General features: G+C 63.5%; 60 protein-coding genes (2 of these 60 cut by a window edge). 54 read left to right on the top strand and 6 right to left on the bottom strand.

What is annotated here, in order from left to right; all coding sequences use genetic code 11:
- From rpoC to recQ, 9 genes are all read left to right on the top strand, one after another.
- Positions 1–3,996, top strand: the 3' portion of a protein-coding gene (gene rpoC, locus R2N11_RS22110) for a DNA-directed RNA polymerase subunit beta' (protein ID WP_199032106.1). 240 nt of this gene lie to the left of the window's left edge; 3,996 of the gene's 4,236 nt are visible here — the last part of the coding sequence; its start codon lies off the left edge, out of view; it ends in the stop codon at positions 3,994–3,996.
- A 226-nt stretch (positions 3,997–4,222) separates the two neighbouring features.
- On the top strand, positions 4,223–6,088 hold the full coding sequence (locus R2N11_RS22105; protein WP_316682376.1) for a DUF2138 domain-containing protein: 1,866 nt from the start codon (positions 4,223–4,225) through the stop codon (positions 6,086–6,088).
- A complete protein-coding gene (locus R2N11_RS22100; protein WP_316682375.1) occupies positions 6,085–6,789 on the top strand; it encodes a DUF1175 domain-containing protein in 705 nt (234 codons plus the stop codon). Before R2N11_RS22105 ends, R2N11_RS22100 begins: the two co-directional genes overlap by 4 nt.
- An 8-nt stretch (positions 6,790–6,797) precedes the next feature.
- Positions 6,798–11,579, top strand: coding sequence for an alpha-2-macroglobulin family protein (locus R2N11_RS22095; RefSeq protein WP_316682374.1), 4,782 nt, complete (start codon positions 6,798–6,800; stop codon positions 11,577–11,579).
- A gap of 7 nt (positions 11,580–11,586) precedes the next feature.
- The gene (locus R2N11_RS22090; RefSeq protein WP_316682373.1) at positions 11,587–13,299 is read left to right on the top strand and encodes a DUF2300 domain-containing protein; all 1,713 of its coding nucleotides are present in this window, start codon (positions 11,587–11,589) and stop codon (positions 13,297–13,299) included.
- Positions 13,300–13,322: 23 nt separating this feature from the next.
- The gene (locus tag R2N11_RS22085) at positions 13,323–14,105 is read left to right on the top strand and encodes a YfaP family protein (RefSeq protein WP_316682382.1); all 783 of its coding nucleotides are present in this window, start codon (positions 13,323–13,325) and stop codon (positions 14,103–14,105) included.
- Between the two features lie 5 nt (positions 14,106–14,110).
- On the top strand, positions 14,111–14,953 hold the full coding sequence (locus R2N11_RS22080; protein WP_199032598.1) for a YfaP family protein: 843 nt from the start codon (positions 14,111–14,113) through the stop codon (positions 14,951–14,953).
- Positions 14,954–14,985: 32 nt separating this feature from the next.
- Positions 14,986–15,576, top strand: a complete 591-nt coding sequence (locus tag R2N11_RS22075; RefSeq protein ID WP_316682372.1) for a class I SAM-dependent methyltransferase — start codon at positions 14,986–14,988, stop codon at positions 15,574–15,576.
- A gap of 115 nt (positions 15,577–15,691) precedes the next feature.
- Positions 15,692–17,605 (top strand): DNA helicase RecQ, encoded by a 1,914-nt coding sequence (gene recQ / locus R2N11_RS22070; RefSeq protein WP_199032600.1) that lies wholly within the window; start codon positions 15,692–15,694, stop codon positions 17,603–17,605.
- Here recQ and R2N11_RS22065 read toward each other — a convergent pair.
- Positions 17,602–18,525 (bottom strand): LysR family transcriptional regulator, encoded by a 924-nt coding sequence (locus tag R2N11_RS22065; RefSeq protein ID WP_316682371.1) that lies wholly within the window; start codon positions 18,523–18,525, stop codon positions 17,602–17,604. The two genes, recQ and R2N11_RS22065, sit on opposite strands and share 4 nt — an antisense overlap.
- 99 nt (positions 18,526–18,624) lie before the next feature.
- On the opposite strand from R2N11_RS22065, the gene R2N11_RS22060 reads away from it, so the two are divergent.
- The 36 genes from R2N11_RS22060 (at position 18,625) to dsbD (ending at position 42,129) form a co-directional block, all read left to right on the top strand.
- Complete coding sequence (locus R2N11_RS22060) at positions 18,625–19,881, top strand: MFS transporter (RefSeq protein WP_316682370.1); 1,257 nt, start codon at positions 18,625–18,627, stop codon at positions 19,879–19,881.
- Between the two features lie 296 nt (positions 19,882–20,177).
- Positions 20,178–20,555 carry a 30S ribosomal protein S12 gene (gene rpsL / locus R2N11_RS22055; protein ID WP_021197587.1) on the top strand — a complete coding sequence of 126 codons (378 nt, stop codon included), beginning with the start codon at positions 20,178–20,180 and terminating at the stop codon, positions 20,553–20,555.
- Positions 20,556–20,741: 186 nt separating this feature from the next.
- The gene (gene rpsG / locus R2N11_RS22050; RefSeq protein ID WP_004634470.1) at positions 20,742–21,212 is read left to right on the top strand and encodes a 30S ribosomal protein S7; all 471 of its coding nucleotides are present in this window, start codon (positions 20,742–20,744) and stop codon (positions 21,210–21,212) included.
- 114 nt (positions 21,213–21,326) lie between these two features.
- Positions 21,327–23,453 carry an elongation factor G gene (gene fusA, locus R2N11_RS22045; RefSeq protein ID WP_199032603.1) on the top strand — a complete coding sequence of 709 codons (2,127 nt, stop codon included), beginning with the start codon at positions 21,327–21,329 and terminating at the stop codon, positions 23,451–23,453.
- A gap of 81 nt (positions 23,454–23,534) precedes the next feature.
- Positions 23,535–24,743: an elongation factor Tu gene (gene tuf, locus R2N11_RS22040; protein ID WP_199033345.1), complete on the top strand. Its 1,209-nt coding sequence runs from the start codon at positions 23,535–23,537 to the stop codon at positions 24,741–24,743.
- A gap of 106 nt (positions 24,744–24,849) precedes the next feature.
- Positions 24,850–25,161, top strand: a complete 312-nt coding sequence (rpsJ, locus tag R2N11_RS22035; RefSeq protein ID WP_004634473.1) for a 30S ribosomal protein S10 — start codon at positions 24,850–24,852, stop codon at positions 25,159–25,161.
- A gap of 292 nt (positions 25,162–25,453) precedes the next feature.
- Positions 25,454–26,107: a 50S ribosomal protein L3 gene (gene rplC, locus R2N11_RS22030; protein WP_316682369.1), complete on the top strand. Its 654-nt coding sequence runs from the start codon at positions 25,454–25,456 to the stop codon at positions 26,105–26,107.
- Between the two features lie 11 nt (positions 26,108–26,118).
- Positions 26,119–26,739, top strand: a complete 621-nt coding sequence (gene rplD / locus R2N11_RS22025; RefSeq protein WP_021197584.1) for a 50S ribosomal protein L4 — start codon at positions 26,119–26,121, stop codon at positions 26,737–26,739.
- Entirely contained in the window at positions 26,736–27,050 is a 315-nt protein-coding gene (gene rplW / locus R2N11_RS22020) for a 50S ribosomal protein L23 (protein WP_039598701.1), read from the top strand. Before rplD ends, rplW begins: the two co-directional genes overlap by 4 nt.
- Before the next feature lie 2 nt (positions 27,051–27,052).
- Positions 27,053–27,883: a 50S ribosomal protein L2 gene (gene rplB / locus R2N11_RS22015; RefSeq protein WP_199033080.1), complete on the top strand. Its 831-nt coding sequence runs from the start codon at positions 27,053–27,055 to the stop codon at positions 27,881–27,883.
- 21 nt (positions 27,884–27,904) lie between these two features.
- Positions 27,905–28,180 (top strand): 30S ribosomal protein S19, encoded by a 276-nt coding sequence (gene rpsS / locus R2N11_RS22010; RefSeq protein ID WP_004634478.1) that lies wholly within the window; start codon positions 27,905–27,907, stop codon positions 28,178–28,180.
- Positions 28,181–28,189: 9 nt separating this feature from the next.
- On the top strand, positions 28,190–28,519 hold the full coding sequence (rplV, locus tag R2N11_RS22005; RefSeq protein ID WP_003264117.1) for a 50S ribosomal protein L22: 330 nt from the start codon (positions 28,190–28,192) through the stop codon (positions 28,517–28,519).
- A 9-nt stretch (positions 28,520–28,528) separates the two neighbouring features.
- On the top strand, positions 28,529–29,329 hold the full coding sequence (rpsC, locus tag R2N11_RS22000) for a 30S ribosomal protein S3 (protein WP_199033079.1): 801 nt from the start codon (positions 28,529–28,531) through the stop codon (positions 29,327–29,329).
- Positions 29,330–29,331: 2 nt separating this feature from the next.
- Positions 29,332–29,748 (top strand): 50S ribosomal protein L16, encoded by a 417-nt coding sequence (rplP, locus tag R2N11_RS21995; RefSeq protein ID WP_003264123.1) that lies wholly within the window; start codon positions 29,332–29,334, stop codon positions 29,746–29,748.
- Between the two features lie 12 nt (positions 29,749–29,760).
- Positions 29,761–29,955, top strand: a complete 195-nt coding sequence (rpmC, locus tag R2N11_RS21990) for a 50S ribosomal protein L29 (protein WP_004634481.1) — start codon at positions 29,761–29,763, stop codon at positions 29,953–29,955.
- Positions 29,952–30,221 (top strand): 30S ribosomal protein S17, encoded by a 270-nt coding sequence (rpsQ, locus tag R2N11_RS21985; protein ID WP_021197579.1) that lies wholly within the window; start codon positions 29,952–29,954, stop codon positions 30,219–30,221. The genes rpmC and rpsQ overlap by 4 nt, the downstream gene beginning before the upstream one ends.
- A 268-nt stretch (positions 30,222–30,489) precedes the next feature.
- The gene (gene rplN, locus R2N11_RS21980) at positions 30,490–30,858 is read left to right on the top strand and encodes a 50S ribosomal protein L14 (protein ID WP_003264129.1); all 369 of its coding nucleotides are present in this window, start codon (positions 30,490–30,492) and stop codon (positions 30,856–30,858) included.
- An 11-nt stretch (positions 30,859–30,869) separates the two neighbouring features.
- The gene (rplX, locus tag R2N11_RS21975; protein WP_199033078.1) at positions 30,870–31,178 is read left to right on the top strand and encodes a 50S ribosomal protein L24; all 309 of its coding nucleotides are present in this window, start codon (positions 30,870–30,872) and stop codon (positions 31,176–31,178) included.
- Between the two features lie 26 nt (positions 31,179–31,204).
- Positions 31,205–31,747, top strand: coding sequence for a 50S ribosomal protein L5 (gene rplE / locus R2N11_RS21970; protein WP_009241894.1), 543 nt, complete (start codon positions 31,205–31,207; stop codon positions 31,745–31,747).
- Positions 31,748–31,756: 9 nt separating this feature from the next.
- On the top strand, positions 31,757–32,062 hold the full coding sequence (gene rpsN / locus R2N11_RS21965) for a 30S ribosomal protein S14 (RefSeq protein ID WP_004634486.1): 306 nt from the start codon (positions 31,757–31,759) through the stop codon (positions 32,060–32,062).
- 27 nt (positions 32,063–32,089) lie between these two features.
- A complete protein-coding gene (gene rpsH, locus R2N11_RS21960; protein ID WP_004634489.1) occupies positions 32,090–32,485 on the top strand; it encodes a 30S ribosomal protein S8 in 396 nt (131 codons plus the stop codon).
- 12 nt (positions 32,486–32,497) lie between these two features.
- Positions 32,498–33,031, top strand: coding sequence for a 50S ribosomal protein L6 (rplF, locus tag R2N11_RS21955; RefSeq protein WP_199031760.1), 534 nt, complete (start codon positions 32,498–32,500; stop codon positions 33,029–33,031).
- An 11-nt stretch (positions 33,032–33,042) separates the two neighbouring features.
- The gene (gene rplR, locus R2N11_RS21950; RefSeq protein ID WP_021197575.1) at positions 33,043–33,399 is read left to right on the top strand and encodes a 50S ribosomal protein L18; all 357 of its coding nucleotides are present in this window, start codon (positions 33,043–33,045) and stop codon (positions 33,397–33,399) included.
- 21 nt (positions 33,400–33,420) lie between these two features.
- Positions 33,421–33,939 carry a 30S ribosomal protein S5 gene (rpsE, locus tag R2N11_RS21945; RefSeq protein WP_013211230.1) on the top strand — a complete coding sequence of 173 codons (519 nt, stop codon included), beginning with the start codon at positions 33,421–33,423 and terminating at the stop codon, positions 33,937–33,939.
- Positions 33,940–33,961: 22 nt separating this feature from the next.
- Positions 33,962–34,144 carry a 50S ribosomal protein L30 gene (rpmD, locus tag R2N11_RS21940; protein ID WP_003264137.1) on the top strand — a complete coding sequence of 61 codons (183 nt, stop codon included), beginning with the start codon at positions 33,962–33,964 and terminating at the stop codon, positions 34,142–34,144.
- An 18-nt stretch (positions 34,145–34,162) separates the two neighbouring features.
- Positions 34,163–34,594: a 50S ribosomal protein L15 gene (gene rplO / locus R2N11_RS21935; RefSeq protein ID WP_021197574.1), complete on the top strand. Its 432-nt coding sequence runs from the start codon at positions 34,163–34,165 to the stop codon at positions 34,592–34,594.
- A gap of 57 nt (positions 34,595–34,651) precedes the next feature.
- Positions 34,652–35,974 (top strand): preprotein translocase subunit SecY, encoded by a 1,323-nt coding sequence (secY, locus tag R2N11_RS21930; protein ID WP_021197573.1) that lies wholly within the window; start codon positions 34,652–34,654, stop codon positions 35,972–35,974.
- A 29-nt stretch (positions 35,975–36,003) separates the two neighbouring features.
- Positions 36,004–36,222, top strand: coding sequence for a translation initiation factor IF-1 (infA, locus tag R2N11_RS21925; protein WP_003264140.1), 219 nt, complete (start codon positions 36,004–36,006; stop codon positions 36,220–36,222).
- 30 nt (positions 36,223–36,252) lie between these two features.
- Positions 36,253–36,369: a 50S ribosomal protein L36 gene (rpmJ, locus tag R2N11_RS21920; RefSeq protein ID WP_003264141.1), complete on the top strand. Its 117-nt coding sequence runs from the start codon at positions 36,253–36,255 to the stop codon at positions 36,367–36,369.
- 21 nt (positions 36,370–36,390) lie between these two features.
- Entirely contained in the window at positions 36,391–36,756 is a 366-nt protein-coding gene (gene rpsM, locus R2N11_RS21915; RefSeq protein WP_039598709.1) for a 30S ribosomal protein S13, read from the top strand.
- A gap of 24 nt (positions 36,757–36,780) precedes the next feature.
- Positions 36,781–37,182, top strand: coding sequence for a 30S ribosomal protein S11 (rpsK, locus tag R2N11_RS21910; protein WP_011002900.1), 402 nt, complete (start codon positions 36,781–36,783; stop codon positions 37,180–37,182).
- 202 nt (positions 37,183–37,384) lie between these two features.
- Positions 37,385–38,008 carry a 30S ribosomal protein S4 gene (gene rpsD, locus R2N11_RS21905; protein WP_199031759.1) on the top strand — a complete coding sequence of 208 codons (624 nt, stop codon included), beginning with the start codon at positions 37,385–37,387 and terminating at the stop codon, positions 38,006–38,008.
- 241 nt (positions 38,009–38,249) lie between these two features.
- Positions 38,250–39,230: a DNA-directed RNA polymerase subunit alpha gene (locus R2N11_RS21900; protein WP_004634508.1), complete on the top strand. Its 981-nt coding sequence runs from the start codon at positions 38,250–38,252 to the stop codon at positions 39,228–39,230.
- Between the two features lie 141 nt (positions 39,231–39,371).
- On the top strand, positions 39,372–39,767 hold the full coding sequence (gene rplQ, locus R2N11_RS21895; protein ID WP_031330213.1) for a 50S ribosomal protein L17: 396 nt from the start codon (positions 39,372–39,374) through the stop codon (positions 39,765–39,767).
- Between the two features lie 157 nt (positions 39,768–39,924).
- A complete protein-coding gene (cutA, locus tag R2N11_RS21890) occupies positions 39,925–40,263 on the top strand; it encodes a divalent-cation tolerance protein CutA (protein WP_316682368.1) in 339 nt (112 codons plus the stop codon).
- Positions 40,264–40,281: 18 nt separating this feature from the next.
- Entirely contained in the window at positions 40,282–42,129 is a 1,848-nt protein-coding gene (gene dsbD / locus R2N11_RS21885) for a protein-disulfide reductase DsbD (protein WP_316682367.1), read from the top strand.
- On the opposite strand, the gene hemB is transcribed toward dsbD, so the two are convergent.
- Together hemB and yihA are read right to left on the bottom strand one after the other, a co-directional pair.
- Complete coding sequence (gene hemB / locus R2N11_RS21880) at positions 42,130–43,125, bottom strand: porphobilinogen synthase (protein ID WP_199031756.1); 996 nt, start codon at positions 43,123–43,125, stop codon at positions 42,130–42,132.
- Between the two features lie 150 nt (positions 43,126–43,275).
- Positions 43,276–43,980, bottom strand: a complete 705-nt coding sequence (gene yihA, locus R2N11_RS21875) for a ribosome biogenesis GTP-binding protein YihA/YsxC (protein ID WP_199031755.1) — start codon at positions 43,978–43,980, stop codon at positions 43,276–43,278.
- Between the two features lie 256 nt (positions 43,981–44,236).
- Between yihA and R2N11_RS21870 the strand changes: the two genes are divergently transcribed.
- The 8 genes from R2N11_RS21870 (at position 44,237) to msrQ (ending at position 52,202) form a co-directional block, all read left to right on the top strand.
- Positions 44,237–44,896 carry a c-type cytochrome gene (locus R2N11_RS21870; protein WP_199031754.1) on the top strand — a complete coding sequence of 220 codons (660 nt, stop codon included), beginning with the start codon at positions 44,237–44,239 and terminating at the stop codon, positions 44,894–44,896.
- Between the two features lie 122 nt (positions 44,897–45,018).
- Positions 45,019–47,238, top strand: a complete 2,220-nt coding sequence (locus tag R2N11_RS21865; RefSeq protein WP_316682381.1) for a cytochrome c biogenesis protein ResB — start codon at positions 45,019–45,021, stop codon at positions 47,236–47,238.
- Positions 47,239–47,245: 7 nt separating this feature from the next.
- Complete coding sequence (ccsB, locus tag R2N11_RS21860) at positions 47,246–48,436, top strand: c-type cytochrome biogenesis protein CcsB (RefSeq protein WP_199031753.1); 1,191 nt, start codon at positions 47,246–47,248, stop codon at positions 48,434–48,436.
- A gap of 113 nt (positions 48,437–48,549) precedes the next feature.
- Positions 48,550–48,975, top strand: a complete 426-nt coding sequence (locus R2N11_RS21855; protein ID WP_199031752.1) for a COG4315 family predicted lipoprotein — start codon at positions 48,550–48,552, stop codon at positions 48,973–48,975.
- Between the two features lie 27 nt (positions 48,976–49,002).
- Positions 49,003–49,557, top strand: a complete 555-nt coding sequence (locus R2N11_RS21850) for an RNA polymerase sigma factor (RefSeq protein WP_199031751.1) — start codon at positions 49,003–49,005, stop codon at positions 49,555–49,557.
- Between the two features lie 8 nt (positions 49,558–49,565).
- Positions 49,566–50,441 (top strand): anti-sigma factor family protein, encoded by an 876-nt coding sequence (locus tag R2N11_RS21845; protein WP_199031750.1) that lies wholly within the window; start codon positions 49,566–49,568, stop codon positions 50,439–50,441.
- A 98-nt stretch (positions 50,442–50,539) separates the two neighbouring features.
- A complete protein-coding gene (gene msrP, locus R2N11_RS21840; protein WP_199031749.1) occupies positions 50,540–51,535 on the top strand; it encodes a protein-methionine-sulfoxide reductase catalytic subunit MsrP in 996 nt (331 codons plus the stop codon).
- 7 nt (positions 51,536–51,542) lie between these two features.
- On the top strand, positions 51,543–52,202 hold the full coding sequence (msrQ, locus tag R2N11_RS21835) for a protein-methionine-sulfoxide reductase heme-binding subunit MsrQ (protein WP_316682366.1): 660 nt from the start codon (positions 51,543–51,545) through the stop codon (positions 52,200–52,202).
- A 66-nt stretch (positions 52,203–52,268) separates the two neighbouring features.
- Here msrQ and lysA read toward each other — a convergent pair whose 3' ends face one another.
- Positions 52,269–53,528, bottom strand: a complete 1,260-nt coding sequence (lysA, locus tag R2N11_RS21830; RefSeq protein ID WP_316682365.1) for a diaminopimelate decarboxylase — start codon at positions 53,526–53,528, stop codon at positions 52,269–52,271.
- A gap of 66 nt (positions 53,529–53,594) precedes the next feature.
- Entirely contained in the window at positions 53,595–53,825 is a 231-nt protein-coding gene (gene lptM / locus R2N11_RS21825) for an LPS translocon maturation chaperone LptM (RefSeq protein WP_199033237.1), read from the bottom strand.
- A gap of 125 nt (positions 53,826–53,950) precedes the next feature.
- On the opposite strand from lptM, the gene cyaY reads away from it, so the two are divergent.
- On the top strand, positions 53,951–54,292 hold the full coding sequence (gene cyaY / locus R2N11_RS21820; protein WP_316682364.1) for an iron donor protein CyaY: 342 nt from the start codon (positions 53,951–53,953) through the stop codon (positions 54,290–54,292).
- Positions 54,293–54,363: 71 nt separating this feature from the next.
- Here cyaY and R2N11_RS21815 read toward each other — a convergent pair whose 3' ends face one another.
- Positions 54,364–55,622: the 3' portion of a penicillin-binding protein 1A gene (locus R2N11_RS21815; protein WP_316682363.1), read on the bottom strand. The gene runs 1,165 nt beyond the window's last position; the window shows 1,259 of its 2,424 coding nt (coding positions 1,166–2,424); its start codon lies off the right edge, out of view; it ends in the stop codon at positions 54,364–54,366.

Here is a 55,622-nt window from a genome sequence, read left to right as displayed (position 1 = left end):
CGTGGCGTGATCTGCGAGAAGTGCGGCGTTGAAGTGACGCTGGCCAAGGTGCGCCGTGAGCGCATGGGCCACATCGAACTGGCAGCACCGACCGCGCACATCTGGTTCCTGAAGTCGCTGCCGTCGCGTCTGGGCATGGTGCTCGACATGACGCTGCGCGACATCGAGCGCGTGCTGTACTTCGAAGCATTCGTCGTGGTTGAGCCGGGCATGACCGCGCTCAAGAAGAGCCAGATCATGTCGGAAGACGACTACCTGGCCAAGTGCGACGAGTACGGCGAAGGCGAATTCGTCGCCATGATGGGCGCCGAGGGCATTCGTGAGCTGCTGCGTGGCATCGACATCGAGAAGCAGATCGAGACGATCCGCGCCGAACTGCAAGCCACGGGTTCGGAAGCCAAGATCAAGAAGTTTGCCAAGCGCCTGAAGGTGCTCGAGGCCTTCCAACGTTCGGGCATCAAGCCGGACTGGATGATCCTCGAAGTGCTGCCGGTGCTGCCGCCCGAACTGCGTCCGCTGGTGCCGCTGGACGGTGGCCGTTTCGCCACGTCGGACCTGAACGACCTGTATCGCCGCGTGATCAACCGGAACAACCGTCTGAAGCGTCTGCTCGAGCTGAAGGCGCCGGAGATCATCGTGCGCAACGAAAAGCGCATGCTGCAGGAAGCCGTGGATTCGCTGCTGGACAACGGCCGTCGCGGCAAGGCGATGACTGGCGCCAACAAGCGTCCGCTGAAGTCGCTGGCAGAAATGATCAAGGGTAAGGGCGGCCGTTTCCGTCAGAACCTGTTGGGCAAGCGCGTGGACTACTCGGGCCGTTCGGTCATCGTGGTGGGCCCGACGCTCAAGCTGCACCAGTGCGGCCTGCCCAAGCTGATGGCGCTCGAACTCTTCAAGCCTTTCATCTTCCACAAGCTGGAAACGATGGGCATCGCCACCACCATCAAGGCGGCGAAGAAGGAAGTGGAAAGCCAGACGCCGGTGGTGTGGGACATCCTGGAAGATGTCATCCGCGAACACCCGGTGATGCTGAACCGCGCACCGACGCTGCACCGTCTGGGTATTCAGGCGTTTGAGCCGGTGCTGATCGAAGGCAAGGCCATCCAGCTGCACCCGCTGGTTTGCGCGGCGTTCAACGCCGACTTCGACGGTGACCAGATGGCTGTTCACGTTCCGCTGTCGCTCGAAGCGCAGATGGAAGCGCGCACGCTGATGCTGGCGTCGAACAACGTGCTGTTCCCGGCCAACGGCGATCCGTCGATCGTGCCGTCGCAAGACGTGGTGCTGGGTCTGTACTACACGACCCGCGACAAGATCAACGGCCGCGGTGAAGGCATGACGTTCGCCGACATCTCGGAAGTGATCCGCGCGTACGAGAACAAGGAAGTCGAACTGGCTTCGCGCGTGAACGTGCGGATTACCGAGTACGACCTGGTGAACCCGGAAGCCGACGGCGACGCCCGCTTCGCACCGAAGATCACGCTGCAGGCCACCACGGTCGGCCGCGCGATCCTGTCGGAGATCCTGCCGAAGGGTCTGCCGTTCTCGGTGCTGAACAAGCCGCTGAAGAAGAAGGAAATCTCGCGCCTGATCAACACGGCATTCCGCAAGTGCGGTCTGCGCGAAACGGTGATCTTCGCCGACAAGCTGCTGCAGTCGGGCTTCCGCCTGGCAACGCGCGCTGGTATCTCGATCGCCATCGACGACATGCTGGTGCCGCCGGCCAAGGAGAAGATCATCTCCGAGGCAGCTGCCAAGGTGAAGGAATACGACAAGCAGTACATGTCGGGTCTGGTGACGGACCAGGAGCGGTACAACAACGTCGTGGACATCTGGGGCGCCGCTGGTGACCAGGTGGGCAAGGCGATGATGGAGCAGCTCCAGACCGAAGACGTGGTCGATCGCCACGGCAAGACCGTCAAGCAAGAGTCGTTCAACTCCATCTACATGATGGCCGACTCGGGCGCACGGGGTTCTGCCGCGCAGATCCGTCAGCTGGCAGGTATGCGTGGCCTGATGGCCAAGCCGGACGGCTCGATTATTGAGACGCCGATTACCGCAAACTTCCGCGAAGGCCTGAACGTTCTGCAGTACTTCATCTCGACCCACGGTGCACGTAAGGGTCTGGCTGATACGGCACTGAAGACCGCAAACTCTGGTTACCTGACCCGCCGTCTGGTCGACGTGACGCAGGATCTGGTCGTGGTGGAAGACGATTGCGGCACCACCAACGGCGTGCAGATGAAGGCGCTGGTGGAAGGCGGTGAAGTGATCGAAGCTCTGCGCGACCGTATCCTGGGCCGCGTGGTCATTGGCGATGTGGTGAACCCGGAAACGCAGGAAACCGCGATCGAATCCGGCACGCTGCTGGACGAAGACCTCGTTGAGCTGATCGATTCGATCGGCGTGGACGAAGTCAAGGTCCGCACGCCGCTGACCTGCGACACGCGCTACGGCCTGTGCGCCAAGTGCTACGGCCGCGACCTCGGCCGCGGTGTGCTGGTGAACTCGGGTGAAGCAGTGGGTGTGATCGCTGCGCAGTCGATCGGTGAGCCGGGCACGCAGCTGACGATGCGCACGTTCCACATCGGTGGTGCGGCATCGCGTGCGGCAGTGGCATCGAGCGTGGAAGCGAAGGCAACCGGTATCGTGCGTTTCACGGCGACGATGCGTTACGTCACCAACGCGAAGGGCGAGCAGATCGTCATCTCGCGTTCGGGCGAAGCGCTGATCACCGACGACCACGGCCGCGAGCGTGAGCGCCACAAGATCACGTACGGCGCGACGCTGCTGGTGCAGGATGGCCAGTCCATCAAGGCCGGCACGCAGCTCGCCACGTGGGATCCGCTGACGCGTCCGATCATCTCGGAGTACTCGGGCACCATCAAGTTCGAGAACGTCGAAGAAGGCGTGACCGTTGCCAAGCAGATGGACGAAGTGACCGGTCTGTCGACGCTGGTGGTGATCGACGCGAAGCGCCGCACCGCTGCATCGAAGGGCATCCGTCCGCAGGTGAAGCTGCTCGACTCGTCGGGCGCCGAAGTGAAGATCCCGGGCACGGATCACTCCGTGACCATCGGCTTCCAGGTGGGCGCGCTGATTACCGTGAAGGACGGTCAGCAAGTGCACGTGGGTGAAGTGCTGGCACGTATCCCGACCGAATCGCAGAAGACGCGTGACATTACCGGTGGTCTGCCGCGTGTGGCCGAACTGTTCGAAGCCCGTTCGCCGAAGGACGCTGCCGTGCTGGCAGAAGTCACCGGTACGACTTCGTTCGGTAAGGACACCAAGGGCAAGCAGCGCCTGGTGATTACGGACCTTGACGGCAATGCCCACGAGTTCCTGATCGCCAAGGAAAAGCAGGTGCTGGTGCACGACGGCCAGGTGGTCAACAAGGGCGAAATGATCGTCGAAGGCCCGGCCGACCCGCACGACATCCTGCGTCTGAAGGGCGTGGAAGAGCTGGCAACGTACATCGTCGACGAAGTGCAGGACGTGTACCGTCTGCAGGGCGTGAAGATCAACGACAAGCACATCGAAGTGATTGTTCGTCAGATGCTGCGCCGCGTGCAGATCGCCGATGTGGGCGACACCCGCTTCATCCCGGGTGAACAGGTGGAGCGTTCGGACCTGCTCGACGAGAACGACAAGGTGATCGCGCTGGGCAAGCGTCCGGCGACTTACGAGAACCTGCTGCTGGGTATTACCAAGGCATCGTTGTCGACCGACAGCTTCATCTCGGCGGCGTCGTTCCAGGAAACCACGCGCGTGCTGACCGAAGCCGCCATCATGGGCAAGGTCGACGACCTGCGTGGTCTGAAGGAAAACGTCATCGTCGGCCGTCTGATCCCGGCCGGTACCGGTCTGGCTTACCACCGTGCCCGCAAGGCCAAGGAAGCCGCCGACCGCGACCGCGCCGCAGCGATTGCCGAAGAAGAAGCCGCTTCGATCTTCGAGACGCCTGTCGTCCAGCAAGAGGAAGGCGGCGCCGCCTGACGTTAGGCAGCGTCCTTCGCATCAAAAGCCCGGCCCCCTCGTGGGGTGCCGGGCTTTTTTTTGCCTGCTCGCCGCGTGCAGACGCACGGCAACACTGTCATGGGACGGTTCCGATTTTCTCGAAACGTTAACCTGTCTTAACATCGCAACGGCTATGATCTCGCGGTTACAGACCGGCACTTTTTACAAGCCGCCGGCCCTCTCCAGTCTTGCCGCAGATTCCTCCATGAAGCTCACACGCAAGCAGATCGCCGTTGGCGCGGTCGCCCTGGTCGTTGCCGGCGCGGCGGTGGTGCAGATGGTCTGGCACCCCTTTAGCCGCGCACGCGCGCTGCACGCCCGCCAGGTCCAGCTCGACCTGACTTACCCCGATGCCCTGATCGACAGCCAGAGCCTGTCGCAACTGCCGCGCGACGTGCTGCGCGTGCCGCTGCTGCGCGATGTGCTGACCGAAGATTTCGTCGCTTACTACGAGGGCAACGAGGATCGCCTCTCGGTGGCCGGTGCGCTGCGCCGCCTTGCCTACGAGCAGAAGCTCGACCTGGCCGAGACGGTGCTCAAGCATGTGTTTGACGAGCCCGCCCGCGTGATGCTGTGGCGCGGCCCGGACGACAAGCTGCGCTACTGGGTGCTCTCGATGCAGCGCAACGGCCTGGCCAAGGCGCTGGAAGCCGTCGCCACCGTGGCCACCAGCGATACGCAGCTCACCAAGGTGGCCGATGCGCTGGGCGATTCCGGTGCACCGGTCTATGCGTTGCGGCTGTCGGCTACGCGCTCGATCCTGATCGCCAGCAAGGGCGACCGGCTGATCGCACTGTCCGAGCCGGGCATCCTGCTGGACAAGGACGGCAAGCCGATCTCCAAGCAGGCAAGCGCGCTGGCCGCGTTGCTGTCGGACGACGCTGGCAAGCGCAACGTGCAGGGCACGGCGTACGCGCTGCCCGCACAGGAGCCGACGGGCCACCACGTTGTGGTGAGCGCCAACTACCTCTCGTTCGGTTATCAGCAGTACTTCCCTGGCATTGAGGCGTTGCGCTTCGACTTTGCTGCGGGGACGTCGGGCACCGGCTGGCAGAGCGCCGCGCTCATCGACCCGGGGCACCTCACCGGCAAGTGGGATAACGCCGGCCTGTGGCGTGCGCTCCCGGCGGACCCGGCCGCATGTGCCACGCTGCCTGTCGACTGGAAGGCCGCCGGCACCTTGCTGCGTAACGTGGCAGGCGACGCCAAGGACATCAGCGAAGCCGCCACGCATGTCGGCGATGCCTTTGCCGGCCCGGCGGCCGCGTGCTGGTATGGCAAGTCGTCATTGGTGGCGCCGCTGTTCGTGGCGAAGCTGTCGTCGGCCTCGCAGGCCGAGGCGGTCAAGCCGGCGCTGGCGGCGCTGTTCGGCCAGATCATCGGCGCGTACGAAGCCAAGGCGCAGGCGGACGACAAGTCCGGCCCCTACAAGCGCCTGCCGGTGACGACGCGCCCGGGCCCCGCCAACGCCACGCTGTGGCAGCGCCCGGTGAGCGCGCGCTACGGCACCGCAAAGTCGGCCGAGGCACCGTTTGGCGCGCAGTTGTCGTGGGAGCGCTACTTCCCGGTCACACTGGCCATTGCGGGCGATGTGGTGGTGTTCTCGCCCGATGCGCGCCTCGTCGACGATGCACTCGCCGTGCTCGCCAAGCGCTTCCCGGCGGTGGCTGACAGTCTGCCGCGCGACAAGACCGAACGCATTGTCCTGACGATGACGCCCGCATCGCTTGCGCCGCTCGTCCGCCGCGAAGCGGGTGCCGCGCTGCCCGCCGACCAGGAAGCTGTGTTCCTGAACGCCGCGCAAACGCACTTGTTCCCGAAGCTCAAGGCGCTGTCGCGCTATGCGCCGGTGTCGCTGGCACTCGATGGCGGGGTGCCATCGTCGCGTGGCTGGGTGCCGGTGACGTGGCTGTCGAGCGGCCGCGGTCTGCCCGCCGGTGGCGATGGGTCGCCTGCGCCGGCCGATACGGCTGACGCGCCCGCCGCGCCGGCTGCATCCGCTGCGCCTGCAGAGGCGCCAGCCACTGAGGCAGCCGCTCCCGTTCCTGCAGACAACGCCAGTACGCAATGACATCGCGCGCTTCGGCCGCCGTGCTGAACCGCCGCCGCTGGTTGGCGGTGGCCGGCGGCTGCTTGCTCACTCCGGCAGCGCACGCGCTGTCGGGTTGGGCCGATGCCGCACCGGCCGACCCCGATGCGCTGACGCCCGATCAATCGAGCGTGTTTCGCGCGTGGTTCGTGCGCATCGTCAACGAGCAGCTCCGCCAGGGCCCGACGCCGCGCTGGACGCACCGCGACTGCGCTGGCCTCGTGCGTTTTGCCGCCGGCGAGGCATTGCGCCCGCACGACGCCCGCTGGCTGCGTGCCAACGGCATGCGCGATGCGGAATCCGCACGGCAACTGCCGCCCGAGCTGAACCTCACGCCCGCCCAGCGCACGCTCACGCAGCGTTGGGCACGCATTGACGGCAGCACCGGCGCGTATGTCTCCGCGCTCGGGCTGATCCAGCAGAACAGCCGTTTCATCGCCAAGGACGTGAATCAAGCGCTCCCCGGCGATCTGCTCTTCTTCGATCAAGGCGACGACCAGCATCTGATGATCTGGATGGATCGCTACATCGCTTACCACACCGGCACCGTCACCCGCACCGACAACGGCTTGCGTGCGGTTCCGGTCTCTGAATTGATGCAATGGAAAGACTCGCGCTGGCAGCCGCAGGGCGGCAATCCCAACTTCATCGGCGTGTTTCGTCTGGCCTTTTTGACACGGTAGAAAAACTCATGCGCAACCGTTGGCATTCGTTCAATCTGGTCGCTGCCGTCTGCCTGACGGCGCTCGCGTTGGTCGCTTCGGTGCCAGCAGCGCATGCGGCCGACGCACCGGAAAAGCCGAACCCCACCTTCGCAGACGCGCCCGCCAGCGGCTATGAGCAATTCAAGGGCCAGCCGTTCTTCCTGCTGTCGGACGCGAGTTACGGCACTGACCAGGAAGCGATGGTGCGCCTGGAAGCGCCGGGCCGTGAGTACAAGGACGAACTCTCCCGCTACGGCGGTGCCGACATCCTCGTCTACCGTGTGCCGCAGCCGCTCGAATTCCTGAAGGCGCAGAAGAACCTGCACCGCATCGACGTGAAGGCCAACTACACGGGCGAAGGCCTGGCCAATACGCTGGCGTACTTGTGGGACAACTGGACGCGCCAGGCCCGCCGCACCTGGCAGCGCGTGCTCTCGTTCGCCACGCGCAGCAAGGCCGTGGAGACCGCGCCGCAGTTCAGCATGGGCGACCAGATGACTGCGCCCACGCGTTTCTCCAACAACCCGCAGTACGCGCCGCTCAAGGGCTATGAACTGCTCGGCCGTTTCCGCTACCCAATCTGGGATGCCAAGCCGATCGCGCCGCCCAAGGACGTGAAGCTCGAAGGCAGCAGCAGCGAGTGGATGCCGCAGAACGTCGGCAACGTGATGATTCCGGTCGGCAAGCTGCCGGCGGGTTTGTACATCGTGGAAGCGGTGATCGGTGCGTACCGTGCACACACGCTGCTGTTCGTGTCGGACACCGTGGCCGTCACCAAGGGCACCTCGCAAGGGATGATGGTATGGACGGCCGAGCGCAAGAGCGGCAAGCCGGTGAGCGGTTCGTCCGTCAGCTGGACCGACGGCGTGGGCGTGCTCGCCTCCGGCACCACTGATGGCGATGGCACGGCCGACCTGCGCCACGTCTCGCCCGAGCGCAGCTACGTGATCGGCAGCGACCGCGCGGGCGGCGTGTTCATCTCCGAGAATTTCTATTACGACAGCGAGATCTACAACACCAAGCTGTACGCCTTTACGGATCGTCCGCTGTACCGTCCGGGCGATGAAGTGCGCGTCAAGTTCATCGGCCGCAGCTTCAAGAACGCAACCGAATCGACCGTGCCTGCCGCCGGCGACATCAAGCTGCAGGTGCTCGACCCGAACGGCGCACCGGTGGCAACGTCCACCACGCGCCTGGCTGGGGAGACCGGTGCCGACGCGCGCTTTACGCTGCCGTCCAACGCCCCGGCCGGCGGCTACTCGCTGCGCTTCGATTACAACGGCGGCACGTACGGTGGCGCCTTCCGCGTGGCCGAATACATCAAGCCGCACTTTGACGTGAACCTGTCGCTGGACAAGACCAGCTACGGCACGGGTGAGGCGGTCAAGGGCAAGATCAGCCTGCGCTATCCGGACGGTAAGCCGGTCAAGAACGGCAAGGTGTCGGTCAGCCTGCGTGCGCAACAGGTGACGATGGTGGAGGGCGAGTTGCGTTACGCGGGCCTCTTCCCCGTCAAGCTGGAGCAGCAGGAGCTGACTACCGACGGCGATGGCAATGCCAAGCTGGAGCTGCCCGCCGCCAAGGAACCGAGCCGCTACGTGGTGACGGTGTTTGCCAACGACGGCGCAGCTTACCGCGTGAAGGTCACGCGCGAACTGCTGATCGCGCGTGGAGCCACGCCGTACAAGCTGTCGACCACGTCGAATTTCACGACGCCGGGGCAGGACGTGTCGTTCAACCTGACGCCGATGCCCGTCGTGGGTGGTGCCAGCGGCGGGATCGGTGCCAGCGCTCCGCCCGCCAAGTGGGATCTCGTGCGTTTGGAAACGCGCGCTCGCACTGAAGGCACGTTGTCCCCGGATGCCAAAGGCAATGCGACCTTCCCGGTCAAGTTCGACCAACCCGGTTCGTACACGCTGTCGGTGCGTGATGCTGCTGGCAACCTGCTCGCCGCTGCCAGCCACTGGGTGGCCGGCGACGGCGTGCAGACCGTGCCCGGCAACATCGAAATGGTGTTCGACCGCGATCGCTACCAGATCGGCGACACGGCTGAGGCACTCATCACCTTCCCGCTGCCGGTGGATGACGCGCTGCTCACGCTGGAGCGTGACAAGGTTGAGCGCCACGGGCTGCTCTCCAGCCCTGGTGACTGGCTCAGCCTGAAAAAGGTCACGCCCACGCAGTACCGCGCCCGCATCAAGATCGGCCCCGACTTCGCACCGAACATGACGTTCTCGGTGCTGTACGTACGCGACGGCGACATGGTGTTCCAGAACGCTGGCATCGTCGTTACGCAGCCGACGCTGGACCTGACCGTACACGCCGACAAGGCCGTCTACGCCCCGGGCGAGACCGTCACGCTGGACCTGACCAGCGCGCTGGCGGGCAAGCCGGTGCAGGCCAACCTGACCGTGTCCGTGGTCGACGAGATGATCTATGTGCTGCAACCGGAAGTGGCCCCCAGCATCGTTGATTTCTTCTACCACCCGCGCCGCAACAGCGTGCGCACGACGTCGAGCCAGAGCTTCATCAGCTACGACCTGGCGCTGGCATCGCTGCCGGGCAAGTCAGGGGGCACGTACGGTCGCCACAACGAGCGCGGCGTGAAGGTGCTGGAGCGCCCGCGCCGTGACGAGCAGGACACCGCCGCGTGGGTTGCCAACCTGCAGACCGATGCGGATGGCCGCGCGCGTATGACCTTCAAGATGCCGGACTCGCTGGCACGCTGGCGCATCACCGTGCGCGCCGTGTCGACCACCGGCGCCTCGGACGGCATCGTCGGCCAGCGCACCGCGAGCATCCGCTCCGACAAGCCGCTGTACCTCAAGTGGACCGGCCCGCAGCGCTTCCGCGAGAGCGACAAGCCACGCCTGGACATGGTCGCCTTCAACCAGACCGACAAGGACATCACCGCCGACTGGATCGTCTCGGGTGCTGGCCTGAACATCAATCAGCGCGTGACGCTCAAGCGCGGTGCCAACTATCTGCGCGCGCCCGTCACGGCGTTGCAGGCAGGCGTCATCAATGCCGAGCTCAAGCAGGGCGATGCGGTGTCGGATCGTCTGCAGACCACGCTCAAGCTGGATGCCACCGGTTGGTTGGCGGACCGCGAAAGCATCGTCCCGCTCACGCAGCTGCAAGGCACGCGCCTGCCGCTGGGCCTGCCTGCCGATGCGCGCGACGTGCGCCTGCGCGTGGTCGGCAACACGGCCAGCCAGTTCGCCCGCGTGGCCGATGACCTGATCGAGTATCCGTACGGTTGCGCCGAGCAGACTGCCAGCCGCCTGATCCCGCTGGCACTTGCCCAGCAGAGCCTGGCCGCCACAGGCACGCGCCTGGGCGATGGCGGCCCGGCGGGCACGCAAGGCGTCGATGCGCTGCTGCGCACGCAGCGTCAGCGTCTGGCACTGCTGGCCGGTACCAACGGCACCTTCGGCTGGTGGGGCGAACAGAGCACCAGCAGCGCGCTGATCACGTCGTACGCCTACTACGCGGATTGGCTTGCCAGCCGATCGGTCGGCATCAGCCTGCCGGCGGACAACTGGAAGCAGGTGCTCGAAGCCTACAAGCGCACCAGCCAGAACGAGCCGCTGCTGCACCGTGCGCTGGCGCTGTGGTTTGCCAACGAGATGGGCTTGCCGGTGGCAACGCAGCTCTCGGGCGTGGCCAATGAACTTGCACGCAACGCCAAGGCGCCGGCCGACGCCGAGCCCGCAGCGGGCGACAGCCTGATCTTCGTGGCGCCGGATTCCACGCGCGGCCGCCAGGTGGCGACGGTACTGACGGCGCAACTGATGCGCCAGGTTGGTCAGCCGGTGCCGGAAGCGCTGGTCTCGGCAGACATCGCCGCCCGCAATGCGCTGGCAGCAGACAACTCGCCGCTGGTGCAGAGTCTGCTGCTGATGGGCGGTGGCCGATCGGCTGCCGACCCGGCACCGCTGCTGGCGCGCGCCAGTGCCGCCATGCCGACGATGGATCGCGCCATCGCACTGGTCTGGCTGCAGAAGAGCCTGGGTGGTCTGCAAGGTGCGAGCGTGGCTGCGATCCAGCCGGCAGTGTCGGCCGGTGGCTGGCAAGCGACGCGTTCGCCGGTGGGGGTGCCGACATGGCGTTGGACGGGTGCCCAGGTGCCCGCCGCGCTGGACCTGACGACCGCACCGTCCGACGTGACCACGCAATCGGCCATCGTGTCGTATCGCAGCCGTGCGCCGGAAGTCTCCAAGCTGCCGATTACGGTGGAGCGCAAGCTGTACCGCCTGGAGCCGATCGATTCCACGCCGGCCAAGGCCGACCCGAAGGCGCCCAAGCAGCCGGCGACGGATACCAACAGCAGCGGTATCGCCTTCAAGGCCAAGCCGGTCAAGCCGGGCGACACGCTCGACAGCAACGCGCTGTATGTCGACGAGGTGGTGCTGACGCCGCGCCAAGGTACGTACCGCTACGGCCTGGTCGAAGTGCCGCTGCCGCCGGGCGCCGAGGTGGAAGCCACAACCTGGGGCATCCAGATCGACGGCCTGAAGGGCGAGCCGAACGAAGGCAACGGCCCGCAGCCGTTCGAGCGCAAGGCGGCCTACGAAATGGGTCAGCTGTCGTACAACCAGCCGGTGCCCGCGCTGGAACGTCCGACCGTGCTGCGCCAGCTGGTGCGCTTCTCGCTGCCGGGCAGTTTTGCGCTGCCGCCGGCGCGCTACTTCCGCATGTATCAGCCGGAAGCCAAGGCGCTGCAGGGCGACGGCAAGACGGCCAGCTATCCGTACAAGGTGGAGTGACGCGGCGATGCGCTCCGGCCTGCTTGCGCGCAGTGTGCTGACCGGCCTGATCTGGGCCGGCGGCGCACTTGCGTCCGCTGGCCACGCGACCGCTGCACCCGCGTCGGAGCCGTTGCGCTATGCCGCCTTGCAAGGCGATGAAGCCAAGCTCTGGCAATTCAGCGCCGATCCAGCTGCCGGCATGCCGCACGCCACCGCGTTGCCGCGCGATGCGGAAACGCCGCTCGGCAGCGTCTGGAAGCTCCTTGTCTACAGCTACCTCGTCTCGCGCCGCATCAACACGCCCGACTACACGTGCCACGGCAACGATGCCGAAGAGGTCTACTGCTGCACGGCTGGCCAGAGCATCGACCGTGAGCGCGCGCTCATCCAGTCGTGCGGCCGCTATTTCGAACCCGCGCGCCTGGGCCTCGATGGCGCCGACTGGCGCCGGTTCTGGCAGCAAGCCAATGCCCCCACGTGGTTGCGTGACCTGCGTGCCATGCAGCCCACGCGCCGCGTGCCCGTCACCGACTTGCTGACTGCGCTGCACAGCGTTCCCGCCGATGGGCGTGAGACGGCGGCGCAAACGCTCGTCTCTGTGCTGACCATCGGGCGTGGTGAGGGCACCGTGTCGTACTTCGGTGGTTTGCTGCGCGCCAAGACGTGGACGATGCCTGACCCTCAACGCCCCGGGGCGTCGATCGGTGGTGCGGCGGGCTGGCTGGCCGATGGCACGCCCGTGTGGTTGGGCGGCGTGGGCTCCAGCAACCAGGTGCTGTCGGCTGCCGCACCGCGCCTCACCCCGCTGATCGAGCAGACACCCGTGCCCGATGACGATGCCTGCGTGGCCGTTGATTTCTTTGCGCACTACCCCGTGCGCGAGGTGCGCGACGCCGATGGCAAGCCGGTCGCCCCCGGCCGTCTGGAAGGCCGCTACACGGTGCGCTTCGTCAACGGCAATACGCTGCCGATCGAGAGCCGCGGCGAGTTGGCGCTCGCGCGCGAGAACAACGCGCCCGTCATCTCCGGCCGACTCGGCATGAACGACTATGTGGCGCGCGTCGTGGAGCGCGAGGGCGACCTGGCCGAGCCGCAGGCCGCTCGCGCTTTGGCCGTCGCAGCGCGCAGCTACCTCGTGCAGCACGCCTCGCGGGACAAGGGCTGCTACCGCATCGCCGACAGCTCGCGCACGCAGCGCGTGCTGCCGCGCCCGCCCGCAGCTGCTGCCCGCAATGCGGCGGAATTTACCGATGCGCTGGTGCTGGTCGGCCAGTCTGTGCAGTACCACGGCACGATCAGCGCACGCGGTCAGATGGGCTGGACCGCCGCGCGCGCTGCCGCGCAGCGTGGCCAGGGGTTTGACGGCATCCTCGCGCGGTGGTGGCCGCAGGCCACGCTGACCTCGTTCCAGAGCCCGGTCGCGGGCGATTGCTCGCCAGTGGCGGGCGCGCAGCAGTGGCTGCAGGCGCAGTCGCCGCGCTGGTCAGCGCGTCTGGGCGTTGAACCCGGCTATGAGACACCGCCGCTGCCCGCCGTGTGTGTGGTGAACGAAGGTCGCCCGTACGCCGATGCGCGCCGGAACCGGCTCTACATCCATCGCCTTGCCACCGAGGAAGACCGCATCGCGCTGGCACACGAATACCTGCACCTGGCCTTTGCGCACCATCCGCTCGGGCAGGACGAACAGTTTGTCGAGGCGACAGCGCGCCGCCTGATTCGAGGGGAGGGCTTGCTGTGAACACGAAGGCATGGACAACGCGGGTGGCCATTGGCGCCGCGGCCTTGCTGCTTGGCGCCTCGGCTGCAGCCGAGCCGTTGGCCGATCTGGACGGGCCGATCGGCGGCTGGCGCAATAGCAAGCTGACCAACGAACTGGAGCGCTACACCGCTGCGTACCCCAAGCCCCCCGTGGACCGTGGTGCGCAGAAATACCGCACGCTCATCGCCGGACGCATTCGCGCGGCGGGCAAGCAACGCCGTCCGCCGGTGCTGATCGTCAACGGCAACGCCATGCCACTCTATGGCGACAGCGAAGGCCGCTTCGCGCGCCCGTGGGCATTCGGTCCGGGCTCGAACAGCGTGGAGATCGTCAGCCCCGATGGCCAGTCGCGCCAGCGCTTGCAGTTCTATGAGGCCGATACCACCAAGACGTCGGCCAAGCTGCGCGCCATTCTCACCTGGGACGACCCGCGCGCCGAGGTTGACATGCACGTCATCTCGCCGATCGGCGATCACGCGTTCTGGGCCGAGCCGCTGCTGTCCGACGGTGGCGGGCTCGACGTGGACAGCGTTGATGGCGCCGGCCCCGAGATCTTTTCCACCGCCGCGCCGCGCCCCGGCGTCTGGTTGTTCTACGTGAACTACTGGGGCAACTTCAACGCCGGCGGCTACAACTTTGACGAAAAGGCGCACGACCGCGATCTCATCACCGCGCAACTGACGCTGATCTATAACGAGAACACGCCCAACGAGCGGCGCGAGTTCGTCACGGTGCCGCTGCGCAAGATCGGCGAGCTGGCGTTGATGAAATCGATCCGCTTCTGATGCTCATGATGCCTTCCACATTCCGCCTCGCATTCGCCGTCGTACTCGCCACGCTCGGGGGCTCGGGTGCTGCATTTGCGCAAACCGATACCGGCAATATCGAGATCACCGCGCCGCAGGGCGGCTGGCGCAACTCAGCCGGCGACGATTCGCGCTACACGCAGGACGTGCACTACCCGGCGGTGTCGGTCTCGACACCGCAAGGGCAGGGCGCCGCCTCGATGATCGCCGGGCGCATCCGCAACCAGCCCAAGGCTGCTGCACCCACGGACGAGAACAAACCGCGCCGCCGCCGTGGCGCAGATGGCTCGTCGGTCGGCACGCTGGTCGTCAATGGCGTGGCGATGCCGCAGCGCATCGAGGCCGACGGCACGTTCTCGCGCCCGTACGCATTCGGCGCCGGCAGCAACAGCGTCGAAGTGCGCAGCGCGCGCGGCGACGCCAAGCGCGTGCAGTTCTACGACAGCTACACTGGTAAATCCCGCCCGCGCCTGCGCGTGGTCCTGTCGTGGGACACCGACGGCACCGACCTCGATCTCCACGTCGTCTCGCCCGACGGCCAGCACGCCTGGTACGGCAACCGCGTGGTCGAGAACGGCGGCGCGCTCGACGTGGACGTCACCACCGGTTACGGCCCCGAGATCTATTCGAACCCGTCGCCCCCGCCCGGCACGTACCTCGTCTACGTGAACTACTACGGCAGCGGTAGCGACAACAGCGTCATCACCACGGCCACCGTCACCGTCATCACCGACGAGAACACGCCGTCCGAGCGCCAGCAGACCTTTGTCGTGCCGATGCGCAAGGCGGGTGAGCTGACACTGGTGCGCAGTTTCACGATGAAGTAACCCGCGCCACCCGCGCCCAATCTGGAGCCGCCATGGACACGCAGACCGTCGCCGCCTACGACACCCTCGCCGAAACCTTTGCGCAGGAGTGGCGCGAGCAACCGGCGCCGGAAGACATGTACGCGTTGTTCCGGCGCGAGTTCAAGGCAGGCGGGGCCACGGCCGACATCGGCTGCGGGGCCGGGCGCGAGGTGGCCTGGCTCAACGCCAACGGCTATCCGGCAGTCGGCTATGACGCCTCGGCCGGGCTGCTGGAGGCGGCGCGCTCGCAGTATCCGGGGCTGGCGTTCCGGCGGTCGCAGTTGCCCGAGCTGGTGGGCATTGCCGAGGGCGCCTTCGACAACGTCGTCTGCGAGACCGTCATCATGCACCTGCCACCCGAGCAAATCAGTGCAGCGGTGCAGCGGCTGGTGTCCTTGCTGCGGCCGGGCGGTACGCTGTACCTGAGCTGGCGTGTGACGCCCGACGCCGATCAGCGCGATGGCCGTGGCCGGTTGTTCACCGCATTCGATGCGGCGCCCGTACGCGAGGCGCTGGCCGGCACCACGCTCGTTTTCGACGAGGCCGCTGTCAGCCAATCTTCCGGCCGGACGATCCATCGCATTGTTGCCCGCAAGGCCTGACGGCCCCATCTGCGGACAATCCGATTGCCCTGATTGACCACCGCGGCGGCGGGGTTTGTCACAATAGCGGTTTCGCCCAGCCCGCGCGTGACACCACGTGCACTCCGCCGCCCCGATGTACGACTCTCCCGCCATAGACCACGCGCTGCAGGCGCTACCCGAAGACACCGCTGCCGCCACGCACGCCGTGCTGCACGATGTATTCGGCTACAGCGCCTTCCGCGGCCCGCAGGCAGAGATCGTCACCCACGTGGCCGACGGCGGCGATTGCCTGGTGCTGATGCCCACCGGCGGCGGCAAATCCCTCTGCTACCAGATCCCGGCGCTTGTGCGGCATCGGCGCGGGCAGGGCGCGGGCATTGTCGTCTCGCCGCTGATCGCGCTGATGCAGGACCAGGTGGCCGCGCTGGAAGAGGCCGGCGTGCGCGCCGCGTACCTCAACTCCGCGCTCACCGGCGCCGAGGCCGCGCAGGTCGAGCGCGATCTGGCGGCGGGGCGGCTCGACCTCGTCTACGTCGCGCCCGAGCGGTTGATGACGCCGCGTTTTCTCGATCTGCTGGAGCGCTCCCGCATCGGCCTGTTCGCCATCGACGAGGCGCACTGCGTGTCGCAGTGGGGGCACGATTTCCGGCCCGAGTACATCCAGCTCTCCGTGCTGCACGAGCGCTTTCCGCACGTGCCACGCATTGCGCTTACCGCCACGGCGGATGCCGTTACGCGCGACGAAATTGTCGAGCGGCTGGCGCTCACCGACGCACGCGTCTTCCTCTCCAGCTTCGACCGCCCGAACATCCGCTACACCATCGTCGAGAAGGACAGCGCGCGACAGCAACTGCTGCGCTTCATCCGCGCCGAGCACATGGATGGCGATACCAGCGATGCAGGCATCGTCTACTGCCTATCGCGCAAGAAAGTGGAAGAAACCGCGCAGTGGCTGGCCGAGCAGGGCCTGCGCGCGCTGCCATATCACGCCGGGATGGACGCCGACGTGCGCGCCCGCCATCAGGCCATCTTCCGCAAGGAGGAGGGTGTTGTGATGGTGGCGACCATCGCCTTCGGCATGGGGATCGACAAACCGGACGTGCGCTTTGTCGCGCATCTGGATTTGCCCAAGAGCCTGGAGGGCTACTACCAGGAAACCGGCCGTGCCGGCCGCGACGGCATGCCTGCCAATGCGTGGATGGCCTACGGCCTGGCCGACGTGGTGCAGCAGCGGCGCATGATCGACGAGTCCGAGGCGGACGACGTGCACAAACGCGTCTCCACCGCCAAGCTCGACGCGCTGCTTGGTCTGTGCGAAGCCGCCACGTGCCGCCGCGTGGCGCTGCTCGCCTACTTTGGCGAGAGCAGCCAGCCGTGCGGCAACTGCGATACGTGTCTGACGCCGCCGCAAACCTGGGATGCCACGCGCGAGGCGCAGATGGCGCTGTCCTGCGCCTACCGCGTGCAGCAGGCCAGTCGCGTGAGCTTTGGTGCAGGCCAGCTCATCGATATCCTGCGTGGCAACGCCACCGAGCGCATCAAGCAGTGGCACCACGAAACACTGTCCACCTTCGGCATCGGCAGCGAGCTGTCGGAGCCGGCGTGGCGCAGCGTTTTCCGCCAGTTGGTCGCGCAGGGTTTGTTTGCCGTCGACCACGGCGGTCACGGCGCACTGATCCTGACCGATGCGGCGCGCCCCGTGCTCAAGGGGCAGCAGTCCGTGATCCTGCGGCGTCAGGCGGAGAAGGTGCGTGGCGCATCGTCATCGTCGGCCAAGAAGGAGCGCCGCGCCGATCCGGCCGCCGATCTCTCCGACGACGCGCAGGCGCGCTGGCAGGCGCTGCGTGCCTGGCGCGCCCAGATGGCACGCGAACACAGCGTGCCGGCGTACGTGATCTTCCACGACAGCACGCTCGCCCGCATTGCCGAGACCGATCCGGACTCGCGCGAGGCGCTGGGGGAGTTGCCGGGCATCGGCATGGCCAAGCTGGACCGCTACGGCCAGGCGTTGCTCGACGTGCTGGAGAAATGCCGCGAGCAGGCCTAGGCAGTCAGTGTTGGCAGTGGCCCCATCACGCCGGTACGTGTCAGGTGCTCGCCCAGGAAGTCAACAAACGCACGCACCTTTGGCAGCAGATGCACGCGCTGCGTGAACACAGCATGCAGCGGCACCTCGCGCGCGGTGTAGTTGGTCAGCACCGCCTGTAGACGCCCAGCCGCAATATCCTCGCGCACCAGATACGCAGGCCCCAGCGATATCCCCAACCCCGAGCGCGCCGCTTCGCGCAGCACGAGGCTGTTGTTGGCCAGCATGGAGCCGCTCACGTGCGCAATGTGGCGCTGGCCGGTTGGGTCGGCCAACACCCAGTCGTACGGCCCGTCGTAATTGGCGTAGACGAGGCAGTTGTGCTCACGCAGATCGTCCGGCGTTTGCGGGATGCCGCGCTGGCGAAAGTACGACGGCGCGCCATAGATGGCATGCGCGCAACTCGCCAGCCGCCGCGCCACGAGCGATGAATCCTCCAGCATGCCAATGCGGATCGCTACGTCGATGCGCCCCGCCACCAGATCGGCGTAGCGGTCGTTCATGTCCAGATCGATCTGCACGGCGGGATAGCGCGCCTGGAACGCGCCCAGCAGCGGCGCCAGCAGCGTCACCGCAAACGACGCCGGCGCCGACACCCGCAGCGTGCCGCGGGCCTCGTCGCGCAGGGAGGTCACGGCGTGTTCGGCGGCATCCACCAGCGCCAGGCCCTCACGGCTTTTTTCGAAGAAGGCCGCACCGGCTTCGGTGAGTGACAGGCGCCGCGTCGTCCGCTGCAGCAGGCGCGTTTCTAGCCGTGCCTCCAGCCGCGCCAGCGCCTTGCTGATGACCCCGCGCGATACGCCCATCGCATCGGACGCGGCTGACAGGCTGCCGCACTCCACCACCCGTACAAAGATCACCACGTCAGAGAGCCGGTCCATATTTGCGCGTTTCTGGAAACAATATGACGCCAGAGGCTATCTTAATCTGCGCGAATTGGCTGGCTACGATGAGGCGTCTCGACCTTTCTTCCTGCCATCATGACGACAGAAGCCCCCAACGTTGCCGTGTCTCATCCCCCCGCTGATCGCTTGCCGCGTGGCGCGACGCCATTGTTCGCTGCTGCGGTGGGGCTCATCGTCGTCAACCTGTTCGGCATCCAGCCGCTCGTCGCCGAGATCGCCGCCAGCATCGGCTGGACCACGGCGGCCACCGGGCTGCTGGTGACTGCCACGCTGGTCGGTTACGGCATCGGCCTGTTGCTGCTCATGCCGATGACCGATCTGCTGGACAACCGCAAGCTCGCCTCGCGCACGCTGTGGGGCGCGGTCGCGTCGCTCGCGCTGACCACCGTGGCGCATAGCGGGCAGGTGCTGATGCTGGCCGCGTTTGCCATCGGGCTGTCGTCAACCGTCATCCAGATGTTGATCGCCCTGGCGGGGCGTTTGGCGGCCGACCACCGACGCGGGCGTGTGCTCGGCGACATCATGATCGGCCTGAATCTGGGCATCCTGCTGTCGCGTCCTGCAGCCAGCCTGATTGCGGCGCAATGGGGTTGGCGCGCGTTCTATGGCGCGTCGGCGGTGGCGATTGCTGTGCTGGCGATGGTCCTGCCGCGCGTCATGCCGACCTTTGCGCCGCCGCGCACGCAGTCGTACGGCGCGCTGCTGGGCTCGTATGGCCGCTTGCTTCGCGGTGAGCCGTTGCTGCGCCGGCGGGCCGCCACCCAGGCATTGTTGATGGCCGCTTTTACGTTGTTTTGGACAGCCGTGGCGCTGCGGCTGGCGGCAGCGCCGTTCCATCTGTCGCAAAACGGGATCGGCATGTTCGCGCTGTGTGGGGCGGCGGGTGTCGTGGCCGCGCCCGTTGCGGGGCGGCTGGCAGATCGCGGCTTGGTACGTTTCGGCACGCTGCTCGCGCACGGCAGTGCAGCGACCGGTCTGTTGCTGGCGCTGGCCTCGGCGCTGGTGCCGGGCTTGAGCGTTCCCGCCATGCTGGCCATGCTGGTGATCGCTGCGCTGCTGTTGGATTTTGGTGCCATTGGTGACCAGGCACTCGGTCGCTACATGGTCAACACGCTGTCCCCGGAAATCCGTGGGCGTGTGAATGGCTTGTACACCGGCGCGTTTTTCTTTGGCGCGGCGGCGGGCGGTGGTTTGGCAGGAGTGGCCTGGGCGCGTGCCGGTTGGATCGGCGTTTCGGTGCTTGCGCTGGGGTTTGTGTCGGCGGCAGCACTTGTCTTTCTCTGGCCCGGTGCGGCCCCGCGTGCCATCGGCGCCACACCGCGCGGTTGCTGACTCACGCCACGCGTCGCCAGACTGGCGGCGCGCTTGACGCTTGCAGAACACCCCGCTATAGTGCCAGATTCGAGTTTTTGGCTTCTGGCTTCGCACGTCCATGCCCGGCAAAGCGCTGTGCAAGGCATCTGAACCAGACGGGCTCGCGCTCTTTGGTCTCGATCTGTTCCCGCAGGTCCTCTCTCTAGAGCGTTCTGCTCGCCACTTCCAAAACCCGATTGCGCCGATTGCCTCACATGTGAGGCTGCCACGTCATGTGGTCCGGCGATTTTTCAAAAACCAAGCTGGATTGAACAATGCCAACTATCAATCAATTGGTTCGCAAGCCCCGCGTCTCTGAAAAGCTGAAGAGCAAGAGCCCGGCGCTTGAGAACTGCCCGCAGCGTCGCGGCGTGTGCACCCGCGTGTACACCACGACGCCGAAGAAGCCGAACTCGGCACTGCGTAAAGTCGCCAAGGTGCGTCTGACCAACGGTTTCGAAGTCATTTCGTACATCGGCGGTGAAGGCCACAACCTGCAAGAGCACAGCGTCGTGCTGATCCGCGGCGGCCGTGTGAAGGACTTGCCGGGTGTGCGTTACCACATCGTGCGCGGCTCCCTTGACCTGCAAGGCGTCAAGGACCGTAAGCAAGCGCGTTCGAAGTACGGTGCGAAGCGCCCGAAGAAGGCCTAAGTCGTCAGTGAGATCGGCCCGCGTTTGCGGTCACGGTCTTGTCATGAGCAGGCGGTACAACGGTGCGTTTTTTGACCGCACTGGCACCGTCGAGTAAGTGGTCACCCGGCTCAGATTGTTGGAAGACAAGCTAGTTGGTGGCCGGAGAACCGAAGCGGTTCTCAACTGAACAGAGAAGGAAAGAAGATGCCACGTCGTCGTGAAGTCCCCAAGCGGGAAATTCTGCCGGACCCGAAGTTCGGCAATGTGGAAGTCGCCAAGTTCATGAACGTCCTGATGCTGGACGGCAAGAAGTCGGTGGCTGAGCGCATCGTTTATGGTGCGTTCGACCAGATCGAGAAGAAAGCAGGCAAGGCGCCCATCGAGGTGTTCACGCTGGCAATCGGCAACATCAAGCCGGTGGTCGAAGTGAAGAGCCGCCGTGTTGGTGGCGCCAACTATCAGGTGCCGGTCGAAGTCCGGCCGTCGCGTCGTCTGGCATTGGCGATGCGTTGGCTGCGGGAAGCTGCGAAGAAGCGCAGCGAGAAGTCGATGGCCCTGCGTCTGGCTGGTGAACTGCTCGAGGCCTCGGAAGGCCGCGGCGGCGCCATGAAGAAGCGCGACGAAGTGCACCGTATGGCAGAAGCCAACAAGGCGTTCTCGCACTTCCGCTTCTAAGCGACTCACGCACGTTGTTGGTTGCTGGGCGGGCTGTGTGCGCACATCTCGCCCATTTGTATTAGGGGCGCTTGCTATCCGGCAGCGCCCCGTTGACGAATCTGAGGATTAACCGTGGCTCGTAAGACCCCCATTGAGCGCTACCGTAACATCGGTATTTCCGCTCACATCGACGCCGGCAAGACCACCACGACCGAGCGGATCCTGTTCTACACCGGTGTGAACCACAAGATCGGTGAAGTGCATGATGGCGCCGCCACCATGGACTGGATGGAGCAGGAGCAAGAGCGCGGCATTACCATCACCTCGGCTGCTACCACCGCCTTCTGGAAGGGCATGGGCGGCAACTACCCCGAGCACCGCTTCAACATCATCGACACCCCGGGCCACGTGGACTTCACCATCGAGGTGGAGCGTTCCATGCGTGTGCTGGACGGCGCGTGCATGGTGTACTGCGCAGTGGGTGGCGTGCAGCCGCAGTCGGAAACCGTCTGGCGTCAGGCCAACAAGTACAAGGTGCCCCGTCTGGCGTTCGTCAACAAGATGGACCGTACCGGCGCGAACTTCTTCAAGGTCTACGACCAGCTGAAGACCCGCCTGAAGGCCAACCCGGTACCCGTGGTGGTGCCGATCGGTGCTGAAGACGGCTTCCAAGGCGTCGTCGATCTGCTGGAAATGAAGGCGATCATTTGGGACGAAGCCAGCCAAGGCGTGAAGTTTGAGTACCAGGACATCCCGGCCAATCTGGTGGACGTTGCCAACGAATGGCGCGAGAAGATGGTCGAGTCGGCTGCTGAAGCCAGCGAAGCCCTGATGGAAAAGTACCTGGGCGGCGAAGAGCTGACCCGTGCTGAGATCGTCAAGGCGCTGCGCGACCGTACCATCGCCTGCGAAATCCAGCCGATGCTGTGCGGCACCGCGTTCAAGAACAAGGGCGTGCAGCGCATGCTCGACGCCGTGATCGACTTCCTGCCGTCGCCGGTCGACATTCCGCCGGTCCAGGGCACCGACGAAAGCGACAACGAGAAGAAGCTCGAGCGCAAGGCTGATGACAACGAAAAGTTCTCGGCACTGGCGTTCAAGATCATGACCGACCCGTTCGTTGGTCAGCTGATCTTCTTCCGCGTCTACTCGGGCAAGATCAATTCGGGCGACACCGTGTACAACCCGGTGAAGCAGAAGAAGGAGCGTCTGGGCCGTATTCTGCAGATGCACGCCAACCAGCGCGAAGAAATCAAGGAAGTGCTGGCTGGTGACATCGCCGCTGCAGTGGGTCTGAAGGACGCCACCACGGGCGACACGCTGTGCGATCCGGCTGCCCCGATCGTGCTCGAGCGCATGGTGTTCCCGGAGCCGGTGATCTCGCAGGCTGTCGAGCCGAAGACCAAGGCTGACCAGGAAAAGATGGGTATCGCCCTGAACCGCCTGGCCGCTGAAGATCCGTCGTTCCGCGTACGTACCGATGAAGAATCGGGTCAGACCATCATTTCGGGTATGGGCGAGCTCCACCTCGAAATTCTGGTTGACCGTATGAAGCGCGAATTCGGTGTGGAAGCCAACATTGGCGCCCCGCAAGTTGCCTACCGCGAAACCATCCGTAAGAAGGTTGAAGACGTCGAAGGCAAGTTCGTCAAGCAGTCGGGCGGCCGCGGTCAGTACGGTCACGCTGTGATCACGCTGGAACCGGCTGACGACGAGGCGAAGAAGGCTGGCAAGAACTTCGAATTCGTCGACGCCATCAAGGGCGGTGTGATTCCTCGCGAATACATCCCGGCGGTCGAGAAGGGTATCGTCGACACGCTGCCGGCCGGTATTCTGGCTGGCTTCCCGGTGGTGGACGTGAAGGTCACGCTGACGTTCGGTTCGTACCACGACGTGGACTCGAACGAAAACGCGTTCCGCATGGCCGGCTCGATGGCGTTCAAGGAAGCCATGCGCCGCGCTACCCCGGTTCTGCTTGAGCCGATGATGGCTGTGGAAGTGGAAACGCCGGAAGACTACACGGGTACCGTGATGGGCGACTTGTCGTCCCGCCGCGGCATCGTGCAGGGCATGGACGACATGGTGGGCGGCGGCAAGATCATCAAGGCCGAAGTCCCGCTGTCGGAAATGTTCGGTTATTCGACGTCGCTGCGCTCGCAAACGCAAGGCCGCGCCACGTACACCATGGAATTCAAGCAATACGCTGAGGCACCGAAGAACATTGCCGAAGCTGTGATGGCTGCCAAGGGTACGAAGTAATCAACGTGTTTTGGGCGACGCGCACGAGCGTCGCCCACATCTAAATCTAGCAATTAGCCAATTCCGAATTGAGGAGCTGACATGGCAAAGGAAAAGTTCGAGCGGACCAAGCCGCACGTGAACGTTGGGACGATTGGTCACGTTGACCACGGCAAGACGACGCTGACCGCGGCGATCGCCACCGTGCTGTCCGCCAAGTTTGGTGGCGAAGCGAAGAAGTACGACGAAATCGACGCAGCGCCGGAAGAAAAGGCACGCGGCATCACGATCAACACCGCGCACATCGAGTACGAAACGGCCAACCGCCACTACGCACACGTTGACTGCCCGGGCCACGCCGACTACGTCAAGAACATGATTACCGGTGCCGCCCAGATGGACGGCGCAATCCTGGTGTGCTCGGCCGCTGACGGCCCGATGCCGCAAACGCGTGAGCACATCCTGCTGGCCCGTCAGGTTGGCGTGCCGTACATCATCGTCTTCCTGAACAAGTGCGACATGGTGGACGACGCTGAGCTGCTGGAGCTGGTCGAGATGGAAGTGCGCGAACTTCTGTCGAAGTACGACTTCCCGGGCGACGACACCCCGATCATCAAGGGTTCGGCCAAGCTGGCGCTGGAAGGCGACAAGGGCGAGCTGGGCGAAGTGGCCATCATGAACCTGGCCGACGCACTGGACACCTACATCCCGACGCCGGAGCGCGCTGTTGACGGTACGTTCCTGATGCCGGTGGAAGACGTGTTCTCGATCTCGGGTCGCGGCACCGTGGTGACCGGCCGTATCGAGCGTGGCGTGATCAAGGTCGGCGAAGAAATCGAAATCGTCGGTATCGCCATGGACGGCGACAAGCCGAAGATCGACAAGACGACCTGCACGGGCGTGGAAATGTTCCGCAAGCTGCTCGACCAAGGTCAGGCAGGCGACAACGTCGGTATTCTGCTGCGCGGCACGAAGCGCGAAGACGTTCAGCGCGGCCAAGTGCTGGCCAAGCCGGGCTCGATCAAGCCGCACACGGAATTCACGGGCGAGGTCTACATCCTGTCGAAGGACGAAGGTGGTCGTCACACCCCGTTCTTCAACAACTACCGCCCGCAGTTCTACTTCCGTACGACGGACGTGACTGGCTCGATCGCCCTGCCGGAAGGCAAGGAAATGGTCATGCCGGGCGACAACGTGTCGATCACCGTCAAGCTGATCGCCCCGATCGCCATGGAAGAAGGCCTGCGCTTCGCTATCCGTGAAGGCGGCCGTACCGTTGGCGCTGGCGTCGTTGCCAAGATCATCAAGTAAAAGCGGATCGATGCGCTGCTCCCCGTAACGGGCGCGGCGCATCGCCTGTTGCATCGCTCTTTCAATCTACCGGCGGCCCGGCCGCCATGCTCTTTAAGGAAACATCATGCAGAACCAGAAGATCCGTATCCGCCTGAAGGCTTTCGACTATCGCCTGATCGACCAGTCGGCCGCTGAAATCGTTGAAACCGCCAAGCGCACCGGCGCGATCGTCAAGGGCCCGGTGCCCCTGCCGACCCGCATCCAGCGTTTCGACGTTCTGCGTTCGCCGCACGTCAACAAGACCAGCCGTGACCAGTTCGAAATCCGCACGCACCAACGCCTGATGGACATCGTCGACCCGACGGACAAGACTGTTGACGCGCTGATGAAGCTGGACCTGCCGGCTGGCGTGGACGTCGAGATCAAGCTGCAGTAAGAGTAAGCAAGACAACGCTGCCGGATCACTCCGGTAACGGGCAAACGGCGAGCCAAGTGCTCGCCGTTTCGCTTTTTGGCGCTGGATGTTGCGCTGCGCACGACGCCCGGGCGCGTATTCGGTAATCGCGCTTGCAGATTGTTTGTGAGCGGGATATAGTGTAGGGCTACCCCTTTAGTCAAGGGGAGTGGGCTGGCCATTTGGCCTCGCGCTGTCTCTTTAGGCGCAGTCCAGTTCAAGATTCGTAGTATCAATCAGCCCCGGCCAATCGCAGCTGGGAATGGAGCAAACCATGAGCCTTGGCCTTGTAGGTCGCAAGGTTGGCATGACCCGTATTTTCACGGACGACGGCGATTCGATTCCCGTCACCGTGCTCGAGGTCGGCGACAACCGCGTGACGCAAATCAAGACGGACGAGACCGACGGTTATACCGCGGTTCAAGTCACCTTCGGCACCCGACGCGCCAGCCGCGTCACCAAGCCGCTGGCGGGTCATCTCGCCAAAGCCGGCGTGGAAGCGGGCGAAGTTATCAAAGAATTCCGAGTGGATGCCGTTCGTGCCGCTGAATTCCAGCCCGGCGCGAACATCAGCGTCGACCTGTTCGAAGTCGGTCAAAAGATCGACGTCCAGGGTGTGACGATTGGTAAGGGCTACGCCGGTACCATCAAGCGTTACAACTTCTCGTCGGGCCGCGCCACGCACGGTAACTCGCGTTCGCACAACGTGCCAGGCTCGATCGGTATGGCGCAGGATCCGGGCCGCGTGTTCCCGGGTAAGCGCATGACCGGTCACATGGGTGACGTCACCCGTACTGTCCAGAACCTGGAAATCGCCAAGATCGACGCAGAGCGCAAGCTGCTGCTGGTCAAGGGTGCAATCCCGGGCGCCAAGGGCGGTCAAGTCATCGTCACGCCGGCCGTGAAGGCTCGCGTCAAGAAGGCATAAGGAGCAAACGCATGGAACTGAAGCTGCTCCAGGACAACGGTCAACTCGGCGCTGGCGTTGCTGCCTCGCCGGAAGTGTTCGGCCGTGACTATAACGAAGCCCTCGTTCACCAGATCGTCGTCGCTTACCAGGCCAACGCTCGCAGCGGTAACCGTAAGCAGAAGGATCGTGAAGAGGTCAAGCACACGACCAAGAAGCCGTGGCGCCAAAAGGGTACGGGCCGCGCTCGTGCAGGTATGAGCTCCTCCCCGCTGTGGCGCGGGGGTGGTCGTATCTTCCCGAATAGCCCGGAAGAAAACTTCTCGCAGAAGGTCAACAAGAAGATGTACCGCGCCGGCATGCGCTCGATTTATTCGCAGCTTGCCCGTGAAGGTCGCATCAACGTCGTTGACAGCCTGTCCGTCGAAGCGCCCAAGACCAAGCTGCTGGCCGACAAGCTCGGCGCCATGGGCCTGGATTCGGTGCTCGTGATTACCGATAACCTGGACGAAAACCTCTTCCTGGCATCGCGCAACCTGGCGCACGTGCTCGTGGTTGAGCCGCGTCACGCTGACCCCCTGTCGCTCGTGCACTACAAGAAGGTGCTCGTGACGAAGGGTGCCGTCGCGCAGATCGAGGAGTTGCTGAAATGACGCAAGTTGCCAAGAACGACCATCGCCTGATGCAGGTGCTGCTGGCGCCCGTGGTGTCTGAAAAGGCAACGCTGGTGGCCGAGAAGAACGAACAGGTCGTGTTCGAAGTGGCTCCCGACGCCAACAAGATCGAAGTGAAGGCTGCCGTTGAACTGCTGTTCAAGGTGGAAGTCGCTTCCGTTCAGATCCTGAACCGCAAGGGCAAGCAAAAGCGCTTCGGTCGCTTCATGGGTCGTCGTAACCACGTGAAGATGGCCTATGTCTCGCTCAAGCCGGGCCAGGAAATCAATTTTGAAGCGGAGGCCAAGTAATCATGGCACTCGTTAAGACCAAGCCGACATCGCCGGGCCGCCGCTCGATGGTGAAGGTCGTCAACCCCGACCTTCACAAGGGTGCGCCGCACGCTCCGCTGCTGGAAAAGCAATTCCAGAAGTCGGGTCGTAACAACAACGGCCACATCACCACGCGCCATAAGGGCGGTGGTCACAAGCATCACTATCGCGTCGTCGACTTCAAGCGTAACGATAAGGACGGTATCCCGGCCAAGATCGAGCGCCTGGAATACGACCCGAACCGTAGCGCCAACATCGCGCTCGTGCTGTTCGCTGATGGCGAGCGCCGCTACATCATCGCCCCGAAGGGCGCTGTGGTTGGCCAAGCTATCGCCAACGGCTCGGAAGCGCCGATCAAGGCCGGTAACAACCTGCCGATCCGCAACATTCCGGTCGGTACGACGATCCACTGCGTGGAAATCCTGCCGGGCAAGGGTGCTCAAGTTGCCCGTTCGGCTGGTACGTCCGCCGTGCTGCTGGCTCGCGAAGGCATCTACGCTCAAGTGCGTCTGCGCTCGGGTGAAGTGCGCCGCGTGCACATCGAGTGCCGCGCGACCATCGGTGAAGTCGGCAACGAAGAGCACAGCCTGCGCCAGATCGGCAAGGCCGGTGCAACACGTTGGCGCGGTATTCGCCCGACCGTTCGCGGTGTGGTGATGAACCCGGTCGATCACCCGCATGGTGGTGGTGAAGGTAAGACTGCTGCTGGCCGTGATCCGGTGTCCCCGTGGGGTACGCCGACCAAGGGCTACCGCACCCGTCGTAACAAGCGCACGGACAGCATGATCGTTCAGCGCCGTCACAAGCGTTAATCGGTAGGTAGGAGCTTAGATATGACTCGTTCCGTAAAAAAGGGTCCTTTCATTGACGCCCACCTGCTGAAAAAGGTTGAGGCGGCAGTGCAAACGAAGGACAAGAAGCCCATTAAGACCTGGTCGCGTCGTTCGACCATTCTGCCGGACTTCATCGGCTTGACGATCGCCGTTCACAACGGCCGTCAGCACGTGCCCGTGTATGTCACGGAAAACATGGTTGGCCACAAGCTCGGCGAATTTGCGCTCACGCGTACGTTCAAGGGCCACGCTGCCGACAAGAAAGCGAAGCGATAAGGGGCAATCATGGAAGTTAAAGCGATTCATCGCGGCGCCCGTATCTCCGCACAGAAGACGCGTCTGGTTGCTGACCAGATCCGTGGTCTGCCGATCGAGCGCGCGCTCAACGTTCTGACGTTCAGCCCGAAGAAGGCGGCTGGCATCGTGAAGAAGGTGGTTGAGTCCGCCATCGCGAACGCGGAGCACAACGAAGGCGCCGATATCGACGAGCTGAAGGTCAAGTCGATCTACATCGACAAGGCAACGTCGCTCAAGCGCTTCACCGCGCGTGCGAAGGGCCGTGGCAACCGCATCGAGAAACAAACCTGTCACATCACTGTGACGCTGGGCAACTAAGGGGTCACGATGGGACAGAAGATTCATCCGACTGGCTTCCGTCTGGCTGTCAGCCGTAACTGGGCTTCGCGTTGGTACGCGAACAACACCCAGTTTGCGGGCATGCTCAAGGAAGACATCGAAGTTCGCGAGTTTCTGAAGAAGAAGCTGAAGAACGCTTCGGTGGGCCGCGTGGTCATCGAGCGTCCGGCCAAGAATGCACGTATCACCATTTACAGCTCGCGTCCGGGCGTGGTGATCGGCAAGAAGGGCGAGGACATCGAACTGCTGAAGGCTGAACTGCAGCGACGCATGGGCGTGCCCGTGCACGTGAACATCGAAGAAATCCGCAAGCCGGAAGTCGATGCTCAGCTGATCGCCGATTCGATCACGCAGCAGCTCGAGCGCCGCATCATGTTCCGCCGCGCCATGAAGCGTGCGATGCAGAACGCAATGCGTCTGGGTGCCCAGGGCATCAAGATCATGAGCTCGGGCCGTCTGAACGGCATCGAAATTGCCCGTACCGAGTGGTACCGCGAAGGCCGTGTGCCCCTGCACACGCTGCGCGCCGATATTGACTACGGCTTCTCCGAAGCGGAAACCACCTACGGCATCATCGGTGTCAAGGTGTGGGTGTACAAGGGCGACCACCTGGGTCGCAACGATGCGCCCGTCGTGGAAGAGCCGAAGGAAGACGAGCGCCGCCGCCGTCCGGGTCGCCCGGAAGGTCGCCGCCGTGAGGGTGAAGGTCGCCCGTCCGGTCAGCGCCGCGGTGCTGGTGCAGGTGCTCCTCGCCGTAGCGGTGGCGCCGACGCCAAGACTGGAGAATAAACATGCTGCAACCTAAGCGCAGGAAGTACCGCAAGGAGCAGAAGGGCCGTAACACCGGTATCGCCACGCGCGGTAACGCGGTTTCGTTCGGCGAATTCGGCCTGAAGGCGATGGGCCGTGGCCGTCTGACCGCCCGTCAGATCGAGTCCGCCCGTCGTGCGATGACCCGTCACATCAAGCGTGGCGGCCGTATCTGGATCCGGATTTTCCCGGACAAGCCGATTTCGAAGAAGCCTGCCGAAGTCCGTATGGGTAACGGTAAGGGCAACCCGGAGTACTACGTGGCTGAAATTCAGCCGGGCAAGATGCTGTACGAAATGGACGGCGTCGGCGAAGAACTGGCACGCGAGGCTTTCCGCCTGGCTGCTGCCAAGCTGCCGATCGCGACCAGCTTCGTGGTGCGTCAGGTCGGAACGTAAGGAGCACACACCATGAAAGCATCCGAACTGCGCGACAAAGATGTCGCAGGGCTGAACCAGGAGCTCTCCGAGCTGCTGAAGGCTCAATTTGGCCTGCGCATGCAAAAGGCGACGCAACAGCTGCAGAACACCAGCCAGCTGAAGAAGGTGCGTCGTGACATCGCGCGTGTCCGCACCGTGCTGGGCCAGAAGGGGAACCAGAAATGACTGAAGCAGCAACGTCCCTGAAGCGCACGCTCGTCGGTCGCGTTGTCAGCAACAAGATGGACAAGACCGTGACGGTCCTGGTCGAAAACCGCGTCAAGCATCCGCTGTACGGCAAGTACGTAGTGCGCTCGAAGAAGTACCATGCGCATGACGAAGCCAACCAGTACAACGAAGGCGACAAGGTTGAGATCACGGAATCGCGTCCGATCTCGCGCACCAAGTCGTGGGTGGTGTCGCGCCTGCTTGAAGCTGCACGCGTGATCTAAAACAACAGCTGAGTAGTTTGCTGTTGCAAGACCGAGATTATGTGATATAGTCTCGGTCTTTCCCTTTGAGAGGGTTGCTGCCGGTTCGGCTAGTGGCTCGGGCAAAGAGAAGAGTGAATGGGTCTGGTGGCACTCGCTGCCAGGCAGCTACCGACTTCAAGTTGATCAACCCAATCGCGGTTGGCGCAATGCCAGCGGCCGGCGGGACCAAGACTGATCGCCTCTGTGCATTGTGCGTAAAGGCGAATTAAGTTGGGACGAGAACACCATGATTCAGACAGAAAGCCGGCTCGAAGTGGCCGATAACACGGGTGCGCGTGAAGTCATGTGCATCAAGGTGCTGGGCGGTTCGAAGCGCCGCTACGCCAGCGTCGGCGACATCATCAAGGTCAGCGTCAAGGATGCTGCTCCGCGTGGTCGCGTGAAGAAGGGCGATATCTACAACGCTGTGGTGGTGCGTACCGCCAAGGGCGTGCGCCGTCCTGACGGCTCGCTCATCAAGTTCGACGGCAATGCCGCCGTGCTGCTGAACACCAAGCTTGAGCCGATCGGCACCCGTATCTTCGGACCGGTCACTCGCGAACTCCGTACCGAGCGCTTCATGAAGATCGTGTCGCTCGCGCCGGAAGTGCTGTAATCGGAGGCCGCATGAACAAGATTCGCAAGGGCGATCGCGTCATCGTTCGCACCGGTAAGGACAAGGGTAAGCAGGGTACCGTGCTGTCGGTGCTCGCTGAGCACGTGACGGTGGAAGGCGTGAACGTCGCCAAGAAGCACGTGCGTCCGAACCCGATGCTGGGTACCACGGGTGGTGTGGTCGACAAGATCATGCCCATCCATATTTCGAACGTTGCGCTCGTGGATGCCAATGGCAAGCCGTCGCGCGTCGGCATCAAGGTTGAAGGCGGCGTGAAAACGCGTGTCCTGAAGACCACCGGTGCTGCCGTCGGTGCTTGATTCTGGGCGATAGAGAGGAGTTGAGCATGACTGCACGTCTGCAAGAGTTTTACAAAGAGAAGGTTGTGCCCGAGCTGATCAAGCAGTTCGGTTACAAGTCCGTGATGGAAGTGCCGCGCATCACCAAGATCACCCTGAACATGGGTCTTGGCGAAGCCATCAATGACAAGAAAGTCATCGAGCACGCCACAGGCGACCTGATCAAGATCGCTGGCCAGAAGCCCATCGTGACGAAGGCCCGTAAGGCTATCGCCGGCTTCAAGATTCGCCAGGGTTACCCGATCGGCACGATGGTCACGCTGCGTGGCCAACGCATGTACGAATTCCTGGATCGCTTCATTACGGTGTCGCTGCCGCGCGTGCGTGACTTCCGCGGTGTGTCGGGTAAGGCGTTCGACGGTCGTGGCAACTACAACATCGGTGTGAAAGAGCAGATCATTTTCCCCGAAATCGAGTACGACAAGATCGACGCACTCCGTGGTCTGAACATCAGCATCACGACGACTGCGAAGAACGATGAGGAAGCGAAGGCGCTCCTCAATGCGTTCAAGTTCCCGTTCCGTAATTAAGGGGTTACCGTGGCTAAATTGTCTCTGATCGAACGCGAGAAGAAGCGTGCCAAGCTCGTGGCCAAGTACGCTGAGAAGCGCGCCGCTCTCGAAGCCATCGTGGCAGACCAAAGCAAGTCGGAAGAAGAGCGTTACGAAGCGCGCCTGAAGCTGCAAGCACTGCCGCGCAACGCGAACCCGACTCGTCAGCGCAACCGCTGCTCGATCACCGGTCGTCCCCGCGGTACGTTCCGCAAGTTTGGCCTGGCGCGTAACAAGCTCCGTGAGATCGCCTTCAAGGGCGAAATCCCGGGTCTGACGAAAGCCAGCTGGTAATCACGCACAGGCTACAGGAGAAACACTATGAGCATGAGCGATCCGATCGCCGATATGCTGACGCGTATCCGCAACGCGCAAGCGGTGGAAAAAGCGTCGGTGGTCATGCCGTCGTCGAAGCTGAAGGTGGCAATCGCCAAAGTCCTGAAGGACGAAGGCTACATCGACGAATTCGCCGTGACCGAGCAGGGTGGCAAGTCCACGCTGACGATTGGTCTGAAGTACTACGCTGGCCGTCCGGTCATCGAGCGCCTGGAGCGCGTCTCGAAGCCTGGTCTGCGTGTGTACAAGGGCCGTAACGAAATCCCGCAAGTGATGAACGGCCTGGGCGTTGCCATCATCTCGACCCCGCAGGGTCTGATGACGGACCGCCGCGCGCGCGCAACCGGTGTCGGTGGCGAAGTCATTTGCTACGTCGCCTAAGGGAGGGGAACCATGTCTCGCGTAGGTAAGGCTCCCATCGCGCTGCCCAAGGGCGCCGAAGTCAATTTCGCTGGTGGTCTGCTGACCGTCAAGGGCCCGCTGGGTACCCTGTCGCAGCCGATCCACGAGCTGGTCAAGGTCAACACCGACAACGGCACGATCACGTTCGTGCCGGCAAATGAGTCGCGTGAAGCCAATGCGCTGCAAGGTACGATGCGCGCCCTGACGGCCAACATGGTCAAGGGTGTGACAACGGGCTTTGAGCGCAAGCTGAACCTGGTCGGCGTGGGTTATCGTGCTTCGGTTCAGGGTACTGCCCTGAAGCTGCAGCTCGGTTTCTCGCACGACGTGATCCATGAGATGCCGGAAGGCGTGAAGGCGGAAACGCCGACGCAAACCGAAATCATCATCAAGGGTTCGGACAAGCAGAAAGTTGGTCAGGTCGCCGCTGAAGTGCGTGGCTATCGTCCGCCTGAGCCCTACAAGGGCAAGGGTGTGCGCTACGCCGATGAGCGTGTGATCCTGAAGGAAACCAAGAAGAAGTAAGGGTGCACATCATGAACAAAAATGACTCGCGTTTGCGCCGTGCACGTCAGACCCGCCTGAAGATTGCGGAGCTGAACGTTGCTCGCCTGGCTGTGCACCGTACTAACCTGCACATCTACGCGCAGGTCTTCTCGGAAGACGGCACGAAGGTTCTGGCTGCGGCCTCGACGGCAGAAGCCGAAGTCCGCAAGGAGCTGAACGGCAACGGTGGCAACACCGCGGCTGCCACCCTGGTGGGTAAGCGTATTGCTGAGAAGGCGAAGGCTGCGGGCATCGAAGCCGTGGCGTTCGATCGCTCGGGTTTCCGTTATCACGGTCGCGTGAAGGCACTGGCTGACGCGGCACGCGAAGCTGGCCTGAAGTTCTAAGCCGGCATAGAGGATATCGTCATGGCAAAAATTCAACCTAAGGTCCAAGGGGACGAACGCGACGACGGTCTTCGCGAGAAGATGATCGCGGTCAACCGCGTGACCAAGGTGGTCAAGGGCGGCCGGATTCTCGGCTTCGCTGCTCTGACCGTGGTCGGCGACGGCGATGGCCGTATCGGCATGGGCAAGGGCAAGGCTAAGGAAGTGCCCGTGGCCGTGCAGAAGGCAATGGACGAAGCCCGTCGCAAGATGGTCAAGGTCCCGCTCAAGAACGGTACGCTGCAGCACGAAGTGGTTGGCAAGCATGGCGCCGCTAAGGTGCAAATGATGCCTGCGAAGGACGGTACTGGCGTGATCGCCGGCGGCCCGATGCGCGCCATCTTCGAAGTGATGGGCGTGACGAACATCGTGACCAAGTCGCACGGTTCGACCAATCCTTACAACATGGTGCGCGCAACGCTGGACGGCCTGCGCAAGATGAGCACCCCGGCTGAAATTGCTGCCAAGCGTGGCAAGTCGGTCGAAGAGATCCTCGGCTAAGCCGAAGGGATAGGTGAACGATATGTCGCAGAAAACCGTGAAAGTCCAACTCGTGCGTAGCCTGATCGGTACGCGCGAAGACCACCGCGCCACGGTGCGTGGTCTGGGCCTGCGCCGCATGAACTCGGTGTCCGAATTGCAGGACACGCCGGCAGTGCGCGGCATGATCAACAAGGTGTCCTACCTGGTCAAGGTCATCGGCTAAGGCAAGACGGAGAAGAACATGCAACTGAATAACCTGAAGCCGGCAGCCGGCTCCAAGCATGCCAAGCGCCGCGTTGGTCGCGGTATTGGCTCGGGCCTGGGCAAGACGGCTGGTCGTGGTCACAAGGGTCAGAAGTCGCGTTCGGGTGGTTTCCACAAGGTCGGCTTCGAAGGCGGCCAGATGCCCCTGTATCGTCGTCTGCCCAAGCGTGGTTTCACCTCGCTGACCAAGGAATTCACCGCTGAAGTGCGTCTGGGCGACTTGGCGGGCCTGCCGATCGAGGAAATCGATCTGCTGTCCCTCAAGCAAGCCGGCCTCGTTGGCGAGATGGTCAAGAGCGCCAAGGTGATCCTGTCGGGCGAGATCGACAAGAAAGTGGTTCTGAAGGGCCTGGGCGCAACGGCTGGGGCGAAGGCCGCAATCGAAGCGGCCGGTGGCTCGCTGGCCTAATAGCCTGCTGTTTCACACTGACGGAGCATCCGTTTGGCCACGGCGAAACCTAATGTGATGGCCCAGGCCAAGAACACGGCCAAGTACGGCGATCTTCGCCGTCGGTTGGTGTTCCTGGTCCTGGCACTGCTGGTGTATCGGATTGGCGCGCACATTCCTGTGCCTGGCATCGATCCGGATCAACTGGCGCAGCTTTTCCAACGGCAGTCGGGTGGCATCCTCGGGATGTTCAACCTGTTCTCCGGTGGCGCGCTGTCGCGGTTCACGGTGTTTGCGCTGGGGATCATGCCGTATATTTCGGCGTCGATCATCATGCAGCTACTGACGATCGTGCTGCCGCAACTGGAATCGCTCAAGAAGGAAGGCCAAGCCGGCCAGCGCAAGATTACGCAGTACACGCGCTACGGTACGGTCCTCCTGGCGACGTTCCAGGCGCTCGGGATTGCAGTGGCACTCGAAGCACAGCCGGGTCTGGTTCTGGATCCGGGTCTGATGTTCCGAGCGACCGCAGTAATCACGCTGGTGACGGGCACGATGTTCCTGATGTGGCTGGGTGAGCAGATTACCGAGCGCGGTCTGGGCAACGGGATCTCGATCATCATCTTTGGCGGGATCGCGGCGGGATTGCCCAATGCCATCGGCGGGCTGTTTGAGCTGGTGCGCACAGGATCGATGGGGATTTTCTCTGCGATCCTGGTGGTGGCGATCATTGGTGCGGTGACTTTCGTGGTGGTGTTCATTGAACGCGGCCAACGCAAGATCCTCGTCAACTACGCCAAGCGGCAGGTTGGTAACAAGATTTATGGCGGTCAGTCGTCGCATTTGCCGCTGAAGTTGAATATGGCTGGGGTGATTCCGCCGATCTTTGCATCGTCGATCATTCTGTTCCCGGCTACGATCGCGGGCTGGTTTACAGCTGGCAACTCGACGAATCCGGTCACCCGTTTCGTCAAGGACCTGGCAGCAACGCTGTCGCCGGGTCAGCCGGTGTACATCCTGTTGTATGCGGCAGCGATCATCTTCTTCTGTTTCTTTTACACGGCGCTGGTTTATAACAGCCGCGAAGTGGCAGATAACCTGAAGAAGAGTGGGGCGTTCATTCCGGGCATCCGTCCGGGCGAGCAAACCACGCGGTATATCGACAAGATTCTGGTGCGTTTGACCCTGGCGGGTGCGATCTACATCACGCTGGTGTGTCTGTTGCCGGAGTTCTTGGTGCTGCGCTGGAACGTGCCGTTCTACTTTGGTGGGACGTCGCTGTTGATCATCGTGGTGGTCACGATGGACTTCATGGCGCAAGTGCAGTCCTACGTGATGTCTCAGCAGTACGAGTCTTTGATGAAGAAGGCGAATTTCAAGGGCAACCTGACGCTCCGTTAAAAAGAGCGGTCGCACGAAGCTAAAGAGACATGGCTAAAGACGACGTGATTCAGATGCAGGGTGAGGTGCTGGAAAACCTTCCCAACGCAACGTTTCGCGTCAAGCTAGAGAACGGCCACGTAGTGTTAGGCCATATTTCCGGCAAGATGCGGATGCATTACATCCGCATCCTGCCCGGGGACAAGGTGACGGTCGAATTGACCCCGTATGATCTGTCCCGCGCGCGCATCGTATTCCGGGCGAAGTGAGCGGACTGGAATTGAAGGAAGAGGAAAATCATGAAAGTGCTGGCTTCTGTTAAGCGCATTTGCCGCAACTGCAAAATCATCAAGCGCAAGGGCGTGGTGCGTGTGATCTGCTCGTCGGACCCGCGTCATAAGCAGCGCCAAGGCTAATTTCGCAAAGAGGATTGACGAATGGCACGTATCGCAGGGGTCAACATCCCCAATCACCAACATACCGTGATCGGCCTGACGGCTGTGTACGGTATCGGCCGCTCGCGCGCTCAGAAGATTTGCGAAGCCACCGGTGTCCCGACCAACAAGAAGGTCAAGGACCTGACGGACGCTGACCTCGAAAAGCTGCGTGACGAAGTCAACAAGTTCACCGTCGAAGGCGATCTGCGCCGTGAAACGACGATGAACATCAAGCGCCTGATGGACCTGGGCTGCTACCGTGGCGTGCGTCATCGCAAGGGCCTGCCGATGCGCGGTCAGCGTACCCGCACCAATGCCCGTACCCGTAAGGGTCCGCGCAAGGCCGGCGTCGCGCTCAAGAAGTAATCCGTCGGGTAAAGGATAGGAACTATGGCAAAAGCAGCGAATACCGCCGCCCAGCGCGCGCGCAAGAAGGTTCGCAAGAACGTCGCCGACGGCATCGCGCACGTTCACGCGTCGTTCAACAACACCATCATCACGATCACCGACCGTCAGGGCAATGCTCTGTCGTGGGCAACGTCTGGCGGCCAGGGCTTCAAGGGCTCGCGCAAGTCGACGCCGTTCGCCGCTCAGGTGGCTGCTGAAAGTGCTGGCCGCGTGGCGCAGGACCAAGGCATCAAGAACTTGGAAGTGCGCATCAAGGGCCCGGGCCCGGGTCGTGAGTCGGCCGTGCGTGCACTGAACAACCTGGGTATCAAGATCCAGGTGATCGAAGACGTGACGCCGGTGCCGCATAACGGCTGCCGTCCGCCGAAGCGTCGTCGCATCTAAGTGATTCGACCGGCCACGCCAGTTACTGGCGAGGTCGGTCTGCGGGTGCTATACTCGCCCGCTTGCCTGTCTTCCGGATTTTTCTGGAAGGCGGGTTTCGTCTTTTCATAAGCCCACCGTTCGCCTCGTTCCGATTGTGGAAGCGCTGGCGGACCATCCGCAGAGTTCAAGCTGTGGATGACTGATAACGAAGGAACGCAACGTGGCACGCTATACCGGCCCCAAGGCGAAACTGTCTCGCCGCGAAGGTACTGACCTTTTCTTGAAGAGCGCACGTCGCTCGCTCGCCGACAAGTGCAAGCTGGACAGCAAGCCTGGCCAGCACGGTCGCACTTCCGGTGCTCGCACCTCCGACTACGGCAACCAACTGCGCGAAAAGCAGAAGGTCAAGCGCATCTACGGCGTGCTGGAGCGTCAATTCCGCCGCTACTTCGCTGAAGCCGACCGCCGCAAGGGCAACACGGGTGAAACCCTGCTGCAACTGCTGGAATCGCGCCTGGACAACGTCGTCTATCGCATGGGCTTCGGCTCGACCCGCGCTGAAGCGCGTCAGCTGGTGTCGCACAAGGCGATTCTGGTGAACGGTCAAGCACTGAACGTGCCGTCGGCTCAGATCAAGTCGGGCGATGTGATTGCCATCCGCGAAAAGTCGAAGAAGCAAGTGCGTATCGCTGAATCGCTGACGCTGGCTGAGCAGACCGGCTTCCCGACCTGGGTAGCTGTGGATGCCAAGAAGATGGAAGGCACCTTCAAGCAAGCCCCGGACCGCGCCGATATCGCTGGCGATATCAACGAAAGCCTGATCGTCGAATTGTATTCGCGTTAATGACGATGCCCGTGCCGAAAGGTGCGGGCTTCTTGCGCTTTTTGGGGACGCTCATCGTCAACAAAATTGTGTTCGTGCGCCGGTCTTGTTTGGGCGCCGTAGCAAGCCGAGTCTTTACGTGCCGCAACGCGATTGCGGCACGCGCGTCTTCCGTCGCGGTAGACGCGACGGAATCTCTCCGGTCCAATCCGTCAGCCTTATCGGTGTAACGAGCCGAGGGTATTGAAATAGGACAACCTACATGCAAACAGCACTCCTGAAGCCCAAAATTATTGCGGTTGAGCCGCTTGGCGATCATCACGCGAAGGTCGTCATGGAACCGTTCGAGCGCGGCTACGGCCACACGCTCGGTAACGCGCTGCGCCGCGTGCTGCTGTCGTCGATGGTCGGCTATGCCCCGACCGAAGTCACAATCGCTGGGGTCGTCCACGAATATTCCACCATTGATGGCGTGCAAGAAGACGTCGTCAACCTGCTGCTGAACCTGAAGGGCGTGGTGTTCAAGCTGCACAACCGTGATGAAGTCACGGTGTCGCTGCGCAAGGAAGGCGAAGGTGTGGTGACTGCCGCCGATATCGAGCTGCCGCACGATGTCGAGATCATCAACCCGGGTCATGTTATCGCCAACCTGTCGGCTGGTGGCAAGCTGGATCTGCAACTGAAGGTCGAGCAAGGCCGTGGTTACGTGCCAGGCAACGTGCGCAAGTTCGGCGATGAGTCGAGCAAGGTCATCGGCCGCATCGTGCTGGACGCGTCGTTCGCGCCGGTGCGCCGCGTGTCGTACGCCGTTGAGTCCGCTCGTGTGGAACAGCGTACCGACCTCGATAAGCTGGTGATGAACATCGAAACCAACGGCGTGATCTCGCCGGAAGAAGCGATCCGCCAGTCGGCTCGTATTCTGGTGGATCAACTGTCGGTGTTCGCCGCACTGGAAGGCACCGAGAGCGCCGCTGAGGCCGCCGCCGCCCGCGCACCGCAGATCGATCCGATCCTGCTGCGCCCGGTGGACGATCTGGAGCTGACGGTGCGTTCGGCCAACTGCCTGAAGGCCGAAAACATCTACTACATCGGCGACCTGATCCAGCGTACCGAAAACGAGCTGCTCAAGACCCCGAACCTGGGTCGCAAGTCGCTCAACGAGATCAAGGAAGTCCTCGCTTCGCGTGGCCTGACGCTCGGCATGAAGCTCGAGAACTGGCCGCCCGCAGGTCTCGAGAAGTAATTGCAAGTTGTCGGCCGGTGCGTGTGCATCGGCCGGTTTTCCCGTCGTTGCTGTCTGAGCGGCCTATTGTTGAAGCTACCGGCCCGCACCTCGCAAGGGGTGATAGAAGAGCTGGTCAAACACTCTTAAGAAGGAATCATCATGCGTCACCGTCATGGTTTGCGGAAACTGAACCGCACCTCGTCGCACCGTCTCGCGATGCTGCGCAACATGTCCAACTCGCTGCTGCAGCATGAGCTGATCAAGACCACGCTGCCGAAGGCCAAGGAACTGCGCAAGGTTGTCGAGCCGCTGATCACGCTGGCCAAGAAGGACACCGTTGCTAACCGCCGTCTGGCTTTCGCACGTCTGCGCGACCGCGATATGGTCACCAAGCTGTTCACGGAACTGGGCCCGCGTTTCGCGACCCGTCCGGGCGGCTACACCCGTATCCTGAAGTTCGGCTTCCGTCAGGGCGACAATGCGCCGATGGCACTGGTCGAGCTGCTGGACCGTCCGGAAGTTGCCGAGGCTGTGGACGCCGAAGCCGCTGAGTAAGATCAGCTGAGGTTTGCCGGTGCGACACGTCGTCGCGCTGGATGAGCCGAAAGTGCGCGTTTCAGCGCGCATTACAATGAAGCCAGGATTCGCATCCTGGCTTTTTTGTTGTCAGCGCTCGGCGATTTAGCCATTGGGGCGCATCTGTGGAGTTTCCATGTCTGCCGGAACCGAAGTGCTGCTGGTGCTGACCAATCTGCCGGACGCCGATAGCGCCGACCGTGTGACCAAAGTCGTGCTCGAATCTCGGTTGGCCGCGTGCGTCAATCGCTTGCCGGCCTGCGCATCGACATACTGGTGGAATGGCGCCATCGAACAGGCGACCGAGATTCCGCTGTTGATCAAGACCACGCGCGCGACGTATCCCGTGCTCGAGGCGGTGTTGCGCAAGGCGCATCCTTACGAGGTGCCTGAGATCATCGCCATGCCGGTAACTGTGGGCTTGCCGGCGTATCTTGCGTGGGTGGCTGGCGAGACTCGGCCGCCTTCTGTTTGAAGTTAGATTGCCGTTGATATGACCTTTTCTTTGCCCTTGCCGATGCGGCGTGTGCTGCAGCTGCTGATGCTGCTGGTCGCTGTGCTGATGCTACGCGCGCCGGCGTACGCTGCAGACGATTTCCTGGCGCCCGAGCAGGCGTTCCGCTTTTCGGCCAAGCAGCTTGATGGACAGACTGTCGAGGTCAAGTTCGCCATTGCCGACGGTTATTACATGTACCGTGAGCGCTTGGCTGTGGCCGCGGATCCAGCAACAGTCACGTTCGCGCCACTTGAGCTGCCCGCAGGCAAGGTGAAGCACGACGAGAACTTCAACAAGGAGGTCGAGACCTATCGCCATGAGCTCGTCTTCCACGTGAAGGCGCAAGACGCATCGACACCGTTTACGCTGATCGTCACGTCACAAGGCTGTGCGGACCAGGGGTTGTGCTATCCGCCGATGAAGAGCCGCTTCCAGGTGGAGCCGGCCTCTGTGTCGAGTGTGCCGACGGCACCAGCTGCCGCGGTAGTCAATGGGGCCGAGTCCTCCTCCGAGGACAAGCTTGGCCGCATCGCCAGCACGCTGGGCAGCGGTAACCTTGGGGCGATCGCGTTGCTGTTCTTCGGCTTTGGTTTGCTGCTGACATTCACACCGTGCGTGCTGCCCATGTTGCCGATCATCTCGGCCATTGTGGTGGGCGAGCATGCCACGCGCATGCGTGCGGCGTTGGTGTCGGTGGCATATGTGCTGGGGATGGCGACGGTCTATACCGCGCTTGGCGTAGCGGCGGGCTTGGCGGGGCAGGGTCTTCAGGCTGCTTTGCAGAACCCTTGGGTATTGGGCGCGTTTGCGTTGCTGATTGCGCTACTGTCCTTGTCGATGTTTGGCCTGTACGAACTGCAACTGCCGGCGTCATGGCATCACCGCTTGACGCAGGCGTCCAACAAACTGAGCGGTGGTCAGATGATTGGGGCTGCCGTCATGGGCGCGCTGTCCGCGCTGATTGTTTCACCGTGCGTGACGGCACCGTTGGCGGGCGCGCTGGCCTATATCGCACAGACCGGTAATGCGGCAACGGGCGGCACAGCGCTGTTTGCACTGTCCATGGGGATGGGTGTGCCGCTGATTCTGGTGGGCGTGGGCGCCGGCAATCTGCTGCCGCGCTCGGGGCATTGGTTGACCGTCACCAAAGCGATCTTCGGTTTCATCCTGCTGGCCGTGGCTCTGTACATCGTGCAACCGGTGCTGCCAGCGTGGGCTGCGATGGTGGCCTGGGGCGCGTTGCTGATCGGCGCGGCGGTGTTTCTGCGGACGTTCGATTCGCTGCCAGACGGCGCGGGCAATGTGCAGCGCCTGGGCAAGGTGGTGGGCGTGGTGCTGGCGCTGGCGGGTGCGGCGCAACTGGTGGGCGTGGCCGCAGGTGGGCGTGATCCGCTGCAACCGTTGGCCGGCGTGCTGCGCGCGTCGACCGGTGCATCCACGCAAGCCGGGGCGCACGATCTGACCTTCAAGCGTGTGAAGAGTGCGGACGAACTCGACGCCGAGGTGCGCAACGCCAGCGCGTCGGGTCGCGCAGTCATGCTCGACTTCTACGCCGACTGGTGCGTGAGCTGCAAGGAAATGGAGCGCCTGACCTTTACCGATGCGCGGGTGCGCGCGGCGCTCGCCGATGTGGTGCTGCTGCAGGCCGACGTGACGGCGAACAATCCGGATGACCAGGCGCTGCTCAAGCGCTTCGGCTTGTTCGGGCCACCGGGTACGATCTTCTTTGATGCGCAGGGTCGTGAGGTGCAGGCCCGCGTGGTCGGCTTCGAGCGCGCCGACACCTTCCTCGCCAGCCTGCGCCGCGCGCTGGGCGCGGCACAGGCGGCGAAAACCTCCACCTGATCAGCCGCGCAGCAAGCGGGCGGCGTCCAGTGCGAAGTACGTCAGGATGCCGTTCGCGCCGGCGCGCTTGAACGCCAGCAGCGATTCCAGCACGACCTTGTCGTGATCCAGCCAGCCGTTCTGCGCGGCGGCTTTCAGCATCGCGTATTCACCGCTGACCTGGTAGACGTAGGTCGGGAAGCGGAACTCATCCTTCACGCGGCGCACGATGTCGAGGTACGGCATGCCGGGCTTGACCATCACCATGTCGGCACCTTCGGCGATGTCGAGCGCCACTTCGCGCAGCGCCTCATCCGAGTTGGCCGGGTCCATCTGGTAGGTCATCTTGTTGCCCTTGCCCAGATTAGCGGCTGAGCCCACCGCATCCCTGAACGGGCCGTAGAACGCCGACGCGTACTTGGCCGCGTACGCCATGATGCGCGTATAGATGTGGTCGTCGTTTTCCAGCGCCATGCGGATCGCGCCGATGCGGCCGTCCATCATGTCCGACGGCGCGACGATGTCCACGCCCGCTGCAGCCTGCACCAGCGCCTGGGCGGTCAGGATCTCGACCGTCTCTTCGTTCAGCACATAACCGTTGGCATCGAGCACGCCGTCCTGGCCGTGGCTCGTGTAAGGGTCGAGCGCCACGTCGGTCAGGATGCCGAGCTCCGGGAAGCGTGCCTTGAGCGCCTTCACTGCACGCGGAATCAGGCCTTCAGGGTTGGTCGCCTCGATGCCGTCCGGCGTCTTGATTGACGGCTCGATCACGGGGAACAGCGCCAGCACCGGAATGCCCAGCTGCACGCACTGCTCGGCCACGCCCAGCAACACGTCAACCGACACGCGTTCGACACCCGGCATCGACGGTACGGCCTGACGCACGTTGGTGCCTTCCAGAATGAAAACGGGGTAGATCAGGTCATCGGCCGTCAGGCGCGACTCGCGCATCATGCGGCGGGAGAAGTCATCGCGGCGCATGCGGCGCGGGCGATGGTCGGGGAAGCTTGCGGTCATGTCAGCGGACTCTAAGAACACACTGTGAAGTTTGAAAACTTTCGTGGCGATTATCCATCCTATGCACGGACAATGCGCCGGCGACGCTGGTGCAGCGTCCCCCGCGGCTCCTCCCTGACGCGGGTTCCCATCGATGGCTCGATGGGGTCGTTACCCCCGTTGCGCGTTTGGCGACGGGGTTTTTTTTGCCTGCTCGGCGGGTTGTGCGGCTGGCTCCAGGGCTTCGGGCAGGCACAGCCAGCCTGCGACAATTCGCTGCGCCTCTTCGATGCCGCGACGCTTCAGGCTGGAGAACAGCTGCACCGTGAGTGAAACGTCACCCTCGATCTGCGCTTGGTAGTCTTTCAGCACCTTGCGTGCTGCCATCAGCGCGCGCGACGCATCGTTGTTGGTCAGCTTGTCGGCCTTGGTGAGCAGCACGTGGATCGGCTTGCCCGTCGGCAGGAACCACTCGACCATCTGGCAATCGAGGTCGGTAAAGGGGCGGCGCGCATCCATCATGATGACCAGGCCGGCGAGTTGCTGGCGAGCCTGGACATAGTCGCCCAGCAGGTGGACCCAGTGCGATTTGGTTTCGCCGGGCGCTTCGGCGTAGCCGTAGCCGGGCAGGTCGACCAGGAAGCCGAGCGGATCTTCCGCTTTGGCCGGCATCACCGAGAAGTAGTTGATGTGCTGTGTGCGCCCGGGCGTCTTACTGGAGAAGGCCAGCCGCTTCTGGTTGCACAGGATGTTGATCGCGGTGGACTTGCCTGCGTTGGAGCGGCCCGCAAACGCGACTTCGGGCACGGCGGTCGCCGGTAAATCACGCAAATGATTGACGGTGGTAAAGAAACGGGCTTGATGCAGGAGCGACATGCGCGGCAGTGCCTGTAGACTGCAGTTCAGAACTGCGTGGTTGCTGCGCCGCGAGGTCGCATTGCAGAGGTGTTATTGTACAATACGCCGGTTTACGGACGTCCCCACCAGATCCGTCGCAGGACCGCCCCGAGGCCCGGGCCGGTCCGTTTTCATGCGCGAATCCGGTACAAGGAGAAGGGGATGCCCGGCGCCGCAGGGTCCGGCATTGGGCGGCGCACGCAGCATTCGAAAACAATCTAAACAAGGTGTGCGAATGAACCGCATCGCGAACGTTCTTGCTGTCGCAGCGCTGTCCCTGGCTTCGGCCTTCTCCGTGGCCCACGCCGAAGAGCAAAAAGTCGCCAAAGCCGACGCTGCACGCGGCGAAACGCTCTTCAACACCGGTGTTCCCGCCAATGGTGTGCCGGCCTGTACGAGCTGCCACGGTGCCGGTGGCAACAGCGCAATGAACGTCAACCCGAAGCTGGCGGGTCAGCACGCTGAATACATCGAGAAGCAACTCAAGGATTTCAAGGCCAAGACCGAACGTAACCATGCGGTCATGTCGCTGTACGCGGGTGCGCTGTCCGATCAGGACATGAAGGACATTGGCGCCTACCTGGGCAAGCAGGCGGCCTGGAAGCCAGGTTCGGCCAAGAGCAAAGACACCATCGAGCTGGGCCAGAAGCTGTATCGTGGCGGTGACGCCAAGCGCGGCATTGCGGCCTGCGCAGGCTGCCATGGCCCGACCGGTGCCGGCATTCCGGCGCAGTATCCGCGTATTGCGGGTCAGTTCTCTGAGTACACCGAGGCGCAACTGGTGGCGTTCCAGAGCGGCACGCGCAAGAACAGCGTGCAGATGCACGATCTGGCCAACCGCATGACGGCCGATCAGATCAAGGCTGTGGCCGACTACGTCGCTGGCCTGCGTTAATCTGCCGCACCCGACCGTCATGTGGCGGTCGCACAATCCATAAGAAGAACAGGGTGGCGGAGGCCCTAGCCTCGCCGCCCTGTTTTCGTTTCTGAACAGGCTGTCTTCGCATGTCTTCGCGCATCTCTTCTGCCTCCACTTCCGGCGTCCAGATTCGTTCCGGCCGTCGCGCGCTGCGCGAGACGGTCGAACTGCTGTCGTCGATGCGCTTTGCGATTAGCCTGCTGACGGTTATCGCCATCGCCAGCGTGATCGGCACGGTGCTCAAGCAGAACGAGCCGTACCCGAACTACGTCAACCAGTTCGGGCCGTTCTGGGCAGAGGTGTTCCGCTCGCTGACGCTGCCCACGGTGTACAGCGCGTGGTGGTTCCTGCTGATCCTGGCGTTTTTGGTGGTGTCGACCTCGCTGTGCATCGTGCGCAATGCGCCCAAGATGCTGGCCGACATGCGCGCCTGGCGCGAGAACGTGCGCGAGGGCAGCCTGCGCGCGTTCCATCACAAGGACGAATTCGACACGCCAGCCGATATGGCCACCGTGACGGCACGCCTGGCCGCGCTGGCGCAGAACCGGGGCTTTCGCATCAAGGCGTTCTCGCGCGACGGCGGGGCCACGCTCATCACGGCCAAGGCCGGCGCCGGCAACAAGATCGGCTACATCCTGGCGCACGCGGCCATCGTCATCATCTGCATTGGCGGGCTGCTTGACGGCGACATGATGATCCGCATGCAGATGTGGTTTGGTGGCAAGTCGCCCATCAAGGGCAATGCGGTCATCAGCGAGATCGGGCCGGAGCACCGGCTTTCGGTCTCCAACCCGGGCTTCCGGGGCAATGCGTTTGTGCCGGAAGGTTCGACCGTCAGCACGGCCATTCTCAATATTGCCGATGGCGCGCTGATCCAGGACCTGCCGTTCATGATCACGCTCAAGAAGTTTACCGTTGAGCATTACTCGACCGGCATGCCCAAGCTGTTCGCCAGCGATATCGTCGTGACTGACCGCCGCACCGGCAAGCAGGTTGACGCGCGTGTCGAGGTGAACAAGCCGTTCGTGTATGACGGCGTGGCGATCTACCAATCGAGCTTTGAAGACGGCGGCTCCAAGCTCAAGCTGACCGGCTTCCCGATGCTGGGGGGCGACGCCAAGACGTTCACGCTGTCCGGCGTGGTTGGCCAGGACACCAAGTTGACCGGCCACGGTGCGGGTTACACGGTTGAGTTCACCGACTTCCGCCTGATGAACATCGAGACGGTGACGGACGCCTCCGGCAAGCCAGACGCGCGCGGTGTCGGCAAGAAGGGCGGCAACAAGGGGGACGATGTGAGCGGCCTGCGCGCCGAACTGGGCAACGTCACCAAGATGACGCATGACCGTGACCTGCGCAACGTCGGCCCTTCGGTGCAGTACAAGCTGCGCGACGCCAACGGCCAGGCGCGCGAGTTCAGCAACTACATGCTGCCGGTTACGCTCGATGGGCAATCCGTGTTTCTGGCTGGCATGCGCACGCAGCCGGATGAGCCGTTCCGCTATCTGCGCATCCCGGCGGATGCGCAAGGCACGGTGAACGATTGGATGCGCCTGCGCGCCGCGCTGCAGAACTCGGCGATGCGTGCGGAGGCGGCGCGCCGCTTTGCGCTGCTCTCCATGCCCGGCGATGATCGCGCCGCACTGCGTAACCAGTTGACCGACAGCGCCCGTCGCGCGCTCGATCTGTTCGCCGGCGCTGCGGCGGATCTGAAAGACGCCCCCCCTGAAGCGCAGGGTGGTTTTGCCGCGATCGCTACCTTCCTGCAAAAGTCGGTGCCCGAAGGTGAGCGCGAGAGGGCCGCCGACGTGCTGATGAAGATCATCAACAGCGCGATGTGGGAGTTGTGGCAACTGGCCCGCGCGCAGGATGGCCTGCCCGCGCCCACTGTCGATGCGACGAGCAGCCAGTGGCTGCAGACCGCCATCAACTCGCTGTCGGACAATGTTTTCTACGGCGCACCTGTGTATCTGCAGCTTGCCGACTTCCAGCAGGTGCAGGCCAGTGTGTTCCAGCTCACGCGTGCGCCGGGCAAGAACATCGTGTATCTTGGGTCGTTGCTGCTGGTGCTGGGTGTGTTCTCGATGTTCTATGTACGGGAGCGCCGCTGGTGGCTGTGGATCCGACCGCAATCCGGTCAGGCCAACGAAAGCACCTCCGGCGCACATGTGCTGACCGCCATGTCGACCATGCGCCGCACGCTCGACTTCGACCGCGAGTTCGAGCGCCTCAAGCAAGATGTTCGCGCCGTGACGGGCGCCCCCGCTATCTCCGGTGCTGCCAGTGCAGCAGACACCGACCCCAAACCAATGAAGTGAGCAGGTGATGGAAGCGACCAATCCTCCCCAAACGTCTGTGGCGAGCGCTGATCTGGGTGCGCTACAGCGCCCGTCGTATTTCCGCCGGCTGGGCTGGTTTGACTGGCTGTTTGCCGTGTTGCTGGCTGCCGGCGCAGGCTATGCGTTCTCGCGCTACGGCGCCTATATGGATGGCTACGAGCGCGGCATTCTCGTCGCGGCCGTCCCCGCCTTCGCATGGCTGGGCTGGACGTGGAAGCCGGTGCGGGTCCTGATGATCGGCATTGCGGTGCTGTCGCTGTTCGGTATCTCGCAGTACAGCGGTGCGAACGGCCCCGAACTCGCCCGCGCCGAGCACGCTTTCTTCCTCAAGTATTTCCTCGCCAGCCAGTCGGCCATCCTGTGGATGAGTGCGCTGATCTTCCTGTCCACACTGTTTTTCTGGGCAGGGTTGGCGCTGCGTTGGGAGGCGGGCAGTTCGATCGGCAGCAAGCTGTGCTGGGCCGCTGTGGTGCTGGGGCTGACCGGCATGCTGGTGCGCTGGTATGAGTCCTACCTGGTGGGGGCGGACATCGGGCACATTCCCATCTCGAACCTCTATGAAGTTTTCATCCTCTTCACGCTGATCACGTCGCTGTTCTACCTGTACTACGAGCAGCGCTACAAGACGCGCGCGCTGGGTCCGTTCGTGATGCTGGTGGTGTCGGCGGCGGTGGGCTTTCTGCTGTGGTACACGGTGTCGCGCGGTGCGCAGGAGATCCAGCCGCTGGTGCCGGCGCTGCAGAGCTGGTGGATGAAGATTCACGTACCGGCCAACTTCATTGGCTACGGCACGTTTGCGCTGGCCGCGATGGTGGGCGCGGCTTACCTGCTCAAGGAGCACGGCATTCTGGCGGACCGCCTGCCGTCGCTCGAAGTGCTGGATGACGTGATGTACAAGGCCATCACTGTTGGCTTTGCGTTCTTCACCATCGCCACGATCCTGGGCGCGCTGTGGGCAGCAGATGCCTGGGGCGGCTACTGGAGCTGGGACCCGAAGGAGACCTGGGCGCTGATCGTCTGGCTGAACTATGCCGCCTGGCTGCATATGCGCCTCATGAAGGGCCTACGTGGCCGCATGGCGGCGTGGTGGGCGCTGATCGGCCTGCTGGTCACGACCTTCGCCTTCCTGGGGGTGAACATGTTCCTGTCGGGCTTGCACAGCTACGGCGAACTCTAAGTCACAAAAAATCCTCAGCGGACTGGAATAAAGACGCGCCTAGCGTGTTTACTGCTCTGTGAGGGCGCCTCATCTTTCCCCGCGTCGCGCCCCTCCCACCCAAGGAGAACAAAATGAGCCAGTCCGCAACTTCCTCCCTGTTGTCCAACGCACGCCTGGCGCTTGCCGGTGCCGTGGCGCTTGCCGCACTCGGCTTGGCCGGTTGCAGCGCCATGGGCATGGGGATGTCCACGCCGATGGCCGTGAAGGTGACCAACGGCACGCTCACCGACGCGCACGGCATGACGCTGTACACGTTCGATCGTGATGCTACGGCCGGCAAGAGCGCCTGCAACGGCAAGTGTGCCGACAACTGGCCGGCGCTGGCTGCCAATGATGCCGATCAGCCGTCGGGCGACTACACCATCATCACCCGCGACGACGGCAAGAAGCAGTGGGCCTACCACGGCAAGCCGCTGTACCTCTGGAGCAAGGACAAGATGCCCGGCGACCAGACTGGCGACGGTTTCATGAACGTCTGGCACGTGGCCAAGCCGTAAGCACCGCCGCCCGACTGCCCGCGCTTCATGACCGACCTTGCCGGCCGCCTGATCGCGCTGACGCCGCGCTTGCGCCGTCACGCCCGCGGCCTGGTGGGTGACGCCACCCGCGCCGACGATCTCGTGCAGGACACGCTGGAACGGGCTTGGCGCTACCGCTGGCGTTTCCAGTTGCGCCCGAGGTTTGGCGCAGGGTTCAGCGGAAGCGGCGAGAGCGACGGGCTGTTCGCATGGCTGTTGACCATCATGCATCGCCTCCATCTGAACGCCGTGCGCCGGCCGGATCGGATTGACCTGACCGACACACCGCCCGACATCCCCGTCGACGAGGACCCCGGCCTGCGCCGTGATCTGCTGCGCGCGCTGGCTGCGCTGCCGGAGGATCAACGCGCCGTGCTGTTGCTCGTCGGGCTGGAGCAGCTCGCCTACAAGGAAGCTGCTGATGTGCTCGGTGTTCCGCTGGGCACGGTGATGTCGCGCCTGTCGCGGGCGCGCGAGCGGATGCGTGTAGCGCTGGACGGGGTGTCCACCGCGCCGGGGGCTTCCGGTGATGGCAGTACCACGCTGCACCGAGTGAAGTGAGGCCGACCATGTCTGCCGATGTTTCCCACACCGCCATCCACATCGACGAGCTCCACGCTTACGCCGATGGCCGCCTGGCCGCTGCACGCCGTGCCGCCGTGGAGGCGTACCTTGCCGCGCACCCCGGTGCCGCCGCCGAGGTGGCCGGCTGGCGCAAGACCGATGCGCAGCTCCATCGCGTGCTGGATCCGCTGCTCAACGAGCCGGTACCCCCGCGGCGCATTCCGGCGGCCATTCTGGCCGCTGCGCAGCAACCGCAGCCTGCGCGCGGCTTTGGCGCGATGCGTGGCTGGAGTGCGCTTGCGCTGAGCGTGGCTTGCCTGATGATCGGTACCGGCGCGGGCTGGCTCAGCCGGGGTGCTTTGGAGCACACCGTGCCGATGCAACGTTTCGCCAGCGACGCGCTTGTATCGCACGTCGTCTACTCGCCTGAGTCGAAGCATATGGTGGAGGTGCCAGCCAACGAAGAGGCCCATCTCGTCACATGGCTGTCGCGGCGACTGGATGCGCAACTGCACATCCCCGACCTGACGCCGCTCGGCTACCGGCTGATCGGTGGGCGTCAGACCGTATCGGCGGATATGCCCACGGCCATGCTGATGTACGAAGGACCAGACGGCACGCGCATCTCCGTGCAGTTGCGGCGCATGCCGAACAATCGCGACACCGGCTTCCGTCTGGAAACGCTGACGCCAGACAACCGTGTGCTGCAGGCAATCCACCCAGCGGTCGATCACCCGCAGCCGATGGCGTTTTACTGGGCTGATCACGGGTTGGGGTTTGCGGTGTCCGGGCCGCTGGCGCGAGCGCAGTTGCTGGAAGTGGCGCAGACGGTTTTCCACCAGTACAGCGAGTTCACCGGAGCGTCTGAGCGTAAGGAATAGCGCTGCAGAAATTTTTCGCCGCGCGCTGTCAGGTAGCCGGCGCTGGCGCGACCAAGGACCATGGGAGCCAGACTCCCGCATAACGAGGACCACTGATCATGCTGATCAAGACCGACCGCTGGCTGCGCGGTGAAGACATCCCCGCCAGCGAGATCACCCCGCAGCACATCTTCGAGCAGCGCCGTCGCTTCCTGGCCGCTGCCGCCATGGGCGCGGCTGGCGCAACGCTGGCGCCGTGGGCATCCCGCGAGGCGTTCGCCGCCAATGCGCCGCTGGCCAAGCTGGCCGCCAAGCCGAACCCGGCCTACACCACGGTCGAGAAGGCTACGCCGTACGACCAGGTCACCACGTACAACAACTTCTACGAGTTCGGCACCGACAAGTCCGACCCGGCACGCTACGCCGGCACACTGCGGCCGCGCCCCTGGCAAGTCAGCGTGGAGGGGCTGGTGAAGTCGCCCAAAACCTACGACCTGGACGACCTGATGAAGCTCGCACCGATGGAAGAGCGCGTCTACCGCCTGCGCTGCGTCGAGGGCTGGTCGATGGTGATTCCGTGGGTGGGCTTTCCGCTGGCCGAACTGATCAAGCGGGTGGAGCCGCAGGGCAGTGCCAAGTACATCCAGTTCATTTCGCTGGCGGACAAACGGCAGATGCCCGGCGTCACCAGCCCGGTGCTGGAGTGGCCGTACAGCGAGGGCCTGCGCCTGGACGAGGCGATGCACCCGCTCGCGCTGCTCACCTTCGGCCTCTACGGCCAGGTGCTGCCGAACCAGAATGGCGCGCCGGTGCGTGTGATCGTGCCGTGGAAGTACGGCTTCAAGAGCGCCAAGTCGATCGTCAAGATCCGCTTTGTCGACAAGCAGCCGCCGACGAGTTGGAACATTGCGGCGTCCAATGAGTACGGCTTCTACTCCAACGTGAACCCGACCGTGGATCACCCGCGCTGGAGCCAGGCCACCGAGCGCCGCATCGGCGAGGACAAGGGCGGCTTCGGCGGCCTGTTTGCGCCCAAGCGCAAGACGCTGATGTTCAACGGCTATGACCAGGTTGCACCGCTCTACGCAGGCATGGATCTGCGCAAGAACTTCTGAGGGCACTATGAAACTGCTGCCGCCCATGCTGTCGCCCAAGCAACTGCGCGTGATGAAGATTGCCGTGTGGCTGGTGGCGCTCGTGCCGTTCCTGCGCATCGTCTTCCTGGGCGCAACCGATCAGTTCGGGCCGAATCCGCTGGAGTTCGTCACGCGCTCGACCGGCACTTGGACGCTGGTGCTGCTGTGCTGCACGCTGGCCATTACGCCGCTGCGTCGCATCACCGGCATGAACTGGCTGATCCGCATCCGCCGCATGCTGGGCCTATACACGTTCTTCTACGGCACGATCCACTTCCTGATCTGGCTGCTGGTGGATCGCGGGCTCGATCCGGCGTCGATGTTGAAGGACATCGTCAAGCGCCCGTTCATCACGGTGGGTTTTGCGGCCTTTGTGCTGATGATTCCGCTGGCGGCGACGTCCACCAACGCGATGGTCAAGCGGCTGGGCGGCAAGCGCTGGCAGTGGCTGCACCGTCTCGTGTACGTGACGGGCGTGCTCGGTATCCTGCACTATTGGTGGCACAAGGCCGGCAAGCACGACTTTGCTGAGGTGTCGATCTACGCTGCGGTGATGGCGGTGCTGCTGGGGTTGCGCGTGTGGTGGGCATGGCGTGGCGCGCGGCAGGCCAGCATGGCTGGCGGCGCGATGCCTGCGCGTGATTGATCGGCGCGGGATCGCCAAAGAAAAAGCCTCGCAATTGCGAGGCTTTTTCTTTGCGGTGATGCGGCTCTATGCCGGGAACAGATGCTCGCCGCGGATCTGGTCTTCAAAGCGCTCACGTTCACGCGCCAAGTGCACCTTGTCGCCATCAACGATGACTTCCGCTGCACGATTGCGCGTGTTGTAGTTCGAGCTCATCGTGAAGCCATAGGCGCCGGCCGACAGGATCGCCAGCAGATCGCCGGCCTGCACGGCCAGTGAGCGATCACGGCCAAGCCAGTCGCCCGACTCGCACACCGGGCCGACCACGTCGTAGATGACCGGTGCGCTTTCGCCTTCGCGCACCGCAACGATGTGGTGATACGCCTCGTACATCGCGGGGCGGGCCAGATCGTTCATCGCCGCATCGACAATGCAGAAGTTCTTGGATGCACCCGGCTTGAGGTATTCGACACGGGTGAGCAGCAGGCCAGCGTTGCCCACCAGTGAGCGGCCCGGCTCGAACAGTACGGTCCGATCGCCAAAGCCGCGCTGTTCGACACGGTCCAGCAGCGTGCGTGCGAAGGCGGTGATATCCGGCGGCGTCTCGTCGGTGTAGGTGATGCCCAGGCCGCCGCCCACGTCGATGTGCGAGAGACGGATGCCTTCGGCGTCGAGCTTGGTCACCACGTCGAGCACCTTGTCCAGCGCATCCAGGTACGGCGACACCTCAGTGATCTGCGAGCCGATATGGCAGTCGATGCCGACCACACGCAGGTTGGGCATCGCGGCAGCGGCGCGGTAAGTCGGCAGCACCTCGTCAAAGGCCACGCCGAACTTGTTGCCCTTCAGGCCGGTCGAGATGTACGGGTGCGTCTTGGCATCCACGTCCGGGTTGATACGCAGCGACACGGGCGCGGTTTTGCCCAGCGATGCGGCCACGTCGTTCAGACGATGCAGCTCGGGAATCGACTCCACGTTGAAGCACGCCACGCCGACTTCCAGCGCGAAGCGCATTTCATCCGCGCTTTTGCCCACGCCGGAGAACACCACCTTCGACGCTGGCGCACCCGCAGCCAGCACACGCTTGAGTTCACCTGCCGAGACGATGTCGAAGCCCGCACCCAGCTGAGCGAACACTTGCAGCACGGCCAGGTTCGAGTTGGCCTTCATCGCGTACTGCACATGCGCGTTGCGACCCTCGCACGCGGCGGCGTAAGCGCGATAGTTGGCCGTGAGCGCAGCGCGCGAATACACATAGGTTGGCGTGCCGAATTGCGCGGCAATCGCGTCGAGCGCGACGCCTTCGATCATTAGGGCGCCGTCCTGGCGGATCAGGGACTCGGACATGGGTGAGGAGCAATCAGGGCGCCATCTTGAGCAGGGCAGGTGGCGCCGGTTGAAAAGAGAAGCGGATCAGCGGTTGGCGGGCACCGCGCTGGCGGCGTCTGCAGCGGGTTTGGCGCCAGGCACCGGCGGTTGCGGCACGGCGTTCGGGCCGGCGATGCCGGGGTCGGTCGTTTGCGGCGCGGTCGGCGCAGACGGCACCTTGGGCATGTACAGCGGCCCGCGAATCCCGCAGCCGGATAGACCTGCGGCCGTCAGGGTCAGGCCGACAGTGGCTACAATGGCGGCGATTCGTGTCATCGGATGGTGATGCGGAAAAGAGCCCAAGGGTGCAACCTTGCGGCAATCAGAGTCACATGGGGCGAGGCGCTAAACGGTTGAAAAAGGCCGCCATGCCGCGCCCGCGCAAGATTTTGGAGTGTAGCATGCCCCCCCTGACCGAATCGGAGTTCTTGGCCCTGGCCGACGCTGAGCTTAGCCGTGTCGAACGCATCGTCGAGGATGCCGCCGATGAGGCCGACGCCGACATCGAAGTCAGCCGTGTCGGTAACGTGCTGACGCTCGAATTTGACGACGGCTCCAAGATCATCATCAACAGCCAGGCGCCGATGCAGGAACTATGGGTGGCCGCGCGTGCCGGCGGATTCCACTTCCGCCATAGCGACGGCCGCTGGACGGACACCCGCAGCGGCGAAGAGCTTTACGTTGCCCTGTCGCGCTATGTCAGCCAGCAGTGCGAAGTGGATGTGACGCTGGCTGCCAACTGACCGCTACGCGTATCCGCCGCACCAAACAAAAAGCCGCCCCGAAGGGCGGCTTTTTTCGTTGGCAATGAAGCTCAGTTGCCGCGGAACATGTCGAGAATCTTCTGCTTCTCCTGTTCCGGTGTCGGCGCCAGGCTGCCGTTTGGCTGCGGCTGGTCGCCGCCCGGTGCCGAAGCAGGGCCAGAGGCGCCCGGCATCGCATCGCCCAGGCCCACCGAGGCGATGCCCTGGCCGTTGGCGTACTCCTCGTAGGCCCAGTCGCCGGCCATCTGCACCACACCTTCAGGCGGCTGGCGATCTGTCTCGGGCTGGCCCTTGAGGGCATAGCTCATGTAGTTGATCCAGATCGGCAGGGCCAGGCCGCCACCGGTTTCGCGGTCACCCAGGCTGCGCGGGTTGTCATAGCCCATCCAGGCCACGCCAACCAGCTTGGGCGTATAGCCGCAGAACCACGCGTCGAACGAGTCGTTGGTGGTGCCTGTCTTGCCGGCCATGTCGTTGCGGCCCAGCTTGGCCTTGGCCTGATAGCCCGTACCGTTCGACACTACGCTACGCAGCAGCGAGTCCATGATGAAGTCGTTGCGCGGATCGATCACGCGCACGGCGTCCTTGGCGGCCGTCATCGGGTGTGTCTGCTGGATGACGGTGCCGCGCGCATCGACCACGCGATCAATGATGTACGGGTTGACGCGGTAGCCACCGTTGGCGAATACCGAATAGGCGCCGGCCATCTGCAGGATCGTCACCGAGCCCGCGCCCAGCGCCATCGGCAGATAGGCGGGGTGCTTGTCCGCTTCGAAACCGAAGCGCGTGATGTATTGCTGCGCGTACTGCGTGCCGATGGTGCGCAGAATGCGCACGGACACCAGGTTCTTCGACTTCTGCAGGGCGCGGCGCATCGTCATCGGGCCGTCGTAGCCGCCGCCGTAGTTCTTCGGCTCCCACACCTGTCCACCGGTGTCGCCGGTCGGGATCGACAGCGGTGCATCGTTGATCACCGTAGACGGCGAAAAGCCCTTGTCCACCGCCGCCGAGTAGATGAACGGCTTGAAGCTCGAGCCCGGCTGGCGCCACGCCTGTGTGACGTGGTTGAACTTGCTGCGGTTGAAGTCGAAGCCACCGACCATCGAGTAGATCGCGCCCGTCTGCGGATCCAGCGAGACAAAGCCCGAGGCCACTTCCGGCAACTGCGTGATCGACCACTTCTGCGTCTTGGTGTCCTGGATCACGCGGATGACCGCGCCCGGACGCAGCTTGATCTTCGGCTGCGCATTGGCCGACAGCGCTGCCTGCGCGAATTTCAGGCCGTCGCCCGCCAGATCGATCGTCTCGC

The sequence above is a fragment of the Ralstonia flaminis genome, assembly GCF_958415495.1.
GTDB lineage: Bacteria > Pseudomonadota > Gammaproteobacteria > Burkholderiales > Burkholderiaceae > Ralstonia > Ralstonia flaminis.
The sequence above is the reverse complement of the archived record's forward strand: the minus strand, read 5'-3'. Positions and strand labels throughout refer to the sequence as shown.

What these genes read in the sequence shown, in the direction of transcription:
- R2N11_RS22105 (WP_316682376.1), top strand. Translation starts at nt 4,223, where the DNA reads ATGAAGCTCACACGCAAGCAGATCGCCGTTGGCGCGGTCGCCCTGGTC.
- R2N11_RS22100 (WP_316682375.1), top strand. Translation starts at nt 6,085, where the DNA reads ATGACATCGCGCGCTTCGGCCGCCGTGCTGAACCGCCGCCGCTGGTTG.
- R2N11_RS22095 (WP_316682374.1), top strand. Translation starts at nt 6,798, where the DNA reads ATGCGCAACCGTTGGCATTCGTTCAATCTGGTCGCTGCCGTCTGCCTG.
- R2N11_RS22090 (WP_316682373.1), top strand. Translation starts at nt 11,587, where the DNA reads ATGCGCTCCGGCCTGCTTGCGCGCAGTGTGCTGACCGGCCTGATCTGG.
- R2N11_RS22080 (WP_199032598.1), top strand. Translation starts at nt 14,111, where the DNA reads ATGATGCCTTCCACATTCCGCCTCGCATTCGCCGTCGTACTCGCCACG.
- R2N11_RS22075 (WP_316682372.1), top strand. Translation starts at nt 14,986, where the DNA reads ATGGACACGCAGACCGTCGCCGCCTACGACACCCTCGCCGAAACCTTT.
- recQ (WP_199032600.1), top strand. Translation starts at nt 15,692, where the DNA reads ATGTACGACTCTCCCGCCATAGACCACGCGCTGCAGGCGCTACCCGAA.
- R2N11_RS22065 (WP_316682371.1), bottom strand. Translation starts at nt 18,525, where the DNA reads ATGGACCGGCTCTCTGACGTGGTGATCTTTGTACGGGTGGTGGAGTGC.
- R2N11_RS22060 (WP_316682370.1), top strand. Translation starts at nt 18,625, where the DNA reads ATGACGACAGAAGCCCCCAACGTTGCCGTGTCTCATCCCCCCGCTGAT.
- rpsL (WP_021197587.1), top strand. Translation starts at nt 20,178, where the DNA reads ATGCCAACTATCAATCAATTGGTTCGCAAGCCCCGCGTCTCTGAAAAG.
- rpsG (WP_004634470.1), top strand. Translation starts at nt 20,742, where the DNA reads ATGCCACGTCGTCGTGAAGTCCCCAAGCGGGAAATTCTGCCGGACCCG.
- tuf (WP_199033345.1), top strand. Translation starts at nt 23,535, where the DNA reads ATGGCAAAGGAAAAGTTCGAGCGGACCAAGCCGCACGTGAACGTTGGG.
- rpsJ (WP_004634473.1), top strand. Translation starts at nt 24,850, where the DNA reads ATGCAGAACCAGAAGATCCGTATCCGCCTGAAGGCTTTCGACTATCGC.
- rplC (WP_316682369.1), top strand. Translation starts at nt 25,454, where the DNA reads ATGAGCCTTGGCCTTGTAGGTCGCAAGGTTGGCATGACCCGTATTTTC.
- rplD (WP_021197584.1), top strand. Translation starts at nt 26,119, where the DNA reads ATGGAACTGAAGCTGCTCCAGGACAACGGTCAACTCGGCGCTGGCGTT.
- rplW (WP_039598701.1), top strand. Translation starts at nt 26,736, where the DNA reads ATGACGCAAGTTGCCAAGAACGACCATCGCCTGATGCAGGTGCTGCTG.
- rplB (WP_199033080.1), top strand. Translation starts at nt 27,053, where the DNA reads ATGGCACTCGTTAAGACCAAGCCGACATCGCCGGGCCGCCGCTCGATG.
- rpsS (WP_004634478.1), top strand. Translation starts at nt 27,905, where the DNA reads ATGACTCGTTCCGTAAAAAAGGGTCCTTTCATTGACGCCCACCTGCTG.
- rplV (WP_003264117.1), top strand. Translation starts at nt 28,190, where the DNA reads ATGGAAGTTAAAGCGATTCATCGCGGCGCCCGTATCTCCGCACAGAAG.
- rpsC (WP_199033079.1), top strand. Translation starts at nt 28,529, where the DNA reads ATGGGACAGAAGATTCATCCGACTGGCTTCCGTCTGGCTGTCAGCCGT.
- rplP (WP_003264123.1), top strand. Translation starts at nt 29,332, where the DNA reads ATGCTGCAACCTAAGCGCAGGAAGTACCGCAAGGAGCAGAAGGGCCGT.
- rpmC (WP_004634481.1), top strand. Translation starts at nt 29,761, where the DNA reads ATGAAAGCATCCGAACTGCGCGACAAAGATGTCGCAGGGCTGAACCAG.
- rpsQ (WP_021197579.1), top strand. Translation starts at nt 29,952, where the DNA reads ATGACTGAAGCAGCAACGTCCCTGAAGCGCACGCTCGTCGGTCGCGTT.
- rplN (WP_003264129.1), top strand. Translation starts at nt 30,490, where the DNA reads ATGATTCAGACAGAAAGCCGGCTCGAAGTGGCCGATAACACGGGTGCG.
- rplX (WP_199033078.1), top strand. Translation starts at nt 30,870, where the DNA reads ATGAACAAGATTCGCAAGGGCGATCGCGTCATCGTTCGCACCGGTAAG.
- rplE (WP_009241894.1), top strand. Translation starts at nt 31,205, where the DNA reads ATGACTGCACGTCTGCAAGAGTTTTACAAAGAGAAGGTTGTGCCCGAG.
- rpsH (WP_004634489.1), top strand. Translation starts at nt 32,090, where the DNA reads ATGAGCATGAGCGATCCGATCGCCGATATGCTGACGCGTATCCGCAAC.
- rplF (WP_199031760.1), top strand. Translation starts at nt 32,498, where the DNA reads ATGTCTCGCGTAGGTAAGGCTCCCATCGCGCTGCCCAAGGGCGCCGAA.
- rplR (WP_021197575.1), top strand. Translation starts at nt 33,043, where the DNA reads ATGAACAAAAATGACTCGCGTTTGCGCCGTGCACGTCAGACCCGCCTG.
- rpsE (WP_013211230.1), top strand. Translation starts at nt 33,421, where the DNA reads ATGGCAAAAATTCAACCTAAGGTCCAAGGGGACGAACGCGACGACGGT.
- rpmD (WP_003264137.1), top strand. Translation starts at nt 33,962, where the DNA reads ATGTCGCAGAAAACCGTGAAAGTCCAACTCGTGCGTAGCCTGATCGGT.
- rplO (WP_021197574.1), top strand. Translation starts at nt 34,163, where the DNA reads ATGCAACTGAATAACCTGAAGCCGGCAGCCGGCTCCAAGCATGCCAAG.
- secY (WP_021197573.1), top strand. Translation starts at nt 34,652, where the DNA reads ATGGCCCAGGCCAAGAACACGGCCAAGTACGGCGATCTTCGCCGTCGG.
- infA (WP_003264140.1), top strand. Translation starts at nt 36,004, where the DNA reads ATGGCTAAAGACGACGTGATTCAGATGCAGGGTGAGGTGCTGGAAAAC.
- rpmJ (WP_003264141.1), top strand. Translation starts at nt 36,253, where the DNA reads ATGAAAGTGCTGGCTTCTGTTAAGCGCATTTGCCGCAACTGCAAAATC.
- rpsM (WP_039598709.1), top strand. Translation starts at nt 36,391, where the DNA reads ATGGCACGTATCGCAGGGGTCAACATCCCCAATCACCAACATACCGTG.
- rpsK (WP_011002900.1), top strand. Translation starts at nt 36,781, where the DNA reads ATGGCAAAAGCAGCGAATACCGCCGCCCAGCGCGCGCGCAAGAAGGTT.
- R2N11_RS21900 (WP_004634508.1), top strand. Translation starts at nt 38,250, where the DNA reads ATGCAAACAGCACTCCTGAAGCCCAAAATTATTGCGGTTGAGCCGCTT.
- rplQ (WP_031330213.1), top strand. Translation starts at nt 39,372, where the DNA reads ATGCGTCACCGTCATGGTTTGCGGAAACTGAACCGCACCTCGTCGCAC.
- cutA (WP_316682368.1), top strand. Translation starts at nt 39,925, where the DNA reads ATGTCTGCCGGAACCGAAGTGCTGCTGGTGCTGACCAATCTGCCGGAC.
- dsbD (WP_316682367.1), top strand. Translation starts at nt 40,282, where the DNA reads ATGACCTTTTCTTTGCCCTTGCCGATGCGGCGTGTGCTGCAGCTGCTG.
- hemB (WP_199031756.1), bottom strand. Translation starts at nt 43,125, where the DNA reads ATGACCGCAAGCTTCCCCGACCATCGCCCGCGCCGCATGCGCCGCGAT.
- yihA (WP_199031755.1), bottom strand. Translation starts at nt 43,980, where the DNA reads ATGTCGCTCCTGCATCAAGCCCGTTTCTTTACCACCGTCAATCATTTG.
- R2N11_RS21870 (WP_199031754.1), top strand. Translation starts at nt 44,237, where the DNA reads ATGAACCGCATCGCGAACGTTCTTGCTGTCGCAGCGCTGTCCCTGGCT.
- ccsB (WP_199031753.1), top strand. Translation starts at nt 47,246, where the DNA reads ATGGAAGCGACCAATCCTCCCCAAACGTCTGTGGCGAGCGCTGATCTG.
- R2N11_RS21855 (WP_199031752.1), top strand. Translation starts at nt 48,550, where the DNA reads ATGAGCCAGTCCGCAACTTCCTCCCTGTTGTCCAACGCACGCCTGGCG.
- R2N11_RS21850 (WP_199031751.1), top strand. Translation starts at nt 49,003, where the DNA reads ATGACCGACCTTGCCGGCCGCCTGATCGCGCTGACGCCGCGCTTGCGC.
- R2N11_RS21845 (WP_199031750.1), top strand. Translation starts at nt 49,566, where the DNA reads ATGTCTGCCGATGTTTCCCACACCGCCATCCACATCGACGAGCTCCAC.
- msrP (WP_199031749.1), top strand. Translation starts at nt 50,540, where the DNA reads ATGCTGATCAAGACCGACCGCTGGCTGCGCGGTGAAGACATCCCCGCC.
- msrQ (WP_316682366.1), top strand. Translation starts at nt 51,543, where the DNA reads ATGAAACTGCTGCCGCCCATGCTGTCGCCCAAGCAACTGCGCGTGATG.
- lysA (WP_316682365.1), bottom strand. Translation starts at nt 53,528, where the DNA reads ATGTCCGAGTCCCTGATCCGCCAGGACGGCGCCCTAATGATCGAAGGC.
- lptM (WP_199033237.1), bottom strand. Translation starts at nt 53,825, where the DNA reads ATGACACGAATCGCCGCCATTGTAGCCACTGTCGGCCTGACCCTGACG.
- cyaY (WP_316682364.1), top strand. Translation starts at nt 53,951, where the DNA reads ATGCCCCCCCTGACCGAATCGGAGTTCTTGGCCCTGGCCGACGCTGAG.